Annotated in this window: 53 protein-coding genes and 1 tRNA gene (2 of these 54 only partly in view); 19 read left to right on the plus strand and 35 right to left on the minus strand. The window is 57.9% G+C overall.

The window, feature by feature from the left end; translation table 11 throughout:
* The 4 genes in view from hutU to hutI are tightly spaced (each overlapping or abutting the next) and all read right to left on the minus strand, a layout consistent with a single transcriptional unit that may run on beyond the window.
* Positions 1-1344, minus strand: the 5' portion of a protein-coding gene (gene hutU, locus ACO079_RS03505; RefSeq protein ID WP_421791819.1) for a urocanate hydratase. 324 nt of this gene lie to the left of the window's left edge; 1344 of the gene's 1668 nt are visible here — the first part of the coding sequence; its start codon is at positions 1342-1344; its stop codon lies off the left edge, out of view.
* On the minus strand, positions 1344-2150 hold the full coding sequence (gene hutG, locus ACO079_RS03510) for an N-formylglutamate deformylase (protein WP_421791821.1): 807 nt from the start codon (positions 2148-2150) through the stop codon (positions 1344-1346). Before hutG ends, hutU begins: the two co-directional genes overlap by 1 nt.
* The gene (gene hutH, locus ACO079_RS03515) at positions 2150-3667 is read right to left on the minus strand and encodes a histidine ammonia-lyase (RefSeq protein WP_421791822.1); all 1518 of its coding nucleotides are present in this window, start codon (positions 3665-3667) and stop codon (positions 2150-2152) included. Before hutH ends, hutG begins: the two co-directional genes overlap by 1 nt.
* A complete protein-coding gene (gene hutI, locus ACO079_RS03520) occupies positions 3664-4866 on the minus strand; it encodes an imidazolonepropionase (RefSeq protein WP_421791824.1) in 1203 nt (400 codons plus the stop codon). Before hutI ends, hutH begins: the two co-directional genes overlap by 4 nt.
* Positions 4867-4930: 64 nt before the next feature.
* On the opposite strand from hutI, the gene ACO079_RS03525 reads away from it, so the two are divergent.
* The gene (locus ACO079_RS03525; protein ID WP_421791826.1) at positions 4931-6286 is read left to right on the plus strand and encodes a formimidoylglutamate deiminase; all 1356 of its coding nucleotides are present in this window, start codon (positions 4931-4933) and stop codon (positions 6284-6286) included.
* Here ACO079_RS03525 and hisIE read toward each other — a convergent pair.
* The 11 genes from hisIE to ACO079_RS03580 form a co-directional block, all read right to left on the minus strand.
* The gene (gene hisIE, locus ACO079_RS03530; protein ID WP_421791828.1) at positions 6283-6888 is read right to left on the minus strand and encodes a bifunctional phosphoribosyl-AMP cyclohydrolase/phosphoribosyl-ATP diphosphatase HisIE; all 606 of its coding nucleotides are present in this window, start codon (positions 6886-6888) and stop codon (positions 6283-6285) included. The two genes, ACO079_RS03525 and hisIE, sit on opposite strands and share 4 nt — an antisense overlap.
* Positions 6885-7652 carry an imidazole glycerol phosphate synthase subunit HisF gene (hisF, locus tag ACO079_RS03535; protein ID WP_421791829.1) on the minus strand — a complete coding sequence of 256 codons (768 nt, stop codon included), beginning with the start codon at positions 7650-7652 and terminating at the stop codon, positions 6885-6887. The genes hisIE and hisF overlap by 4 nt, the downstream gene beginning before the upstream one ends.
* A complete protein-coding gene (locus ACO079_RS03540; protein WP_421791831.1) occupies positions 7634-8368 on the minus strand; it encodes a HisA/HisF-related TIM barrel protein in 735 nt (244 codons plus the stop codon). Before ACO079_RS03540 ends, hisF begins: the two co-directional genes overlap by 19 nt.
* On the minus strand, positions 8365-8961 hold the full coding sequence (gene hisH, locus ACO079_RS03545) for an imidazole glycerol phosphate synthase subunit HisH (RefSeq protein WP_421791833.1): 597 nt from the start codon (positions 8959-8961) through the stop codon (positions 8365-8367). Before hisH ends, ACO079_RS03540 begins: the two co-directional genes overlap by 4 nt.
* Positions 8958-10091, minus strand: coding sequence for an imidazoleglycerol-phosphate dehydratase HisB (gene hisB / locus ACO079_RS03550; RefSeq protein ID WP_421791835.1), 1134 nt, complete (start codon positions 10089-10091; stop codon positions 8958-8960). Before hisB ends, hisH begins: the two co-directional genes overlap by 4 nt.
* Complete coding sequence (hisD, locus tag ACO079_RS03555; RefSeq protein WP_421791836.1) at positions 10088-11380, minus strand: histidinol dehydrogenase; 1293 nt, start codon at positions 11378-11380, stop codon at positions 10088-10090. The genes hisB and hisD overlap by 4 nt, the downstream gene beginning before the upstream one ends.
* 7 nt (positions 11381-11387) lie before the next feature.
* Positions 11388-12275: an ATP phosphoribosyltransferase gene (gene hisG, locus ACO079_RS03560; protein ID WP_421791838.1), complete on the minus strand. Its 888-nt coding sequence runs from the start codon at positions 12273-12275 to the stop codon at positions 11388-11390.
* Positions 12268-12582, minus strand: coding sequence for a YerC/YecD family TrpR-related protein (locus tag ACO079_RS03565; RefSeq protein WP_421791840.1), 315 nt, complete (start codon positions 12580-12582; stop codon positions 12268-12270). The genes hisG and ACO079_RS03565 overlap by 8 nt, the downstream gene beginning before the upstream one ends.
* 120 nt (positions 12583-12702) lie before the next feature.
* A complete protein-coding gene (locus ACO079_RS03570) occupies positions 12703-13116 on the minus strand; it encodes a hypothetical protein (RefSeq protein WP_421791842.1) in 414 nt (137 codons plus the stop codon).
* Positions 13113-13451: a hypothetical protein gene (locus tag ACO079_RS03575; RefSeq protein ID WP_421791844.1), complete on the minus strand. Its 339-nt coding sequence runs from the start codon at positions 13449-13451 to the stop codon at positions 13113-13115. The genes ACO079_RS03570 and ACO079_RS03575 overlap by 4 nt, the downstream gene beginning before the upstream one ends.
* Positions 13452-13478: 27 nt before the next feature.
* On the minus strand, positions 13479-13829 hold the full coding sequence (locus ACO079_RS03580; protein ID WP_421791846.1) for a rhodanese-like domain-containing protein: 351 nt from the start codon (positions 13827-13829) through the stop codon (positions 13479-13481).
* A gap of 83 nt (positions 13830-13912) precedes the next feature.
* Between ACO079_RS03580 and ACO079_RS03585 the strand changes: the two genes are divergently transcribed.
* Together ACO079_RS03585 and ACO079_RS03590 are read left to right on the plus strand one after the other, a co-directional pair.
* Positions 13913-14773 (plus strand): MBL fold metallo-hydrolase, encoded by an 861-nt coding sequence (locus ACO079_RS03585; RefSeq protein WP_421791848.1) that lies wholly within the window; start codon positions 13913-13915, stop codon positions 14771-14773.
* Positions 14774-14892: 119 nt separating this feature from the next.
* Complete coding sequence (locus ACO079_RS03590) at positions 14893-15447, plus strand: hypothetical protein (RefSeq protein ID WP_421791850.1); 555 nt, start codon at positions 14893-14895, stop codon at positions 15445-15447.
* Here ACO079_RS03590 and ACO079_RS03595 read toward each other — a convergent pair.
* Entirely contained in the window at positions 15444-19847 is a 4404-nt protein-coding gene (locus ACO079_RS03595; RefSeq protein WP_421791851.1) for a hypothetical protein, read from the minus strand. The two genes, ACO079_RS03590 and ACO079_RS03595, sit on opposite strands and share 4 nt — an antisense overlap.
* A 133-nt stretch (positions 19848-19980) precedes the next feature.
* Between ACO079_RS03595 and ACO079_RS03600 the strand changes: the two genes are divergently transcribed.
* Positions 19981-21756 carry a M28 family metallopeptidase gene (locus ACO079_RS03600; protein WP_421791852.1) on the plus strand — a complete coding sequence of 592 codons (1776 nt, stop codon included), beginning with the start codon at positions 19981-19983 and terminating at the stop codon, positions 21754-21756.
* On the opposite strand, the gene ACO079_RS03605 is transcribed toward ACO079_RS03600, so the two are convergent.
* The 3 genes from ACO079_RS03605 to ACO079_RS03615 all read right to left on the minus strand — a co-directional run bounded on the left by ACO079_RS03605 (position 21757) and on the right by ACO079_RS03615 (position 26296).
* The gene (locus tag ACO079_RS03605; RefSeq protein WP_421791853.1) at positions 21757-22947 is read right to left on the minus strand and encodes a hypothetical protein; all 1191 of its coding nucleotides are present in this window, start codon (positions 22945-22947) and stop codon (positions 21757-21759) included.
* Between the two features lie 230 nt (positions 22948-23177).
* The gene (gene typA, locus ACO079_RS03610; protein ID WP_421791855.1) at positions 23178-25007 is read right to left on the minus strand and encodes a translational GTPase TypA; all 1830 of its coding nucleotides are present in this window, start codon (positions 25005-25007) and stop codon (positions 23178-23180) included.
* Between the two features lie 83 nt (positions 25008-25090).
* Positions 25091-26296 (minus strand): PDC sensor domain-containing protein, encoded by a 1206-nt coding sequence (locus ACO079_RS03615; protein WP_421791857.1) that lies wholly within the window; start codon positions 26294-26296, stop codon positions 25091-25093.
* A 133-nt stretch (positions 26297-26429) separates the two neighbouring features.
* Between ACO079_RS03615 and ACO079_RS03620 the strand changes: the two genes are divergently transcribed.
* Positions 26430-26517, plus strand: a tRNA-Ser gene (locus ACO079_RS03620).
* 117 nt (positions 26518-26634) lie between these two features.
* Here ACO079_RS03620 and ACO079_RS03625 read toward each other — a convergent pair.
* The gene (locus ACO079_RS03625) at positions 26635-28860 is read right to left on the minus strand and encodes a M3 family metallopeptidase (RefSeq protein WP_421791859.1); all 2226 of its coding nucleotides are present in this window, start codon (positions 28858-28860) and stop codon (positions 26635-26637) included.
* A gap of 173 nt (positions 28861-29033) precedes the next feature.
* Here ACO079_RS03625 and ACO079_RS03630 point away from each other — a divergent pair, with 173 nt between their 5' ends.
* The 3 genes from ACO079_RS03630 to msrB all read left to right on the plus strand — a co-directional run bounded on the left by ACO079_RS03630 (position 29034) and on the right by msrB (position 33831).
* On the plus strand, positions 29034-30161 hold the full coding sequence (locus ACO079_RS03630) for an efflux RND transporter periplasmic adaptor subunit (protein WP_421791860.1): 1128 nt from the start codon (positions 29034-29036) through the stop codon (positions 30159-30161).
* Positions 30158-33283 (plus strand): efflux RND transporter permease subunit, encoded by a 3126-nt coding sequence (locus ACO079_RS03635; RefSeq protein WP_421791861.1) that lies wholly within the window; start codon positions 30158-30160, stop codon positions 33281-33283. Before ACO079_RS03630 ends, ACO079_RS03635 begins: the two co-directional genes overlap by 4 nt.
* A 98-nt stretch (positions 33284-33381) precedes the next feature.
* Positions 33382-33831, plus strand: coding sequence for a peptide-methionine (R)-S-oxide reductase MsrB (msrB, locus tag ACO079_RS03640; protein WP_421791863.1), 450 nt, complete (start codon positions 33382-33384; stop codon positions 33829-33831).
* 1 nt (position 33832) lies between these two features.
* Here the strand turns inward: msrB and ACO079_RS03645 are convergent, their stop codons facing one another.
* The gene (locus ACO079_RS03645) at positions 33833-34930 is read right to left on the minus strand and encodes a hypothetical protein (RefSeq protein ID WP_421791865.1); all 1098 of its coding nucleotides are present in this window, start codon (positions 34928-34930) and stop codon (positions 33833-33835) included.
* 158 nt (positions 34931-35088) lie between these two features.
* On the opposite strand from ACO079_RS03645, the gene ACO079_RS03650 reads away from it, so the two are divergent.
* Entirely contained in the window at positions 35089-36582 is a 1494-nt protein-coding gene (locus tag ACO079_RS03650) for an exopolysaccharide biosynthesis polyprenyl glycosylphosphotransferase (RefSeq protein ID WP_421791867.1), read from the plus strand.
* Here the strand turns inward: ACO079_RS03650 and ACO079_RS03655 are convergent.
* Positions 36579-37697: a glycoside hydrolase family 5 protein gene (locus tag ACO079_RS03655; RefSeq protein ID WP_421791869.1), complete on the minus strand. Its 1119-nt coding sequence runs from the start codon at positions 37695-37697 to the stop codon at positions 36579-36581. The two genes, ACO079_RS03650 and ACO079_RS03655, sit on opposite strands and share 4 nt — an antisense overlap.
* A complete protein-coding gene (locus ACO079_RS03660) occupies positions 37691-38782 on the minus strand; it encodes a GNAT family N-acetyltransferase (protein ID WP_421791871.1) in 1092 nt (363 codons plus the stop codon). The genes ACO079_RS03655 and ACO079_RS03660 overlap by 7 nt, the downstream gene beginning before the upstream one ends.
* Positions 38783-38919: 137 nt before the next feature.
* Here ACO079_RS03660 and ACO079_RS03665 point away from each other — a divergent pair, with 137 nt between their 5' ends.
* Genes ACO079_RS03665 through ACO079_RS03675 form a run of 3 tightly spaced genes read left to right on the plus strand, consistent with a single transcriptional unit; the run spans position 38920 to position 42109 of the window.
* On the plus strand, positions 38920-40377 hold the full coding sequence (locus ACO079_RS03665) for a lipopolysaccharide biosynthesis protein (RefSeq protein WP_421791873.1): 1458 nt from the start codon (positions 38920-38922) through the stop codon (positions 40375-40377).
* Positions 40374-41303 (plus strand): glycosyltransferase family 2 protein, encoded by a 930-nt coding sequence (locus ACO079_RS03670; RefSeq protein ID WP_421791875.1) that lies wholly within the window; start codon positions 40374-40376, stop codon positions 41301-41303. Before ACO079_RS03665 ends, ACO079_RS03670 begins: the two co-directional genes overlap by 4 nt.
* Positions 41303-42109 (plus strand): polysaccharide deacetylase family protein, encoded by an 807-nt coding sequence (locus tag ACO079_RS03675; protein ID WP_421791877.1) that lies wholly within the window; start codon positions 41303-41305, stop codon positions 42107-42109. Before ACO079_RS03670 ends, ACO079_RS03675 begins: the two co-directional genes overlap by 1 nt.
* Here ACO079_RS03675 and ACO079_RS03680 read toward each other — a convergent pair.
* From ACO079_RS03680 to ACO079_RS03690, 3 genes are read right to left on the minus strand one after another with little or no spacing between them, the layout of a single operon-like run.
* Positions 42046-43266: an O-antigen ligase family protein gene (locus ACO079_RS03680; protein ID WP_421791879.1), complete on the minus strand. Its 1221-nt coding sequence runs from the start codon at positions 43264-43266 to the stop codon at positions 42046-42048. The two genes, ACO079_RS03675 and ACO079_RS03680, sit on opposite strands and share 64 nt — an antisense overlap.
* Before the next feature lie 44 nt (positions 43267-43310).
* Complete coding sequence (locus ACO079_RS03685) at positions 43311-43946, minus strand: hypothetical protein (protein ID WP_421791881.1); 636 nt, start codon at positions 43944-43946, stop codon at positions 43311-43313.
* Between the two features lie 48 nt (positions 43947-43994).
* The gene (locus ACO079_RS03690) at positions 43995-45515 is read right to left on the minus strand and encodes a GumC family protein (protein ID WP_421791883.1); all 1521 of its coding nucleotides are present in this window, start codon (positions 45513-45515) and stop codon (positions 43995-43997) included.
* Between the two features lie 91 nt (positions 45516-45606).
* Here ACO079_RS03690 and ACO079_RS03695 point away from each other — a divergent pair, with 91 nt between their 5' ends.
* Positions 45607-46455 (plus strand): polysaccharide biosynthesis/export family protein, encoded by an 849-nt coding sequence (locus ACO079_RS03695; protein WP_421791885.1) that lies wholly within the window; start codon positions 45607-45609, stop codon positions 46453-46455.
* 9 nt (positions 46456-46464) lie between these two features.
* Here ACO079_RS03695 and ACO079_RS03700 read toward each other — a convergent pair whose 3' ends face one another.
* Positions 46465-46737, minus strand: coding sequence for a hypothetical protein (locus ACO079_RS03700; protein WP_421791887.1), 273 nt, complete (start codon positions 46735-46737; stop codon positions 46465-46467).
* A gap of 371 nt (positions 46738-47108) precedes the next feature.
* On the opposite strand from ACO079_RS03700, the gene ACO079_RS03705 reads away from it, so the two are divergent.
* Together ACO079_RS03705 and ACO079_RS03710 are read left to right on the plus strand one after the other, a co-directional pair.
* Positions 47109-48053 carry an isopenicillin N synthase family dioxygenase gene (locus ACO079_RS03705; RefSeq protein WP_421791889.1) on the plus strand — a complete coding sequence of 315 codons (945 nt, stop codon included), beginning with the start codon at positions 47109-47111 and terminating at the stop codon, positions 48051-48053.
* 95 nt (positions 48054-48148) lie between these two features.
* Positions 48149-48634, plus strand: coding sequence for a DUF4410 domain-containing protein (locus tag ACO079_RS03710; RefSeq protein ID WP_421791890.1), 486 nt, complete (start codon positions 48149-48151; stop codon positions 48632-48634).
* 90 nt (positions 48635-48724) lie between these two features.
* Here the strand turns inward: ACO079_RS03710 and ACO079_RS03715 are convergent, their stop codons facing one another.
* The 6 genes from ACO079_RS03715 to gatC form a co-directional block, all read right to left on the minus strand.
* Positions 48725-48868 carry a hypothetical protein gene (locus ACO079_RS03715; protein ID WP_421791892.1) on the minus strand — a complete coding sequence of 48 codons (144 nt, stop codon included), beginning with the start codon at positions 48866-48868 and terminating at the stop codon, positions 48725-48727.
* Positions 48869-49172: 304 nt separating this feature from the next.
* A complete protein-coding gene (gene gatB / locus ACO079_RS03720; protein WP_421791893.1) occupies positions 49173-50666 on the minus strand; it encodes an Asp-tRNA(Asn)/Glu-tRNA(Gln) amidotransferase subunit GatB in 1494 nt (497 codons plus the stop codon).
* The gene (locus tag ACO079_RS03725) at positions 50663-50908 is read right to left on the minus strand and encodes a hypothetical protein (RefSeq protein ID WP_421791895.1); all 246 of its coding nucleotides are present in this window, start codon (positions 50906-50908) and stop codon (positions 50663-50665) included. The genes gatB and ACO079_RS03725 overlap by 4 nt, the downstream gene beginning before the upstream one ends.
* A complete protein-coding gene (gene gatA, locus ACO079_RS03730) occupies positions 50905-52380 on the minus strand; it encodes an Asp-tRNA(Asn)/Glu-tRNA(Gln) amidotransferase subunit GatA (RefSeq protein WP_421791897.1) in 1476 nt (491 codons plus the stop codon). Before gatA ends, ACO079_RS03725 begins: the two co-directional genes overlap by 4 nt.
* The gene (locus ACO079_RS03735) at positions 52377-52859 is read right to left on the minus strand and encodes a GNAT family N-acetyltransferase (protein WP_421791899.1); all 483 of its coding nucleotides are present in this window, start codon (positions 52857-52859) and stop codon (positions 52377-52379) included. Before ACO079_RS03735 ends, gatA begins: the two co-directional genes overlap by 4 nt.
* Positions 52860-53147, minus strand: a complete 288-nt coding sequence (gene gatC, locus ACO079_RS03740; RefSeq protein ID WP_421791900.1) for an Asp-tRNA(Asn)/Glu-tRNA(Gln) amidotransferase subunit GatC — start codon at positions 53145-53147, stop codon at positions 52860-52862. It lies immediately after the preceding gene.
* Positions 53148-53259: 112 nt separating this feature from the next.
* Between gatC and ruvX the strand changes: the two genes are divergently transcribed.
* Positions 53260-53703 (plus strand): Holliday junction resolvase RuvX, encoded by a 444-nt coding sequence (gene ruvX, locus ACO079_RS03745; RefSeq protein ID WP_421791902.1) that lies wholly within the window; start codon positions 53260-53262, stop codon positions 53701-53703.
* A complete protein-coding gene (locus ACO079_RS03750) occupies positions 53700-54626 on the plus strand; it encodes an AEC family transporter (RefSeq protein WP_421791903.1) in 927 nt (308 codons plus the stop codon). Before ruvX ends, ACO079_RS03750 begins: the two co-directional genes overlap by 4 nt.
* On the opposite strand, the gene ACO079_RS03755 is transcribed toward ACO079_RS03750, so the two are convergent.
* Both ACO079_RS03755 and ACO079_RS03760 read right to left on the minus strand, forming a co-directional pair.
* Complete coding sequence (locus ACO079_RS03755; protein ID WP_421791905.1) at positions 54623-55570, minus strand: MBL fold metallo-hydrolase; 948 nt, start codon at positions 55568-55570, stop codon at positions 54623-54625. The two genes, ACO079_RS03750 and ACO079_RS03755, sit on opposite strands and share 4 nt — an antisense overlap.
* Before the next feature lies 1 nt (position 55571).
* Positions 55572-56081, minus strand: a complete 510-nt coding sequence (locus tag ACO079_RS03760; protein WP_421791907.1) for a GNAT family N-acetyltransferase — start codon at positions 56079-56081, stop codon at positions 55572-55574.
* Between the two features lie 87 nt (positions 56082-56168).
* Between ACO079_RS03760 and ACO079_RS03765 the strand changes: the two genes are divergently transcribed.
* Together ACO079_RS03765 and ACO079_RS03770 are read left to right on the plus strand one after the other, a co-directional pair.
* Positions 56169-57137, plus strand: a complete 969-nt coding sequence (locus ACO079_RS03765) for an aspartate carbamoyltransferase catalytic subunit (RefSeq protein WP_421791909.1) — start codon at positions 56169-56171, stop codon at positions 57135-57137.
* On the plus strand, positions 57134-57671 hold the beginning of the coding sequence (locus ACO079_RS03770; RefSeq protein WP_421791911.1) for a dihydroorotase. 740 nt of this gene lie beyond the right edge of the window; the window shows 538 of its 1278 coding nt (coding positions 1-538); its start codon is at positions 57134-57136; its stop codon lies beyond the right edge, outside the window. The genes ACO079_RS03765 and ACO079_RS03770 overlap by 4 nt, the downstream gene beginning before the upstream one ends.

The following is a 57671-nucleotide window of genomic DNA, read 5'->3' on the forward strand; positions in this document are numbered from 1 at the left end:
GCCGGAATCCAGATGATCCCGGCCAATCACGACCGGCGCGGACAATTCGCCCGACGCCACCATCTCATTGAACGCCAGGCCCAGACGATGCCGCTGACCCAGCCCGACCCAGCAAATGCGCGCAGGCAGGCCCTGAAAGGCGATGCGCTCCTTCGCCATGTCCAGCCAGTTGTGAAGATGTTTATCATCGGGGATCAGCTCCTTCACCTTGGCATCGGTTTTATAGATGTCTTCCGGATCACCCGACAGCGCCGCCCAGCGAAACGGCCCGATCCCCCGGCAAAACAACGGGCGGATATACGCGGGCACAAATCCGGGAAAATCGAACGCATTCTCAACACCAACATCCTGCGCCATCTGGCGGATATTATTGCCATAATCGAGGACCGGAATGCCCTGCTCCCAAAACGCCAGCATGGCGCGCACCTGATCGGCCATCGACTTTTTCGCGGCTGCCGACACCGCCTCCGGATCGCTTTCGCGCTTTTCAAACCATTCTTCCAACGACCAACCGGCGGGCAGATAACCATTTACCGGATCATGCGCCGAGGTCTGATCCGTCACCGCATCCGGCTTGATGCCGCGCTTTACCATTTCCGGAAAGATCTCTGCCGCATTACCCAGCAGACCCACAGAGACCGCCCGCCCTTCGGAATGTGCGGTCTCGATGATGGCCAGCGCCTCATCCAGCGTATCGGCGCGTTCATCGAGATAGCGCGTGCGAAGGCGCATATCGATGCGCGAGGGCTGGCACTCCACCGCCAGCATGGACGCCCCGGCCATGGTCGCCGCCAGGGGCTGGGCCCCGCCCATACCGCCCAAACCACCTGTCAGGATCCACTTGCCGGTCAGATCGCCGCCAAAATGCTGGCGACCCAGCTCGGCAAACGTTTCATACGTGCCCTGAACGATGCCCTGAGAGCCGATATAAATCCACGAACCGGCTGTCATCTGGCCGTACATCATAAGGCCCTTGCGATCGAGCTCGCGGAAATGCTCCCAATTGGCCCAGGCCGGGACCAGATTGGAGTTCGCGATCAACACGCGCGGCGCATCGGCATGTGTCTGGAACACGCCCACCGGCTTGCCGGACTGCACCAGAAGAGTTTCATCCGCCTCCATGCGCTTCAACGTCGAGACAATCCGGTCGAACGCTTCCCAATCGCGCGCCGCCCGGCCAATGCCGCCATAGACGACCAGTTCTTCCGGCTTTTCCGCCACATCGGGGTCGAGATTATTCATCAGCATACGCAAAGGCGCTTCGGTCAGCCAGGATTTGGCGTCCAGCTCAGGACCGGTCTTCGCGCGGATGGTGCGGGCATTATCAAGTCGGTTGGACGCCATCAGACGGGCTCCCTGTGCAAGTTATCCGCAGCGTCAAGCGCTGCGGTTAGAATACCGGAAAGAACGGGTTGAAGCCGGGCCGCCCTCGCTTTGTCGTATTGGCCCGTGGCTTCATCCATGTAGGCGCGTTGGGCCAGCTCCATCTGGAGGGCATGAACGCCGTGATCGGGTTGGCCGTAATGGCGAGTGATCCATCCGCCCTTGAAGCGGCCGTTTGAGACCGCTTTGTAGGCATTCTGGCCCGTCATGGCTTTTGAGGCCGCCTGTTCGATCTCCGGCGCACAGGACTGGCCGGAATTCGTGCCCAGATTCAGCACGGGTAATTCGCCTTCAAACAGGCGGGGCACATTCGAGGCAATCGAGTGCGCATCATAGAGGACGCAGTAGCCATGCAGTGCCTTGATGCGTGCGATCTGGGCACTCAGTTCCGCGTGGTAGGGATCGAAATAGCTCTCGCGGCGCGTTTTGATGTCTTCGGAATCTGGCGGGTTCTTTTTATAGACCGGAGGCCCGTCGAACAATTCGGTCGGCACCAGCCCCGTCGTCGCCTGCCCCGGATAGAGCGACTGCCCGCCCGGATCGCGATTGAGGTCAATCACATAACGGGAAAGTGTCGCTTTCAGGGTCGTCGCGCCGTGGCCAGCTGCAAAACTGTAGAGCTGATCGACATGCCAGTCCGTATCCGGCAGCTGACGCGCCACCGGCGTCATGCGCGCGGCTATGTCATCCGGCAGCATCGTGCCAGAATGCGGGAAATTGATCAGCAGCGGGCTAGTGCCCTCAGAAAGCACGAACAGATCTGGCATCAGGCAAAGCCCGGCAGGTCGGCAATACCAGATAGCGCACCATCACGCACGAGATCCGTCGCGGTTTTGATGTCCGGTGCGAAATACCGGTCATCTTCCAGCATGGGAACGTCCGCGCGGAGCAATGTTTTGGCGGCTTCAATGCTCTCCGAAGATTTCAGCGGCGCGTGGAAATCGAGCGCTTGGGCTGCTGTCATCCATTCCAGCGCGATTATGCCATGGAGATTGCCCGTCATCGCCATCAAGCGCCGGGCACCATGCGCGGCCATCGAAACATGGTCTTCCTGATTTGCCGAGGTCGGAATGGAATCCACGCTGGCTGGCATGGCGCGCTGCTTGTTCTCGGATACCAGAGCTGCCGCAGTGACCTGCGGGATCATGAAACCGGAATTCAGCCCCGGTGCAGGCGACAGGAAAGCTGGCAAGCCGGACAGAACCGGGTCAACCAGCATGGCCTGACGACGCTCAGATAAGGAACCGATCTCGCAAACCGCCATCGCAATCATATCGGCGGCAAACGCCACTGGTTCGGCATGGAAATTCCCGCCGGAAATTGCGTCCGGCCCGTCCGGGAAAATCAACGGATTGTCTGTGACCGCATTGGCTTCGGTCGCCAGCGTTGCTGCGGCTTGCCGCAATACACCCAGCGCCGCGCCCATCACCTGGGGCTGACAGCGCAGGCAATACGGGTCCTGCACCTTGGCGCAATCAATATGAGAGGCCGGTATTTCACTTTCGGTCAACAGGTCGAGATAGGCCGCTGCCGCATCCATCTGCCCTTGATGTCCGCGGCACTCATGAATGCGTGGATCAAAGGGCGCGAGCGAGCCCTTGGCGGCATCGACACTCATCGCACCGGTCACCAGAGCCGACTGGAAAGCGCGCTCCGCTTCAAACAACCCCGCCAGCGCATAAGCGGTCGAGAACTGAGTGCCATTCAACAGCGCGAGCCCTTCTTTGGGGCCTAGTTCCAGCGGTTTCAGACCAGCTTTCTTCAAGCCCTTCTCGGCGGGCATTTGCTCGCCTTCAAACCAGACCTCGCCGACGCCAATCAGAACCGCCGCCAGCTGTGCCAGTGGCGCAAGATCGCCAGATGCCCCAACCGAGCCCTGGCACGGGATCAACGGAATGCAATCGCGCTGGATCAACGCTTCCAGCGTTTCGATGACTTGCCAGCGTACGCCTGAAACCCCTCGGCCAAGCGAGGCGATTTTCAGGGCGATCATCAGCCGCGCGATCGCAGGCGGCATGGGCTCTCCCACCCCGGCGGCATGCGAGAGAACCAGACGTTTTTGAAGCTCGGCGAGTTCGGCATCGGCGATGCGGCTCTGCGCCAGTTTTCCAAACCCCGTATTCACGCCGTAAACCGCTCGTCCTGAAGCGACCAACTCCGCAACCGCCTGAGCGGCGCGCTCCACGCCGCCCTTACAGCCACGATCGACCTCAACGGATGTACCGCGATAGATGCTGCACCAATCCGTCAGCGCCATCGCGCCGGGTTTCAGACTGACACTCATGCCCACTCCCCCGAAAGCACGCGGCCATGCAGCGGCCGGGCCCCGACCCATTGGATGAGTTGCGGCAGATGGTCGACATCCCAAACAGCCAGGTCACAGCGTTTGCCGACCTCCAGCGTTCCGATTTCATTTTGAAAACCCAGCGCCCGTGCCCCTTCCCGCGTTATCCCAGCCAAGGCTTCTTCCACCGTCAGTCCAAACAGGGTGCAGGCCATATTCGCTGAGGTTAGCAGCGACAGGATAGGCGACGTGCCGGGATTAGCATCCGTGGCCACTGCCATCGGGACCCCGGCTTTGCGCATGGCCTCAACCGGTGGCTTCCGCGTTTCATTGAGCATGTAAAAGGCACCCGGTAAAAGAACGGCCACGGTTCCGGACCGCGACATATCCACGATGCCAGCTTTCGTAGTATATTCCAGGTGGTCGGCGCTGAGCGCGCCATAGTCTGCCGCCAGCGAGGCGCCACCGAGATCACTTAGCTGATCGGCATGAAGCTTGATCGCCAGCCCCGCCTCTTTTGCGGCATCAAAGACGCGCCGGGTTTGTTCAGGAGAAAACGCTATCCCTTCGCAATAGGCATCTACCGCATCTGCCAGCCCTTCGCGAGCGGCCTCCCGCACCAACGGAATGCAAACATCGTCAATATAGGCATCGGCTTTTCCAGCATATTCCGGTGGAATAGCATGGGCCGCCAAAAGCGTGGACTGAACCCGCAAACCGGTCACCAAACCCAGACTGCGGATTGCCTTTAGCATATTAAGTTCAGACTCGAAGTTTAATCCATAACCCGTTTTAATTTCAATAGTTCCTAGACCTTCTTGAATCAACGGATCAAGGCGAGAAAGCGCACTTGCTGCCAGATCTGCCGCCCCGGCTGCCCTCACGGCTTTAACCGTCGAAACAATACCTCCGCCTTCGCGGGCGATCGTTTCATAACTTACACCGGCCAGCCGTTTTTCGAACTCGTTGGAGCGGTCCCCGGCAAAGACGATGTGCGTATGACAATCGACCAGAGCCGGTGTCACCCAGCGTCCTTCAAGTGCCTCGACGTCGTCGCAATCCGGCGCATCGGACGCATCGCCAATCCAGACAATCCGCCCGTCGCGGATCGCAATGGCCCCATCATCGATGACGCCATAGGGCGTATTTCCGGCCATGGTGGCCAGCCTTGCCTTGGTAAAAACGCGATCGACCCGCATGGCGATCTCCCCAAGCCGCCGAGAATCCTTACACTGGATATTGTCTTGTCAGAGGATTGCCCTGATGCGCAAGCTTTACGCAGCATCTGCCCTGCTCCCTGAGGGCTGGATGAATGACGTCCAGATTTCGATCGACGCCAAAGGCCGGATCAAGTCTGTTCAGGCCGATACGCCACCGGCAAGCGATGCCGAGCGCTATGGTGTCTTGCTCCCGGCCTTGTGCAATCTGCACTCGCACGCATTTCAGCGCGCCTTGGCGGGGCTCACCCAGGTGCGTGGAACCGGCAATGATGATTTCTGGAGCTGGCGGGAAACGATGTATGCCTTCCTGCCAAAACTCGGCCCTGACGAAGTCAATGCCATCGCCGCCCTGCTCTATGCAGAACTGGCCGAAAGCGGTTTTGCGGCGGTCGCGGAGTTTCACTATCTCCATCATCAGCCCGATGGCCGGCCCTATAACGATGTCGCCGAAATGGCTGGCAGAATTGCAGCCGCGGCAAATGAAACCGGGCTTGGCCTTACCCTGCTGCCTGTCGCCTATGTCCGCAGTGGCTTTGGCGGTGCGCCAATAACAGAAGCGCAAACGCGCTTTTCCAATAGGGCAAACGTCCTGCTTAAGCTTCGTGATGCTTGCAAACGCCACCTTGATCGATCTGACGATGTGTTAGGCCTTGCGCCGCATTCACTGCGGGCCGTCACGCCGGAAGATCTGGAAACTTTGCTGAATGGCGCTCCTGAGGGACCTTTTCATATTCATATCGCCGAACAACAAAAGGAAGTCAGCGACTGCCTCAACTGGTCGGGGCAGCGCCCGGTCGAATGGCTTCTAGACCATGCCAATGTGAATGAAAAATGGTGCTTGGTTCACGCCACACATATGACCGAAGCGGAGACAAGAGCGCTCTCAGATACGAATGCCGTCGCCGGAATTTGCCCGACAACAGAAGCGGATCTGGGCGATGGCGCGTTTAACGGGGTGCAATGGCAGAGCTTGAGAGGTCGATGGGGTATTGGCACCGACAGTCATGTGCGCACCGATGCTGCCGAGGAACTGCGCCTCTATGAATGGGGACAGCGCCTTACGCACCAAAAAAGAACGCTGCTGACCGTGCCCGGCGGTTCGACCGGGCGCAGCCTGTATGAAAACGCGCTTTATGGTGGTGCTCAGGCTTTGGACAGGGATTCCGGCGCTATCGTTTCGGGAAATTTCGCCGATCTTATGGCTATTGATCGCAACCATCCCAGCCTCGCCGGCAAAGCCGGTGATGCCTTGCTGGACGGCTGGATCTTCGCTGGTGGCGGCTCTTGTATCTCTGACGTCTGGTCAGCGGGGCGGCATATTGTGAGGGACGGACGCCATGTTATCCGCGAGCGGGTGGTTCAGCGCTATAACGAGGTCATGACAAGATTGCTGACCTAGCGATGCCGCCCCGCAAGCGTTTCAACGACATCGCCTAAGGACAAACCGCGCGCGCGGAGCATGAGCTGGAGGTGAAACACCAAATCAGCTGCCTCATTCTTGAGGTCTTCGTTATCTTCACCCACCGCCGCCAGAGCGGTTTCTACCCCTTCCTCGCCAACCTTCTGGGCGATTTTGCTGATCGGCTTGGCGAGCAAGCCCGCTACATAGCTTTCATCGGGATCGGCTTCGCGGCGTTGATCGATAATGAGTTCCAGCTGCGCCAGGAAAGAAAGCGGTGGCGGGACATCTTCGGCAAAACAGGTGGGTTCACCCAGATGACAAACCGGCCCCTGCGGGTGCGCTTTCACCAGAATCGTGTCCCGGTCGCAATCAATCTGGATTGAGTCCAGTTGCAGATGATTGCCGCTGGTTTCACCTTTCGTCCAAAGCCGGTTTTTGCTGCGGCTATAGAAGGTTACGAGATTATCCCGAATCGTTCTTTCAACTGCTTCGGCATTCATATATCCGAGCATTAAAACCTGACCGGTACGGACGTGTTGAATGATCGCCGGGACGAGCCCCCCGCCCTTCTCAAAGTCAATCGCTCGCACATCAATCATGGCCGCACCTCGATCCCCTTGTCCGCCAGAAAAGTTTTCAATTCCGGAATGGCGATGACTTGCTTGTGGAACACGCTGGCGGCCAGCGCGCCATCAACTTTCGCCTCGTCGAAAACACGCGCGAAATCTTCCACACGACCCGCCCCACCGGACGCGATCAACGGGACGGTGCAAACGGCCCGTGCCGCCATAAGCTGTTCGACATCATATCCCTGCCGCACCCCGTCCTGATCCATGCAATTCAAGACGATTTCGCCCGCCCCGCGATCTATCACCTCGGCAATCCAGTCCAGAGTCTGGCGCGCTTCGGTTTTAGTCTTGTCGGGATCACCCGTATTCGAATGCACCCGCCATTCCCCATCAATCTCGCGGCTATCTAAGCCAACAACGATGCACTGGCGGCCAAACTCCGCTGCAAGGCGATTGATTAAAGACGGATCAGCCAGCGCCGGCGAATTAACCGACACCTTGTCAGCTCCCGCAAATAACCGCGCACGGGCATCATCGACACCGCGAATCCCGCCAGCTACGCAGAAAGGGATATCAAGCTCACGCGCTACACGCTTCACCCACTCCGGTTCAACAGAACGGGCTTCCGGACTGGCCGTGATGTCGTAGAAGACCAGCTCGTCCGCGCCCTCCCGGGCATAACGGGCCGCAAGCTCAACGATATCTCCCACGTCCTCGTGATTGCGGAAGCGCACCCCCTTCACCACGCGGCCATGGCGCACGTCGAGGCAAGGGATTATCCGCTTGGCAAGCACGCCATTGCCTCCGCTAACGTGAAACGCCCCTCATAAAGCGCCTTGCCGATAATCGCGCCAGACGCACCTACCTTTGCCAGAGCTGACAAGTCAGATAGTGCAGCAACACCGCCGGACGCCTGCCAGGCAATGTCGGGTCGCAAGGCCGTCAGATTGCTATAGAGATAAACATTGGGCCCCTCCAACGCGCCATCTTTCGCCACATCGGTGACGAGCGCATGCCGAAGACCGGAACCCGCATAATGTTCGAGTAACCCCGCAAGTGGTTCAGCTCCCGATTGCGTCCATCCGGATGTCGTCGGCCAGATCTCACCGTCTTCAATGCGCACGTCGAAGGCGGCGACAATCTTCTCTGGGCCATATCGGGAAATCCAGGAGGCGACCTGTTCCGGCGCGGTTACCGCCAGACTGCCAACTATGACCCGGCTGGCTCCGGCATTGATCAGCGCATCGATGTCGACCGCCTTGCGAATACCGCCGCCGACCTGCACTTTAAGTCCGCAATTTGCCAGATCGCTAATCGTCGCCGTTTGCCGGCGCGTACCGTCACGAGCACCGGAGAGATCGACGACATGCAGCCACTGGGCCCCAAGCGCCGCATAGCTCTCAGCCACCGCAACCGGATCGTCGCCATAATCAGTGACTGCACTAAAATCGCCCTTGGTGAGGCGCACCACGCGGCCGTCCAGAAGATCAATCGCTGGATAGAGAATCATGCCGTCAACTCCAGAAAGTTCTTGAGGATTTGCGCGCCCGGTACCGCGGAGCGTTCCGGATGGAATTGACAACCCATCACATTGCCGGACCGGATCGTTGCCGAAAAATTTCCGCCATAGTCGCAGCTGGCGAGCGTATGCTCCCCGACCGGGGCGGCATACCCGTGAACGAAATAGACGTAAGCACCCGGCTCAATACCGCTCAGCAATGGGTCCTCACGATCAATTGCCAGCTGGTTCCAGCCCATATGCGGCAACACACCGTCAGAGGGCGCCTGCATGACCTTCACTTCACCGGGGATTAGGCCAAGCGTTTCGACATCGCCCTCTGCCGAGCGCTCGAACAGAAGCTGCATACCCAGACAGATGCCCATCAATGGCCGCGTCTCGGTATGAAGAGCGTCTGCCCAGCCCGACGCATTCAAGCGCGCCATTGCTGGCCCCGCAGCGCCCACGCCGGGCAGGATCAGCCGCTCCGACTTATCCGCTTCACCGGGCATGGCAGCTAGAGTGTGGCCCACACCCATCCGGTCCAGAGCGGCCTGAACGGAGAAAATATTGGCACAGCCCGTATCAATCAGTGCGACAGTCACAGCACACCTTTTGTCGAGGGGATGGCATCGCCTTCGATCTTTACAGCCTGGCGCAGCGCCCGGCCGAAGGCCTTGAAGCATGCTTCGATCATGTGGTGAGCGTTCTCGCCGGAGACATCAACGTGGATGGCCGCTTTCAAACTATCCGCGATGGACCGGAAGACGTGCGGGGTCATCTCGACCGGGAACTCTCCCACGCGCTCACCGGGAATGTCGCCGGAGAATTTCGCGAACGGCCGGCCCGAAAGATCAATCCACACCCCGGCCCGAGTTTCGTCCATGGGCAACTCAAAGCCAAAGCGGCCAATGCCCCGCCGGTCGCCCAGAGCCTTGGCCAGAGCTTCACCAAAGGCGAGCGCGACATCTTCAATCGTGTGGTGGGCATCCACGCCGGTGTCGCCTTCACAAGCAATCTCCAGGGAAAATCCACCGTGCTTGGCGATCTGTTCCAGCATGTGATCGAAGTACTCGATACCCGTATCGATTGAGATGGGTGACTCGGCTTCGAGGGAGAGCGCGACGAAAATATCGGTTTCCTTGGTGGTGCGTCTCACTTGGGCCGAACGGGCCGGTACGGCCCCCAAACGGTCCAGCAATTCGCCAATATCAGTTGCCGAAACGACCGGCATTTCCGCGCGATAGCCTTCAAAAGACAGCTGAATACCAAGTCCGGAAAGACGCGCAGCGAAACCGGCGGAATCTTCCAGTTCTAACGTAAGTTTATTGTGGGACACCGCTGCCTTTGCCACCTCAGGCCAACCGCTAAACGCCTCAAGTAGTGCTTTTTGTTTTGTCTTTAGGGCTATATTTTCATTAGTTTTTTGTGATTTCGATATTGCGCTTATTTGCTGGAGACCCGTTTCGATCAAGCCATCACCCAAAGTAGATTCCCAGGCCCGGATTGGATCGTTTACCGAAGTAAATACGGCCGTGATCGGCGCTTCGACCGGACCGAACCGGTCCGATTTCAGATCTGTGCGGTCCAGCAAAGAAAGGACCTCCGAACTGGGCAGAAACACTACCTCGGCAGCGTTAATCTGATGACGGGCAGCATAGCGCGAGCGCAGCTTTTCCAACAGCGCCGTCCGGGCCAGCCCCGTCCTGTCGAGGGAGAGATCGTCGAATGTCATGCCCCACCTGCCCGGCGGCGGAACGCCATTGCCTCCTTATGGGCGGCCAGCCCTTCGAGTTGCGCCAGGCGCTCAACGGTCGGCGCGATGGCTTCCGCACCTTTGCGGGTCGCCTCAATGAGGGTCGTCGTACGCTGGAAGGACTCCACCGTGACACCCGAGCAGGCCCGGCCCGCCCCACCGGTGGGCAGGGTATGATTAGGGCCAGCGGCATAATCGCCCATGGATTCCGGCGTCCAGGGGCCAAGGAAGATCGCCCCGGCGGTGGTAATCCGTTCAGCCAGCTCGCCGGCCCGTTGGGTTTGGATGATCAAGTGTTCGGGCGCGCCATATTGGGCGATCTCGATCGCCTCCTGCCGGGAGCGCGCTTCGATGCACTCGGCATTCTGCATGGCTGCCGCGGCGATGTCCTTCCGCGGCAACGCAGCCAGCTGACGCTCGACATCGTCGGAGATGGCTTTGCCATCCGCATCCACGGAAACCAGCGAGACTTTTGCGAGTGGGTCATGCTCGGCCTGAGCCAGCAAATCCGCAGCAACAAAAGCCGGATCAGCCGTGGTATCGGCAATCACCATGACCTCGCTAGGACCTGCCGGCAGGTCAATCGCCGGTCCGCCCGGAAGGGTGGAGACATAGGATTTGGCCGCAGCGACCCAGGCATTGCCGGGACCGAAAATTTTGGCGACGCGCGGCAATCCGGCTTCGCCAAAAGCCAGGGCCGCAATGGCCTGTGCACCGCCGACGGTAAAGACCTGATCGAGGCCCATTACGCTCGCGGCGGCCAGCACGGTAGTATTCACCTTACCGTCCGGCCCTGGCGGAATGGTGACGGCAATACTCGGCACGCCGGCCATCTGCGCGGGCACGGCCAGCATGATCAGGGTCGAAACCAGCGGCGCGGAGCCTGCCGGTACATAAAGTCCGGCAGAGGCGATAGGATCGGTCCGGCGCGAACAGGTGATGCCCGGCCAGGTCTCCTGGGAATACTCGACGAGCCCTTGCGGCGCATGAAACTGGCGCACGGCGTTTATGGCGGCCTCAATGGCAGCGAGATCAGCCTCGCCCATGGCCTCACGAGCCGCCGCGATCTCGTCAGCCGGAACGCGGAAATCTTCGCCGGTGAAGCCATCCAGCCGCCGCGCATATTCAAATACCGCGGAGCTGCCATCGCGCCGCACGGATTCCACAATCTCTATCGCGGCATTGCGCACAGCGGCCGATTCCGCCGGCGCGCGGAACAGATCACGGCGCGCCGCCTCATCAAGGCTGGACCAGAAAACCCGTTTCATCGCGGCCTCACGCCATCATTTTTTCGATTGGGAGCACCAGAATGGCGCGCGCGCCTGCCCCGCGCAGCTTTTCCAGCGTCTCCCAGAAAACGCGTTCCCGGCACACGGCGTGAACAGCGACCACATCGTCCCGATCCGCGATCTGCGCCACGGTCGGCGCATCCGTGCCCGGCAAGAGAGCCTTGATCTCGGCCAATTTATCCCTGGGCGCATTCAGCAGGATATACTTGGTCTGTGCCGACGCGATTACGCCTTCCATCCGCTCGATCAGGGTTTCCGCCACCTCATCGATATCCGGTGACCGGGATACCTTCCGGCGGACCAGCACGGCCTGACTTTCCAGAACGGTTTCAAACGCAGCCAAGCCATTCGCTTCCAGCGTGGCACCGGAGGAGACCAGATCACAGATCGCATCGGCTATGCCCATGCGCGGCGCGACTTCGACCGAGCCACGCATTTCAACGATCTCGGCAGCAATGCCGCGATCCTCGAGATAGCGCTTGGTCAGTCCCGGATAGGACGTCGCCACGCTTTTCCCGGCGAGATCAGCGATTGTTTTTATCGATCCGTCCTTGGGCGCAGCCAGCTTCAACGTGCAGCCCGCAAAGCCGAGTGGCAGCGCGACTTCCAGATTGGCATAACGGTCAGACCGCGCTTGCATTTCATAGAGCACATTCTCGCCCACAATGCCGTAATCACAGGCACCACCCGCGACAAAGCTAGGGATGTCATCATCCCTTACCAGCATCAGATCCAGCGGAAGGTTTTCTGCGCGCCGGTGCAGTTGATCGCGGCCATAGGCAAAGCGCACCCCGGCCTGTTTCAGTAAGTCCATTCCGCCATCCGACAGCCGTCCTTTGGACTGCACCGCCAGCTTCAATCGATCATCAGGCATTTTGTTTTTTCTTTTGTCTGTCCAGCACAAGCCGATAGCCCTGCGCCGCTTCCTGGGAGAGGAAACGGGCCACCCGCGTCACCGTGGCGGTGGACGCGCCCGTCTGTTCGGAGATCTGCCGGTAGGTGTAATCGCCTTCATTGAGCAGGCGCGCGACGCGCCAGCGCTCGGACAAGGTCTGGATCTCGCCGGGTGTGCACAGATCGGTCAGAAACCGGTCCATCTCCTCGGCGTTTTTCAGCTCGAGTAGCGCATCAATCAGCGCGCCGCGCTCCTCCGGACCCTCATTTTTGCCGGGTTTTCTCATGGCACTCACCTCCGTGAGTGTCGATATAGCGTTTTAACATGCTAAAACAAGTGGGCAGAGTCAGTCGTACATTTCTTATACCCGTTTAGCGATCAAACCTCACGGTCTCTGTCTGGAAAATCACTGATCTATTGATCGCAAAGCTTCACGAATGGATGGGCGGTAGGACGCCATTCCAAAGCGGGAAATCACAGCTATCACGGCGACTCCGGCAAGACCAAGTAGAACGAGAAATGGTTCAAGCATGATTAGTCCCGCGATAAACGACCCAAGGAACGAAACAAGGAAAAGCGCGATCAAGACCGAAAAGACAACGAAAATCGGATCTATTAGTGACCATTCAACAACGACGCAGTCGCCATTCTGGGCTACTTCGCCCACAAAAACAGATCCCTCCAACTCGTTCTGAATTTCATTCAGCTGTTCCCGCGATAAAGATTGCCCGTGGCGAACAACCGTCCGTTCGACACCAAAAACGAAGCGGCAAAGCCAAATGATCCGTATCGCAATGTTTGAGAGCACTAGCTGATTCAATTTGGCTTTTCCCCCCACCCGAGAACAACTCGAAACGGGCGCGCCAAGAACTCCGGTATGCCAAACGCTAAACGAGATTCCGCTCTGAAAGACGCCGCGTATTCGTCCGAAAGCACGACCAAACGATCATACAGCCTCAGCGACGCTGCAGGTAACTCTTTACCATTCAGAATTGAGTCCAGTAAACACAACCCTTCTGTGTGTTCGTTTGCTAGGAACAGCTCTTTGACGCCAGCCAAATCGTGGGAATTACAACCAATTGAAAGCCCTAAAACTAAACGATCCAGCGTCTGATTCAATTCGTTGTGTATATCTTCCAACGGGCGATGCTGCATGAACATTGTGTCCCGACTTACGCCGCCCTAACCGCCCTTCACCTGCCCGGTCAGCGGATCGGTTTCGATGATGGCAAGGCCGGCCTCTTTCCACGCACCAAGACCGCCCTCCAAATGCGCATCGACATTTACGCCTTCATCCTGACAACGCATGGCAGCCATGGCCGAACGGCGTCCGGCGGCACAATGGAAAACCACCCGCTTTGGTCCACCCACCGGAATGGCCTTCGGGTCTAGCGTGGACAAGGGATACAGCAAAGCACCGGGAATACGCTCCAGCCCATATTCATTGGCTTCACGCACATCGATCAGCAAAATCTCGCCCGCATCCAGCGCGTCCTGAACGGCTTTCGGCGACATGTTTTCCAGCTCACTCATTCCCATACCCTCTGTGCTGTTTTGTCCACTTCCGAAGTGTGTAAAGCGTCGCCATATGTTTTGGCAATAAGGGAGAGGACCCGATGAATCCTGAAGTACTCAGCTTCTTCCATGACGACACCAATACGATCACCCATATCGTCATTGACCCCGCGACCAATCACGCTGCGATTATCGATTCCGTGCTGGATTATTGTTCCGCCTCAGGTCGGACGCACACGACCGCCGCCGATGAAATCATCCAGACGGTCAAGGATCGCGGCCTGACGATTGAGTGGGTCGCCGAAACCCACGTCCACGCCGATCACCTCTCAGCTGCGCCCTATTTACAGGAACAACTCGGCGGAAAGATCGCCATTGGTGCGCATGTCCAGGACGTGCAGAAGATTTTCACCAGGCTGTTCAATGCCAATGGCGTGGCCACCGACGGCTCGCAATTCAGCCATTTGTTCAAAGATGGTGAGACATTCAAAATCGGCGAGCTGGACGCCAAAGCCATCCACACGCCCGGCCATACACCGGCCTGCATGTCTTATCTGATCGGTGATGCGCTGTTTGTTGGCGATACGCTATTTGCGGCTGATTTCGGAACAGCACGCTGTGATTTCCCGGGCGGGGACGCACGCGCGCTTTACCAATCCATCCAGAAGCTTTTTGCGCTCCCGGACGAAACGCGCGTTTTCCTCTGTCATGATTATCTGCCGAAGGACCGCTCAGACTACATTTATCAAACCACAATTGGCGAAGAGAAAGCCAAAAACATTCATGTCGGTCACAACACCAACGAGGATGAGTTTGTAAAAATGCGCACCGAGCGCGATGCCGGCCTGGCCGTGCCCAAGCTCATCCTGCCTTCGGTGCAAGTGAATATGCGCGCAGGCCACCTGCCGGAACCAGAAGACAATGGCATCCGCTACATCAAGGTGCCGATCGATGCGGTTTAAGCTGATCTTTCAGTTTAAACACCGGCCATCATAATCGCGTATTTACCTCTATCGGGTTTCCATCGCATGCTAGACCTTATCAGCGGCCTTGCGGCGGCGTGCAATATGCGGGGATGACCATGTTGAAGAAATATCTGGCCGGGGCGGTGCTGGCCTCTACGCTTGGTTTGGCAGCTTGTACGACGACCGCGCCAGAACCCGTCACTTTGGCCTGCCGTGCGCCTGTGGGCGAAGAGTTCGAGATCTTCCGCGCCGTCATTGCCCGCGATCATCAAACGCTTGCGCGCCTCTCCACCCAAGGACAGGCTCGGCGCATGCTGGAACGTCGCGACCCCTACATCAACAATCATCTCTGGGGAAATCAGGGCTATACGGGCGGCACGATTGTTGGCGTCCTGACCCAGCCCCCGCCCTGCGTCATCGATATGCCGCGCCGCGTGGATGGTGAGGGAAATGTCATTACGACCCAGCGCACCATCGCCGTTTATCAACAGGACCGGTTCCGCTCGATGACCGGCGGCAGTGTGACTTTTGCGCCCGAACAGATTGTCCGTCTGCCGGGCAATCGCGGTCAGGATTACTTCCGCTGCGAGCTCGTCCAGACGTCCGCGGGTTGGCGCATGACCAATCTTTGCGGTCTGCCGGGCGTTCGCGGGCGCGCAATCGGCCGCTAGCTCGGGTCCGCAGCCTCCATCCAGAACACAGACTCCGTCAGGCCCGAAAGCACGAGCGCAGGGCGATACCGGTTTTGATCAAAATCAAACCGGGTGATGACAGAAACAATTCCGGATGACGCCTCACAGGCTGCAAATCCGGTTTCTTGGAGGACGGTCGAGCCGACCTCGGCGGCAAAACCACATCCCAGCGCCTCACCCGTCATGGAGCCATCCGCAAGGATGCTGGCCAGCCCAACTTCAGCGCCTGACTGATCCGTCAGAATATATCGCCCGGCCTCCGGACTTGCCGGAACAGGCTGGCCGGGCACGCCTCTGAAAACACGCCCGCTGGATACGTCCGTCAGGTGCAGCGACAGACCTTCACGAACCGAGCCAGCAAAGACCGGACCGCCTGCGGGATCCGCCAATTCGATGGACCGCACACCGTCGGCAAGCTCTCCCACCCGAAGCGCGAGGACGGATGCGCTCTCGCCCAGCATCAAAGCCCGCCCTTGTCGATCAATAATCAATTGGCGCTCTATCTGCTGGTCGCCTGTGACGGCCGTGAGCGCCCAAATACCCGCGATATCCGCACCGGATTCCGGTGCCGGCGCCGTCACAGCGGCGCTGGTGACGCTGCGCACCACGCCATTGGAATCCGTAAAGCGGAGATAGACTCGCGCATTTGCTGGATCAAAGGCAACGCCCTGATCGCCGGACGCCCGCACAAACACCGCAAACGTCCTGGCGCTGTCGCCAATCTGTGTGGTTACATCCGCAGACCTTGGTGCCAGGCAGCGGCCCTGCGTGTCAGTTTCACAAACCTCAATCGTCAACGGCAGATTGGCCAATCCGGTATCGGCCGTGACCGTGATTGTGGCTTCATTCGACAAACGCGCTTCAAGTCCATCGGGTGCTGGATCTCCCGCGCCAATATTGATCGCCGCCGCGCTCATAAAGCTGATCCCGCCGACGCTCGGAATTCGGATCACCCCATCGCCGGACGGGGTGGCCCCGATCGACAGAATGTCCGGAACGGGCGTATCGGACGCCGACAGGAACACGGAGTTCACGCCGCGGATAGGCGTCACAGAACCATTGCTGCAACGGAATTGCGGGAAGAAATCCACACCTTCGATCTCACCGGTCGCTTCGAAGGCCACGACAAAGGTTTGCAGGCCACCTCTTGGAATATCGACCAGTTCATTGGCTGTGCCGATGGGTTGGTTTGCAGCATCCGTGCGCTGGAAGGAAATATCCATCGGGAACGGTGAGAATGTGTTTATCAAGCAATTCGTGGCGACGGTCCGGGCGCTGTTGGCGATGGTTGCAAAAATTGTCGCGGGTGCGCCGCCAACCTCCATCGAACGCGCCGCAGGAAGAACGGATGCAAAAACTCTGGCATCGCCTTCGTCAGAATACGCGAAGGTCATATCAATTGTTGTGTCTTCGGTCAGATCAAACCGGCAAATATAGCTCGAATAATCGGCATCAGCGCAGGGGCCAGTCATGTCTGTGACCTCGAGGACCCGGCCATCAACAGATTGTCTGCGGCTCCACTGGATCACCCCTTGCTCATCTGCGAAACGACGAATGAGACAATCGTCCTCGCATTCAAAACGCCCGGATGAGACCACCGGAAATTCCCGCGGCGGCGCAATAATGTTGAGCTGGATTTCAACCATCTCATCGTTAATGCCTTCAGTGGAAAAGTAGGCAATTTCCTGAGATGCGCTGCCGAGTTGGGCGTCGCGAATAAAGTAATTTACCGGGAAACGCGGATAACCAGCTCCGGCAGATTGCGGCACAGTAAATTCGAAACTGCCATCTGCATTCAACAGCAACTCGCCACCGGCATTGAGGGTCAGCCGCTCGCCAATAACAAAGTCCTGGCTTTCGCGAGACGGCCCCCGCACCACATAGGCACGATAGAGTGCCGCCTGTCCGGATTCGGAATAGTCAGCTCCGGCTCCATTATCACTGAATATGTTTCCGGTAATGGTCTGGCCGGGTTTGCCAACAATGAAATCGGGCCTGGCTTCAACAACGACTGGGCTTCCGGTGATCCGAACCGTGAATGTGGCGGTCGCGGAGTCTCCACCAGTTGAGCTCATCGTCGCGGTAAACTGTTCGGTGATGATTTCGTTGCGAGCGAGATCACGATGTTCCTGGTAAACGTCAAAATAGACCTCGCCAGATCCCAGCACCTGCATACGCCCGCCCTGCGAAAGCGGTATCCAGCGACCGACCAAGCGCGCGTCACCATTCACGGCGCTTACAAATAATTGATCCAGCAAATCTTCGTCAGAAACAGATGAGGTCACACTGCTGCGCAGGTTTGGCATGCCTACGACAACATTGAGCGTCGCATCATCAAACTGAATAGGGCTATCAACGCCGCGCATGGCGATGCGAATATCTGCGCTTGCCGTCTCGGGTTCAAAAGCCGCTCCGACCGGATTGCCGTCCAGCCCAAACCGGCAACTACCGCCAATTCGGCTCAACGTACCGTCAAAGACGTCATCCGTGCCATCCGCATTCAGATCGGGGCCGAACCCCCCAAAAAAACGAACGCAGCGGTTATTGTCTCTGATGAAGGGACCGTCAAAAAGCGTGTCGACACCGGTCGCGGACAGATTTTCATAAGACACAGCCGCCGGCAGGGGAGCGTCACGACCATAGATCAGCCCGCCGCCAATGCGGGAAAATGTGTCAAACCGCTGTTGGAAACGCAGTAAAAAGTCATCGAACGGGTCATCATTCAGGTCTGCAAACACGCGATCAGCGGCAAAAACCTCGAAATGATTGCCGGGTCCGTTCTCCCGCAAAGTAAAACCGGTGCCATTGCTAACAGACGACTCCAGACTCACTCCGGCTAAAAAATCGATTGTCGATGGGGAGTCCAACACAGTCACAAAGTTATTTCCCTCGCTCGAACGCGAGTTAAAAATGAATTCGTTTCGCCCGTTCCCGTTAAAGTCGCCGCCCGACAGAATGTCTTTAACAATGTGATCGTTCTCGGTGAAAAAGGTGAAGCCGTAGGCGCGCGGGAAAGGTCCCTCCAACAAGGTCAGGGAGGAGGGATAATTGCCCACGACGCCATAACCCAACAGTATCGTGGAGCCGCCATCGGCATTATCGATCGGCAAGATAAAGTCGTTCACGCCATCGCCATTGCGGTCTTCAAGCCAGGTTCCGAGACCACGCATGCGGCAATCATCATCGGCCAGCGCAATGCTGCTACCGTTATTGGTGATCAGATCAAAGAGATTGAGCTCACCGCTTATTGTCGGGGACCCGAGAACAATTCCGAGGAATGCGGGGTGAACATTGAATTCTGATCGGCAATAGGGAACCAGAAGGTCTGCAAGGCCGTCATTGTTGATATCGCCCTGACCGATCAAAGGGTCTCGGACGGTCAAGCCAATATCCTCAAAGCTCAACAGGGCCATGCGGGCCGTGCCATACGACGCATAAACTTGCAGTCCACCGGGCTCAGCGTCTGGACGCCCGAGGAGGATCTGCCCGTCTTGCCGGTTCAGTCGCTGCTGAAACTGACCCGTGTAGGCAAAGTTTCTGGAAAAGTAGATGTCGGCTGCACCATCACCCGTCATGTCGCCAACAATGCGCGCGTTTTGCGTTCCGTTTGACGGAAACTGGAAGGCAGTTCCATTGGCACCGGTCAGTTCATTCAGATCAACAATGCCATCGGCAAGAACCGAAACATCAAACAGAATGACAAGGTAGTGGAAGAAATTCCTGTCATTTGCCGGATCAGGCTCATTGGTGCTGATGCGAATAAATATGTCATTGTTTCCATCGGCATTGAAATCGAATTCGAATGCCATCTGCTCGATCGTCGCAACATACTGATTGTCGGAGACAAAATTTTGCGCCTCGTAGCCGGTTCGCGCTCCGGCCAGGGCCTGCCGCGTCGTTTGGCCTGATTGGATTATGTATTCCAGTTCTGCACGCGAAGCCTCGCCAGTCCCCATGGCCTCATAGGTGGGCTGAATCGAAACATTGCCATTTTCATCAAAGCTTAGCTCGCCCAAACCTCGAGGACTGAAATAATGCTCGCCGCTGAAGCTTTGCGTGTTGTTGGTGGAGGGCGGCCTGCCAAGCGCAAGCAGAAAAAAATGATCTCCATCGGCGTCGAAATCTGATCCGTTTCCATTGTCAGCGAACAGATTGAATATCGCTGGCTCGCCTTCCGTGAGTTCAATGTCATCATCCCGCGCTACGGGCGGATCAGCGAAAACCGTTGCGGACGAACCAACCCACACACAAACGCAAAACCAAAGGGACAAAAAACGCATCGCACGAATCTCGGACTGGAACCGGCAGATAATCGTCAGGATTGCATCGATCTTCAACCACAATTCGTCTGATGGTTCTGTCCGCCCACCTGATCTCATTGCAGCGAACTGCGGCGATGCTGCTCGCCGCCGCCCTCACCGTAGCCGTTATATTATAACGCATTGATCTGTTTCAGAGAATTGCATTTCCAACTCTGCTGAAGACAATGCCCTCAATTCAGGAGGGGAAATCATGCGTGCAATGCTTCTAACTGCTGCGGCAAGTCTGGTTTTGGTTGGTTGCAGCCAACCGACAGATACAGCCACTGCTGATCCGGACATGGAGGAGAGCATCTCTCAGGCGGCGGCTGATCAGCCTTTCGCCAGCGGTCCCGAAGGGACGCAAACAACACAGCTGGACCCGAACGCACGTCCGCCACACCAGGAGACTTCCGCAGCAATTACGGGCGAGGACCTTGCCTGGCGGATCCAGACGTTGGCGTCCGACGAGTTCGAGGGCAGAGCGCCCGCCACACCGGGCGGCATTCTTGCGTCCCAATGGCTGGCCGATGAAATGGAAAGCGCCGGCCTGATGCCGGCCGGTGAGGATAGCAGCTATTTCCAGGCCGTCCCACTGGTCGAAGCCACCATGAATGTCGGCGCATCCGGTTTTGATATCACCGTTAATGGCGAACCCATGGGCCTCGAATTACTGACGGATGTCGTCTACGGCACACGGCGACTCGACGAGACCGTTTCAATCGAGAATTCTGAGTTGGTGTTTGTAGGCTATGGCGTCGTCGCTCCAGAATATGGCTGGAACGATTACGCTGGTCTCGATGTGGAAGGCCGCACGGTTGTCATGTTGATCAACGACCCCGGCTTTGCGTCGGGCGACCCCGACCTCTTCAACGGCAATGCCATGACCTATTATGGCCGCTGGACCTACAAATATGAGGAAGCCGCGCGTCAGGGGGCGGACGCCGTCATCATCATTCATGAAACCGAAGCGGCCAGCTATGGCTGGAATGTGGTCTCCGGATCCTGGTCTGGCCCGCAATACGATCTCCAACGCCCGGAAGACTCCATGCCATTCGTGGGTGCCGAAACCTGGATTACCAACGAACGGGCCCGGGAATTGTTCGACGCAACTGGCCTGGATTTTGACGCCCTGGTTGAAGCTGCGCATCAGCCTGGATTCGAGCCGGTTGAAATACCGGGTGCAGTCGCAAACGGCACGATCGTCACCGATCACGAATTTCTGGCTTCGAGGAATGTTGCCGGCGTGGTCGAGGGAACAGAACGGCCCGATGAATACATTCTCTACATGGCCCATTGGGATCATATCGGCATTCGGGAAAGCTTCGGCTCGGACCGGGACGTGCTCTACAATGGCGCGATCGACAATGCGACGGGCACGAGTTCCATCCTGGAGATCGGGCAAGCCTTTGCGGCCAATCCGCCAGAACGGTCTGTGATGATCATTGCTGTGACCGCTGAAGAATCCGGCCTTTTGGGTTCTGAATATTATGCCACGTCACCCCTTGTGCCCTTCGAACAAACGGTCGGCGGTCTCAATATGGACGGCATGCTGCCCACGGGTCCGACCAGCGATATCGTGGTGATTGGCTATGGCGCATCGGAGCTCGAAGATCACCTTGCCGTCGTCGCCGCAACTCAGAACCGGACACTTTCGCCGGATCCCGACCCGGCAGCCGGATACTTCTACCGGTCAGATCATATCTCGCTCGCCAAACGAGGCGTTCCGATGATCTATGCCGACACCGGCTCGGTGAATATCGAACTGGGCGCGGGCCATGTCGAAGAATTGAACGCCGCTTACCGCGCGCGTGACTATCACCAACCGTCTGATGAATTCAGTTATGACTGGGACTTCGACGCTCTGGCACGTGATGCCACCCTGCTCTATTTGCTGGGCGAACGCGTCGCGAACTCCAATGACTGGCCAAACTGGTATGAAGGGAATGAGTTCCGGGCGCTCCGGGATGCCCAGCGGCCAGCGGACTGATCAGGGCTTGAGGAGGCATCGAAAAAATGGTGCCTCCTCCATCGAATCAAATGCCTGCCTCACAAACGCGGCATGATCTTGCAAATAGGGCGCACCCTTTCCGGCAACTGCCATCGCCGTGAGCGCCTCTGAAATATTGCCTGTGAGTGCCGCTTCGCCGAGCGCATCAATCAAATGGTCTGGCGGTGGTGCATCGGATTCTTCAGCGTCAATCAGCAAGGCCCCCAGAGCCAGTCCGATCGCCCTGACAGGCTCGGCAAAACCGGCTCGCCGAAGGCTCTCTTGCAGCTCGGTCCGATTGTCGCTGTGAAACATCGCGCAGATAACTTTGCGCAATTCCGGATGCGAATGTTCACTCAACAGCTCCCGCGTCTTATCACTGCGTTCAATGTCGTTTAGCGACTCAAGGATTAAACCGGCCTCCGGCAAGCGGGCAACAATCATGTCCGGGGGATCACCTGGAAGCGGCAGTCCATCAAATGCCGCCGCATCCAGTAGACGTAGCAAGCCAGCACCGCTTAGATTGCCAGCCAGCTCAGCCAGTCTCTGCCAGTACAATTCCTCGTCAACTTGAAGCGCCTGGGCCAGCAGATCGACTTGCGATGCGCTGTTTCCTCTCCGCCGGTGTGACGGAGCCCGCAAGCCCGGCCTCAAATACTCGAACGCTCCCCTGGCGCCCTCGCCTGCCACCCGCAAGCTGATCGCCATCCCGGGCTTTCCGGAATAGACGACGCTGTGAATCAACCCCCCTCCCTCTATCACCGGCTGAATGGCACCCGGCTCGAATATCTTCAAATCCGTCCGCGCAAGGGCACCAATGCTGAATTCTTCAATCCGGGCTGTTTCAACAAATTCGTAGATCGCGTTGAACGACTGGCCTTCAATGACCTGAAAAGCTCCGGTCCAGTCATGCTGATGTAGCCGGTCGGCCGCATCCGACCAGAGATGAGCCACCATCCGCACATGCTCGCCGCGAAAGAGCTCGATAAGGCCTGGCTTCTGCGACCCGCCCTGGTCGGCAATTTCGGTCCTCTTGGCCGCCTCGAATAATGTGTCCAACGAGACTTCCGAGGCCAGATCCCATTTTCCGAACAGATCACACGCGGTCTGTGTGAAAGCCGCTGCATCCTTTTCAGCCGCGGCGAAAGCCGCCTCAGCCTCGAGTCCACACTTTTCCAGGAGCGTATTCATGACCAACACTGTAAACGAAAAACGCCCCGCAGCCGGGTGGAGGCTGCGAGGCGCTTAAATCGGTAAGCCCTAGTCCCAGTAAAGGACGCGCTTGGCTTTCGGAGTGGATTTCCGCAGCTTCTTCATCTTCAGCATATCAGTCTCCTCTTTCTGAGTTGCGACGGCCTTTCTGGCCATTACAACCCTTGCTTGAGGCGATTCGGAGGCAGTCGTAAAGCTATTGCGGAGCATCAGGCCGCCGAAGCCCGGCTGGCCTTCTTTCGTTCGTGTTCTTTCAGCCAACGCTTTCGAATGCGGATGGTTTGCGGCGTCACCTCCACGAGCTCGTCATCATTGATAAATTCCAGTGCAAATTCGAGCGTGGTCTTGATCGGAGGTGTGAGAATAATCGCCTCGTCAGCCCCCGCAGCCCGGATATTGGTCAACTGCTTGCCCTTGGTCGGGTTCACTGCAAGGTCGTTATCGCGGGAATGAATGCCAATGATCATGCCCTCATAGACATCCGTCCCGTGCCCGATGAACAAACGGCCTCGCTCCTGTAGATTCCACAGGGCGAAGGCCAGCGCCTTGCCATCCACCATGGACACCAGTGACCCGTTATGGCGCTGTCCGATTTCACCGGGAACACGCGGCGCGTAATGGTCGAAGGTGTGAAACATCAAACCGGCCCCGGATGTCGCTGTCAGAAACTCTGACCGGAAGCCGATCAATCCCCGGGTCGGAATCTCATAATCGAGACGAACCCGGCCTTGGCCATCCTGAACCATATTCTTCAGCTGACCTTTGCGCTCGCCCAGCTTCTCCATAATCGTGCCCTGCGATTCTTCTGGCAGGTCGACCACCAGATTTTCCCAGGGCTCGCTCAGAACACCGTCAATCTCACGCGTCAGAACTTGTGGCCGGGAGATCGCCAACTCAAAGCCTTCCCGCCGCATGTTTTCGATCAGGACAGACAGGTGAAGCTCGCCCCGCCCGGACACCTTGAACTTATCGGCCTCATCGAGCTGTTCCACACGGAGTGCGACATTGTGGATGAGTTCGCGTTCCAACCGTTCAGCGATGTTCCGGCTGGTTACAAACTTGCCATCGCGCCCGGCAAAGGGGCTGTCATTGACCTGAAAGGTCATGGCGATGGTGGGTTCGTCCACGGACAATGGAGGCAGGGCTTCAACCGCCTCAGGCGCGCAGACCGTGTCCGAGATATGCAGCGGGTCCAACCCGGTGAAAGTAATAATATCGCCCGCGGTCGCTTTCGACATTTCGATGCGCTCGAGCCCGTGAAAGCCCAAAACCTGCTGAATCTTGCCGCGTCGCGTCTTACCGTCCGCACCGATCACGGTGACCTGTTGGTTCTTCGCCAACGAGCCGCAGCGAATCCGGCCGATCCCGATCACGCCGGTAAAGCTCGAATAGTCAAGCGCACTCACTTGCAGCTGAAGCGGTCCGTTCAGATCCACAGGGGGCGGCGGCGTATGGTCCACAATCATTTGAAACAGCGCGGTCATGTCGTCGCCCGGCGCATCAGCATCCAGACCGGCAAAGCCATTCAGGGCAGAGGCGAATACGACCGGAAAATCCAGCTGTTCGTCGGTCGCGCCCAGCCGATCGAAAAGATCAAAAGTCTGGTCGACCACCCAGTCGGGCCGGGCACCTGGACGGTCAATCTTGTTGACAACAACAATCGGATTCAATCCGCGCTCAAGCGCTTTCCGGGTCACGAAGGCTGTTTGTGGCATCGGGCCATCTACGGCATCGACAAGCAATAGAACCGAGTCCGCCATCGACAGGACGCGTTCTACTTCGCCACCAAAGTCGGCGTGACCAGGCGTGTCGATAATGTTGATCCGCCAATCCCGCCAGGTCACAGCCGTGTTCTTGGCGAGAATGGTGATGCCGCGCTCTTTCTCCAAATCGTTGGAGTCCATCATGCGCTCGGTGGCTTCAGCGCGCTCCCCCAGAGTTCCGGATTGTTGCAGGAGCTGATCGACAAGCGTTGTCTTGCCATGATCCACATGAGCGACAATGGCGATGTTACGAAGTTTTTCGGGCGATACAGACATTCTGGGACTCGAGGCGGCCGGGAAGTTGGCCGCCTCTTACCCATGTCACACGCATCCGGCCAGAGTTATTTTTGTTGTCTGCCTCAGGCTGCTGACCAGCGCGGTTCCGAATTCTTGTCCCGAGCATTGCCCTGCCGCTTGAGCCATCGATAGAGCCAGCGAACAATTGCTTGTGAGAAAACGCCGAGGAACGAAAATATAAAGATCATGCCCGCCAGCTTGGACGCCTGCCGATGCACCAGCCATCCCGGGCGGCTGATCACAAAATACCAGCCCGGAGTTTCAATGCGGGCATACGCCACGATCCGGTCGTCACTCGTTACGACGACCCCATTGGCTCTTCCGTCCGCCCGGATTGCTTCCGAGATGATATCGGAACGGGCTGACAGATTGGCACCATTGACCAGTTCCGGGGTCAGAACTTCAGCAAACAATAATTCCCGATGGGCGATCAGATCGCCATCCCGCGTGAGGATCATATTCTCAGAATCTGGTTCAGCATCCACAATCGCATTGGCGAGATAGGTCTGCATCGATATCGTGATGCCAAACGCACCCAGATGACGCCCGCCAGCCCGGATAGGCGTGTGACATCCTGTGGTCAAAGCCGATCCATCTTCCACATAAAGCAGGCGCGTTAATTCCGTGCACGCCGTTATTCCAAGTGGATTATTCACGGGATCCACGACGGTTGCCGTCATCTGATGTTGAAATCCAAAGTCCGCAGGCGCGTTCATCCTGTAGAATTCCAAGCGATCCTCGCGTTGTGGAGCGAAAATGATGAGGTCATTGTAAGGCGTGAAAAAGTAGATGTTATCGAACCGCGAATTAATCGCTTCGCCGGTTTGCCGAACCGTGTGATAAGCCGCCAGCAAACGCCGCTGACGGTCCGGAGTCATGGCGTCCGCATTCGGGATAAAGGCGCCAACACCATAAACGAAATCTCCACGCTCATCGGCCTGCCCCTCAAACAATTCAGGCACGGAGCGGCGGGTACCGTCTCCATATAGCGGGAATAAACGGTCGAACTCTGCCGACACATCGCGATCCCCGATTGCCGCGAGCCGCCGGCTAAAGCTGCGTTCTGCTGCAACCTCGATGGCCCGGACATCCTCAAACAAGGCTCGCTGACGGTTGGCGCGTTCTTCTATGTGAAGCGCGCTCTGCTCCATCAGCCGGTCTTCAAAATAGGGATCAAGCGTCAGATAGCCTGTAATCGCAGCCGTTGACGCCACACCCAGAGCGACCAGACAGGTCAATCCTGCCTGTTTCCAGTTAAAGCGGTTCATATGACTTCCCGTTTAGTTTTTTGTTTTACCCACCAGGAAGATCGTGCTTACCCCGTCAGGGTTAATATCCCGCTACAGCTGAACCGTTATGCGTGCTTGATCACAGATGGTGGGTCCGGCTAAACCCGTCCGTGGAGACGTGGCCGAGTGGTCGAAGGCGCTCCCCTGCTAAGGGAGTATACCGCAAGGTATCGAGGGTTCGAATCCCTTCGTCTCCGCCACCTTTTTCTGAAATGGTGACAACAAGCAGGCGAATGCGTACGCGTCTTTGTGTTCGGCAACAAAAAAGCCCGGACAACAAGGATTGCCCGGGCTCTTGTCTGGATTTCGCTAAAGGATCAGCCGCCGGTCTCGATGAAACCACGGTTCCGCAAGAGCGGCTCGACGCTCGGTTCGCGCCCGCGGAAACCGACGTAGGCATCCATGGCCGGTTCGCTGTCACCGGCTGAGAACACGCTGTCGAGTAGGCGTTGCGCCAATTCAGGATCAAAGATGTCGCCAGCCTCCTCAAAGGCAGCAAAGCCATCATTGTCGAGCACGCCCGCCCAAAGATAGCTGTAATAGCCAGCCGAATAGCCCTCACCTGCAAACGTATGCAGGAAGTGTGGCGAGCGGTGGCGCATAGGGATGGCGTCAAGATTATCCCGGCTTGCCAATACGGTCTGCTCGAACTCGTGAATATCCACATCGGCTGGATTGGGTTCCAGGTGGTACGCCATATCCACGAAGCCGGAGTTCAGGAACTCAACCGTGGCAAAGCCCTGATTGAAGGTCTGAGCCTGTAGCACACGCTCAAGCAATTCCGGCGGCATAGGCTCCCCGGTTTCGTGATGCAGCGCAAAACGCTCCAGCACTTCCGGCTGCTCCAGCCAGTGCTCGTAAATCTGCGCCGGGAATTCGACAAAATCGCGGTCTACAGATGTTCCCGCCAGGCTTGGGTAATCAGTCGCCGACAAGAGACCGTGAAGCGCATGGCCAAACTCGTGGAACAGCGTGCTGGCATCCGTAAAGGACAACAGAGCCGGTTCACCCTCGGCCGGGCGGTTGTAATTGCAGTTATTGATAATGATCGGAATGTCGCCGTTCACGCCGTTTTGTGGGCGGAAGCTGGACATCCACGCACCGCCCCTTTTGCCCGGTCGCGCAAAATAATCGCCGTAGAACAGGCCGATCACCTCGCCTTCAGGATTGGTCATTTCCCAGACCCGCGCGTCCGGGTGGTAGGTGGGAATATCAAAACGCTCGTTGAAGCTGATACCAAACAGGCGCTCGGCCACATAGAATTGCGCCTCGATCATATTATCGAGCTGCAGATAGGCTTTCACTTCGCTCTGGTCGAGATCATACCGTTCGGCGCGGACCTGCTCGGTGTAATAGCGCCAATCCCATGGCGCCACCTCGTGATCGAGACCAGCGGCGGCAATGCGGGCCTCAATATCGCCCTGCTCTTCCAGAGCCCGGTTCCGGGCCGGCCACCAAACTTGTTCCATGAGCTCAAGCGCCGCATCCGGCGTACCGGCCATCGTGCCGCCCGTCCGGTAGTGCGCAAAGCTTTCATATCCCAACAGGTTTGCCATTTCGAGGCGAAGCTGAAGGATGTCCCGGATGGTTTGGTGGTTGTTGTTGTCGTTCTCGTTGTCGCCGCGCGTCATCCAGGCCGTCCAGGCCTCTTCGCGGAGTTCACGGTTCGGCGAAGTCTGAAGGAAGGGCTCGACACTGGAACGGGCAAGCGTGACGACATGTCCTTCCAGACCGCGATCTGCGGCGGCACCTGCCGCAGCCGAGACGATATAGTCCGGCAAGCCTTCAAGATCTTCCGCGTCCAGCGCAAGCGTCCAGCCCTCCCGGTCAGCTTGTTCATTCTGGGCAAACTGGGTGTACAGACCAGCAAGACCTGCACGCACCTCTGCAAATCGCTCCCGATCGTCACCCTCCAGCTGAGCTCCGGCGCGAACGAAGTCGTGGTGCGTGGTTTCAAGCAAACGCAATTGCTGGGCATTCAGACCCAGCGAATCGCGCTGCTGGTACAGGCTGTCGATCCGAGCGAACAAATCGGCATTCAACGTGATCGAGGCCGAGTGCGCAGCGAGGCGCGGGCTCATTTCGCGTTGAATGGCACGGATATCGTCATTCGAAGCTGAGCTGGCCAGATTGAAAAAGACCCGGCTGATCCGGCCCAGGTCAACGCCGGAGGTTTCCATCGCCAGGATTGTATTGTCGAAGGTGGGCGGTTCGCTGTTAGACGCGATTGCGTTGATTTCCGCGGAATGAGACTCGAACGCCGCATTAAACGCCGGGACGAAATGTTCTTCCGAAATCAAATCGAATGGTGGTGCACCATGTGGTGTCGTCCACTCCGCGAGAAGCGGATTGTTCTCGATCGCCGGATTCGGGCCGCTCGTATTCTCTTCGATCGGCGTCTCGGATACGGCAGAGTCCATTTCAGCCATGCTGGCTTCATCCACCATTGTGTCAGATGCGTCAGCCGCATCGTTTTCTTGCTGGGAACAGCCCGCGAGCAAAAGAGCCGAAGCTGCGGTGCCAATCAGGAGCGATGACTTCATAACGAAACCTCAATGTGATGGAAGGGTTATAATGTAACGCGCGTTCTAGCGACTGGCGAAATCCGGCTCAACACCAATTGCAGTCCGGGAATTCGTGCCAAAGTCCTCTGTACTGGAAATGATGACCTTGAAGTCCGGGACAAAAGGCGCATTTTCGCCGCCCGGAGGTATCAATGACCCGCGCAGCCACTCTCATCGTCGTCCTCGGCGTATTTGCCGCCATGACGGCCATCGTTCTCTTCCGGTCGTTTGGCACCGAAGAGCCATCTGGCGGTGGCTGGGGCGGGCGGACAACGCATGTCGCCGCCTTCATCGTTGAAACAAGGGAATTCGCCGATGTTGTCGAAGCTCTGGGTACGGCTCGAGCGAACGAAACCGTCACCATAACCGCGCGCGTTTCTGACACGATCTCACGCATTAATTTCGATAGTGGCCAGCGCGTTGAAGCCGACGACATTCTGGTCGAACTGACCGATACCGAAGAAGCAGCCAGCCTGTCGGAGGCGCGCGCCACTTCACGCGAAGCCCGCCAGGAATTGAACCGCGTCCAGGATCTGATCGATCGAGGCATTGCGCCACGCCAACGCCTCGACGAAGCCAATGCTGCCGTTGATCGTGCCCGTGCGCGCGTGAACTCGATCGAAGCGCAACTGGCAGACAGAATTATTCGTGCCCCCTTCGGCGGTGTTGTCGGATTAAGAGAGATCAGTACCGGCAGCCTGGTGCGTCCCGGCGACCCCATTGTCACGCTGGATGATACGAGCACGATCAAGCTTGATTTCCCGGTTCCCGAGCGGTTTCTCGCGGCTTTGCAGACCGATCTGCCCGTTCAGGCCCGAACATCTGCTTATCCCGACTACGTTTTTGAGGGCGTAATTGCCCAGATCGATAGCCGGGTAGATCCGGTCACGCGAACCATCACGGTGCGTGCGGAAATCGATAATTCCGATGCCCGCCTGCGGCCGGGCCAGCTGATGACGGTCGATATCCGCAGGAATGAACGTATGAATGCCGCCGTGCCGGGTTCTGCCATCACCCGGTTGCGGGAAAACACCTTTGTTTACGTGATTCAGACCGGTGAAAACGGATCACTGATAGAGCAGCGTCAGGTCCAACTGGGCCTTCGGCAGGGCGATTTGGTGGAAATACACTCCGGGCTGAATGCCGGCGAGCAGGTTGTCGCCGAAGGCGTACACCGGGTCCGCAACGGGATGCCGGTTTCTGTCACAGAAACGCGCGGCGGACGCGAAAACGCCGACCTCGATGCCAGCTTGACAACAAGCCTGACGGGACAGCCATGACACTTTCCGACGTCGCCGTCCGCCGGCCCGTGCTGGCCTTTGTGATCAGTGCGCTGATCATTGTTTTCGGCACGCTCGGTTTCCAGCAATTGCCGCTGCGCGAACTTCCCGATGTTGATCAGCCGATTGTCTCGGTTTCAGTCGATTATCCCGGCGCGAATGCAGAGGTCGTCGAAAACCGCGTCACGCAAATCATCGAGGACCAGCTTTCGGGGATAGAAGGTATCGATCTGATTTCATCGTCATCGCGTGATGGCGGGGCCAATATCTCGATCACATTCGACCTGAGCAGAAATATTGAAGCCGCAGCAAATGACGTGCGCGATGCGGTGTCTCGTGTCACCGATGCCTTGCCGCCGGAGGTCGAAGAACTCGAAATCCGCAAGCAGGATTCCGATGCGCGCCCCTTCATGTGGTATTCGCTGATGTCCGACCGGCTGACGTCGGAAGAACTCACGGATTTTGCGACCCGCAATCTGATTGACCGGTTCAGCGTGATCGATGGCGTCGCACAGGTGCGAGTCGGCGGTGAGCGGCGCTACGCTATCCGCGTTTGGCTCGATCCTCAGGCCATGGCGGCTCGCCAGATCACCGTTGCTGACATCGACGCCGCTTTACGGTCACAGAATATCGAGGTGCCCGGCGGGTCGATCGAAACCGATGACACAAATATCGTTGTCCGCGTCGAACGCCTGTTTGCAGACCCGGAGAGCTTTGAACGTCTCCCGCTCACGACCGGAGAAGGCGGTCATATTATCAGGCTGGGAGAGGTCGCAGATGTCTCATTAGAGGCAGAACAACCCCGCACCCTGTTCCGCGGCAATGGCGAGAACATGATTGGGCTGGGGTTTGTCCGACAAAGCCAGGCCAACTCCGTGCAGGTTGCCGATGATGTTGCGGCAATCGCTGATCAGGTCCGGACGACATTGCCTGAAGGTATGAGCCTGATCGTCGCATCGGATGACACGATTTTCATTGAGGAATCCATTCGGGAAGTCTGGCGTACCTTGTTTATCGCGGCGACGCTTGTGGTCTTCATTATCTACCTGTTTCTCGGCAGCTTCCGCGCCGCCATAATTCCCGCAGCCGTCGTTCCGGTATGCCTGGTGGGTGTTTTTGCCGGGCTGGCGCTGGCCGGATTCTCCATAAACATCCTGACACTTCTCGCCCTGGTTTTGGTGATTGGCCTGGTGGTCGATGATTCCATCGTCGTGCTTGAGAATATCCAACGCCGTGTTGATATGGGCGAGCCCCCGGCGCTCGCCTCGCTTCGCGGCGGCCGGCAGGTCTTTTTCGCGGTGATTGCCACAACCGCCGTCCTCGTTTCCGTCTTTGTCCCGCTGGTGTTCCTGCCAGGATTTATCGGCCGGATATTCAATGAGCTGGCTCTCACGATTGCGGTAGCCGTCATTCTCTCCAGCTTTGTGGCGTTGACGTTGTCGCCGATGATGGCATCAAAGCTGATCAAACCCTCAAAACAGGCGCGCGGGCCCGCCAAATGGGTCAATGGGATCGTTCAAAAACTGCGGTCGAATTATCGCTCCAGCCTCGAGATTGCCGTGCGGTTTCCATTGGCGATCATCCCGGTCATTGTTATCGCGCTCGGCGGGTCAGTGTACTTGCTGGACCGGTTGCCCGGAGAGCTGACCCCGCCAGAGGATCGCGGTGGCTTCTTTGGCTTTTTCTCAGGCCCCGAAGGCGCAAGCTTTGACTATATGAGCGACCAGGCCGATGCCGTTGAACGCGTTGTGCTCGACTATGTAGAATCCGGTGAACTTCGCCGCGTTCTTGTCGTCTCGCCTGGCTGGGGCGGATCCGGATTCAATTCCGGCATCGTTATTGGCACCATGGTGCACTGGGACGACCGGCGCGATGGCGCGGAGATCGTCGGCGAGATCAATGGCCAATTTGGCCAGCTGACGGGTGTTCGCGCTTTTGCATCCATGCGCTCAGCGCTGAGCGGCGGGGGCGGGGGCGGAGACGATATACAGTTTGTGTTGCAAGGACCGGACTATGAAGCGCTGGACGCCGAGGCTGAACGCCTTTTAGCGGCTATCAGATCGGAAAACCCTGCCCTGTTGCGGGCTCGCAAAAATTACGAGCCCACCAGCCCGCGTTTTGTGGTTCAGATTGATCGAGAACGAGCCGCGGCGCTCGGCGTATCCGTGGCGGATATTGGCCAGACCCTCCAAACGCATCTCGGTTCCCGCCGCGTTGGACAGTTCATCGATGACGGCGAAGCCTACAATGTGATCATGGAAAACCGGCGTGATCAGAGATCCAGCGCTCAGGACCTTGAGACGCTTTTTGTGGAAGGGCGGGAAAACCGGCTGATTCCGCTTTCCAACCTTGTATCGATCCAGGAGGTTGGAGAAGCATCGTCACGCAACCGGATTAACCGGCAACGGGCGATCACGGTTTCGGCGACGCTTGCTGAGGGATATTCGCTTGGCGAAGCCGTCGGCTGGCTGGATGGTTGGGCAGAACGCGAATTGGCTCCGGGTTTTTCGACCACCTATCTTGGCGGCGCAAAGGAATTTCTTGAGGCCAATTCAGCCCTTCTGTTCGCCTTTGGCATGGCGCTATTGATTGTATTTCTTGTGTTGGCGGCTCAGTTCGAAAGCTTCATTCAACCCTTCGTCATCATGCTTACCGTTCCCCTGGCCGTGACCGGCGGATTGTTTGGTCTGGAACTGATCGGTTCCAGCTTGAATATCTATTCTCAAATCGGGCTTGTCATACTCATCGGGCTCGCAGCCAAAAACGGTATCTTGATCGTCGAGTTTGCAAACCAGCTCCGCGAGGATGGGCGCGATGTGATGACGGCCACTCTGGATGCCGCTGAAATACGGTTCCGGCCAATTTTGATGACCGGACTGTCGACCGCAATTGGCGCCGCACCTCTCATGCTGGCGGATGGCCCGGGTTCTGAAAGCCGGATAACCATCGGCGTTGTGATTTTCACCGGCGTTGCCGTGGCGACCCTGTTCACCCTCTTCGTGATCCCCGTGGCCTACAGCGTGCTGGGCCGGTTCACAAAAACGCCGAACTGGATGTCAAAGAAGCTTGAAGACGAAGCTCAATCCGCAGGTGGGCAACCCGTGTCGAGCGCGCAGAACTGACAAGCCCGTTCTGCGATCAACTCTGCGCGATCCTGGTGGCAAAACCTGACAGCCATAACCACATCCGGGGTCTGAACGGAAAAAAGGAAGAAATCGCTATGGGCAGAACGTATAAAAAAGATGCTGACACCATCTCTGGACTCACCGCCGAACAATACCGCGTTACCCAGGAAAACGGCACAGAACGACCCTTCACAGGGGAGTATAATGATCACAAAGAGATCGGCATCTACGTCGATATCGTTTCCGGAGAGCCACTATTTACGTCTTTCGACAAGTTCGATTCTGGCTGTGGATGGCCGAGCTTTACCAGGCCAGTTGACGCTGAGAACATCAATGAATTACGGGACACTTCACACGGCATGATACGAACCGAAGTGCGGTCGTCACATGGTGACAGCCATCTCGGCCATGTTTTTCCTGACGGACCAGCAGATCAAGGCGGGTTGCGCTATTGCATCAACTCTGCATCCCTCCGCTTCATACCGGTCGCCGACCTTGAAGCTGAGGGATATGGCGAATTCGCCAAGCTTTTCACGCAAACTTAGATCAGCTTTCAGGGTCCGGCGGGGGACCCTGAAAATGAGCGCGCGGGTTTTGGCAAAGATCATGAGCCAGAACCCCCATCAACCTGCCATCCGGTCCAAAAATATTCTCATAAGAGCGGCACTCATCGCGGGTTTCTCCGATTTCCCGCAAGAAGACCGTCCGACCCTCATTCAGATGGACCTCGGTGACATCCAGCTCCCGCACCGAGGCCATTCGCAAATCTTCATTGACGATTACACACTCAATGCGGCTCTGGTCGCTGCGCAACACTCGCACCGCCGTATTGGTTTCGGACGGTGAATAGGCGTCAACTGCACCGACTGCATCCGGCACTTCATCCAGGCACAACATGATGGCGTCATAACGGGTCAAAAGATCCCGGCTCCAGTCCCACTGCCCGCCGGTCTCCCGTGCACATCCCTCGAAACCTTCATCGCCGACCCGGATTGACGCGAAATAGCCCCGCTGAATTCCGTCTCCGGCTCCACATGGGCCGGCCTGATAGGCCGCCGAAACCGGCGCTCCTTCGACCGAAACATAACGCCGGAAACCGGGCGCAGCCGCCTCGGGCACCTGACGCAGCGTGGCGAGGATCGGCTCACGATCTACCGCGATCAAAGAAAATTCCGCGAAGACGATACCGTCCAGCTCGTAGAACGAGGACTGTGATCGCCAATAAGGCGTCTCTCCCCCGGCCTCCATTACATAAGGCGTTTCCGGACGTGTGGCCGCAAAGGCCGATCCGACACTGGGATAAACAAATCCGCTGGCGGCGCTCGCAGCACCGCCGCCACTTCCGCCGGTGACAATCTCGCCGAGCTCGATCTCCCGCGATTCCGGAACGACAGCGCCGCGGCCAGTTCCGCTTACTTCCACTTCTGTGAGAGCCTCTTCGTTGGCCGTATCATCTCCCGTTTCACCGTCCACCAGCACAACGAGTGCTTCCTCATCGCCCTCACCCGGTGCGGGCTCAGGAGCAGGCGCAGGCGCAGCTACCGCCGTAGAAATCAAATCTTCGCGTGGAATTCCGTCCGGCGTGTACGCGCACCCGGCGGCGAACAAACCGACTGTGACCAAAACGATTATCCGGCAATTCATCGATGTCCCCAATTCATCGCAACCAGATCAACATACAGGCAAAACCGGCTAGCGCGAAGCCTGTCATGTTCAGACTTGGGTAACCACGTCCGACAACGGTTTCTTTTGGTTATGGGACTATTATCCGGCGAGATTAAATTTGATCGGAGCCGGTCACCATGAATGATCGTTCGCATGCTCAAGGACCATTTTCGCCGGCAAACGATGTGTCGGCGGCGTTTAACGGCACATTGCCAGGCAACAAACGCCGGGCTGACCCTTCATGTATCAATCCACCCATCAATCGAATTGATCGGCCGACGCTAAGCCGGGTCTTTCAGCTCGTTGATGGCGGCATTATGGCTTGCCTCGTGGCAACAGCGGTCCTGGTCTATATGGCAAGCTTTTGGCCGATGCTGGTTTTCGTTGGAGTGGCGGCCGCCGGCTTACGCCTCAGCAGCGTTTATAGGATCAGAGCTCGACGCTCGGCTTGGCAGCACGTGGCTTTTGCCGTCATCGCTTTGGGGATGGCCGGCACGGCGACGATTTTGCTGGCCCGCCTCGCCGACCCGGCCATCGTTCTGGCAGCATCGCAGCTTTCAGGTGTCGGCGCGGCAACCCTTCTTGTTGTGCACTGCATCTATGCATTCTTTATCGAGTTCTGGGCCCGCCAAGGCCGATTGGCGTCCAACGTGGTCGTGGTCGGCGCAACCGCAAATGCGCGCCGGTTGATCGAAGCCAATGGCCGCAGCAAGTCAATCAATATTCTTGGCGTCTTTGATGACCGTCAAACCCGCAGCCCCTCAACGCTGGCTGGCGCACCCTATCTCGGAACCCTTCAGGAACTGTCGCATTGGCCGCTGCTTCACGAGGTCGACCGAATTGTCGTTACGGTGACGCCACATGCGGTCGATCGTGTCCGGGAGTTGCTGGCGCGGCTCTCAGGGCTGCCCCAACCGGTTTCCTTGCTGCTCGATTTCGAGAATTTCAATCCAAAGCGCCAAAAGCTGGAAGATATCGCGAATGTTTCAGCTGCGCGGCTATCTGGCCAACCCGCTTCGCCGGGCTGGGTAATCACGAAGCGGTTGCAGGATCTGCTGATCGGATCCGCGATGTTCCTTGCTGCCTTGCCTGTGATGGCGGTCCTCGCGGTCCTGATCAAGCTGGATTCTCCAGGCCCGGTCCTTTTCCGGCAAAAGCGCGAAGGCTTTAATGGTCGCCTGATCGAAGTCCTGAAATTCCGCTCCATGCGCAATGATCCTGCTCCGAAAAACGGCGCAGTGCGCCAAGTCGAGCGCGATGATCCGCGCGTCACGCGAATCGGCAAATTTATTCGCAAGACCAGCCTGGATGAACTCCCACAGCTCTGGAATGTGCTGAAAGGCGACATGTCGCTCGTTGGTCCGCGTCCTCATGCGCCCGGCATGCGCACAGGTGCCGCCCTAACATCCAGCCTTGTGGGCGAATACGCTCATCGCCATCGCGTAAAACCGGGTCTAACGGGCTGGGCACAGGTCAACGGATCGCGCGGCCCGCTCCATACGCCAGAATCCGCGCGCGAACGTATCCGCTATGATGTTGAATACATTGCCCGCGCCAGCCTGTGGTTTGATCTCTGGATCATGTTGCGTACCGGGCCCGCCCTGTTGGGCGACAGCACCAATATCCGCTAGGGCCGCGCGCGATTGCGCGACCAGAATTCTTGAAGCACAGCCAGCATGGGCGCATCCGCTGCTGGTCTTAAAGCGCGTTGTTCACGGCCATAGTGCGGGATCCAGGCATTTTCCTGTGAGTCATAGGGCTCCCACCCCGTCTCCCAGTGAAAGAAGGCCGAGTTCGCGCCGTGTGAGTCCAGCGACTCCATTCGATAGCGCAGGAATTGTTCAGCGCCATGAGCCCAGCGGCGCACGCCAAATTCGCCTAGCATCCAGCGACCGGCGACAGGCGCATCAAGCCTCGCCTGCTCGGGCGTGAAGGATGCTGCGCTCATCGGATCGCCATGCGTATAGGCGAAGGGTTCATAGTCATGGACGGTCAAAACAGTATTGGACGCCGGGGGCACCGAGAAACCATTCGCGCCGCTGAGATGCGCATAGCCATCCGGGCTGATCAGCAACGGCGTTTCGGCATCAACGGACCTAATAGCGTCCGCCAGCGTTCTGGCCATGCCTGACCAGGGCGAATGGCGCACAATGTGGCTGCCATTCGGTTCAACCATGAGAAGATACCCGGCCACACTCTCATGACCTCGAAACTGGCGGGCGGCGTGGCGCCACATTTCAGCCCAGGCCGCTTGGGCTTCGGCATCCGACCAGACGCGCTCATTTATCATCGAAGCCGGAAACCAATCCCCGGGACTATCGCGATGAAAAGTAAACTCTGATCGTCCGGGACCTGTCCGGAATCCGATGACGGTAAAAATCCCTCTTTGCCGACAGCGTTCGACCATGTCGGCGAGATGATCTTCTATTGCGCGATCCTGGCGGTAGGGAGCCGTTTCAGAGAACAATCCCGGATGCGAGAGCAGAGCGAAATTTGCACCCGCAGCGGCCAGACTATCCAGCGCCTGATTGGTGATCGGCGCGCCCACCGAACCGCTCCCTAAAAACACGTCGCCATCAATTTCCGGATAGACCCGCCTTTGCGGAAACACCGCGCCGCGCAGATGCGGACCGGTGGAGTTATTCCAGAGGTCGATTTTCGGAGATGTTCGGGCTTTTTGACAGCCCATGGTAAGAGCCGCAGCGCCTGAAATCAGGACGGTCCGGCGGTCAGGCCCGATTACCATGCATAAAAGGCCGCTAGCTTGTCGGCTTTGCGCAAAGCACGCCGCGGCAACGATCCGATTTTACCAAGAGGTGCCTTTTCGCAGGCCCCCGCTAGCACCTGGCTGACACCTCTGAGAACGGCAGGAGCGGAGCGCGTCATCATACAGCCCTGCCACAACGGCACCTGATAGGAGCCCAATTCCAGCTTGAAACGGTATTCACCAGGGCCAAGCTCCAAACCCGTATGGCCACGCTCTGCCGCATCTTTGATCATCTCAATTAGGAGGAGCAATCCCGGACTGATCCGATTGAACTCCGGGTCATAGGCCGGAAACCAGTAATGGGTTAGCGCCTCGCTCGCCATGCCGATATGAACAGCCGCGATCTTGCCGCCAATCCGCAGTGTTGAGCAGGTGCCCCTGAAGCGATCTGTCTGGGTTTTCAAGATAGCTTCGAGGAGCGTTTTGGTCCAACCCACAGAAAACACGTCGAAGACCTGCGTCCGGTGATATTGCTGACGCTTCCACTCAATCATGGTGTCAAAGACGTCCAGCCGTTCATCCTGCAGGCAGAATTCAAAACCCTCTTCAACTTTTTCAAGCCGGCGCGTGCGCGAACGGATATTCTTGAAAGCACTCGGCGACAAAAGTTGGCGGTGAGCTTCATAGGCCTCAAAACCGCCGCTGAGATCACAGACCCAGGATCCGTCCTGGGTTCGGCCATAGTCGCGCCACTTCTGATCCACCCCGACCGCGCTTTGAAATTCAAACAGTGGTACGCCGCTGGCGCGCAACCAGTCACGCGGATCAGCTTGGGCTCCGCCCGGCTGAATAAGTCCCTGAACATCACCCAACGGACCACCGAGCGGCCGCGCATAACCCACCTTGCCCAGCTGCAAGGGCAAGAAGCCCAGCAATTCTCCACTTCGGCGCGCCACAATCACGCGGGTATCGGTGCGCGCGACTTCCATGGCATCCGCGAATTCCAGCCGGAAATAAGGGCTAGTGAGCGTGGAATTGTGGTCGGTGAACTCTTGCCAAGCCTCGCGCTCTGCTGGGCTTAGTTCGCTGGGCTTTTTCAGTTCAGCAGTGATTTGCGACGACATGGATGCACCTTGTTCCCGGTTGTCAGCACCATAGCGCAACAGGGTTTCCGCTTCGTTTCGACAAAAGCCTGCGCGTTCACCGCATTTTAGGTGGTTTGCGTCACACTCTTGGGTTCAATCAGGAGTGCGCCAAAGACATGCTGGGCAAACACATTCTTGGATACCTGCCTGTGCAGATCGCCCGCGCGCTTGTCGGCTTTGGCGGCGTGGCCGTTCTGACACGCCTGATGCCAGCGGAAATGTATGGCCAATACGCGCTCGCGCTTGCGGCTATGCATATTACGGCGATGGCGTTTCACACCTGGCTGGATGCGTCGGTGGCGCGCTTTCATGCCCGCGCCCAGCAACGCGGTCATCTCGCGTCTCATCTTGTCACGGTTTACACATCCTACGCGCTGATTGCGATTGGCGTACTGGCGAGTGGAGGACTTGCCATCTGGCTTGCCCCGCTCAGCCTGGAAATGAAAACCGCCCTCGCCTTCGGCCTGATGGCGCTCACGCTTCGCTCCACACTGGCGATCGGTCTGGAGACCCGGCGTGCAAACGGCGAGGTCGCCTCATACTCCCTCTTTGAAACGTTCAACACACTGGCGGGCTTTGCGATTGGAATCGGACTGGTAATGGCCACGCCGCTTGGCGCAGCAGGTCCCATCGCGGGTATGGCGCTTGCGTGTGTGATTACGCTAATGTTCGAGCTGCCGGCTCAAGCCCGCAAGGCCAAAGGCGGGAAGCCGCGCAAGCGCCGCGCCGCAGTTTATTTCGCTTATGGCCTACCGGTCTCGATCTCGCTGGTGTTCGAGCATTTGCTCTCCGCCGGAGATCGCTTCCTTATCGCCGGTTTCCTGAACGAAGCGGCCGTTGGCATCTACTCGGCGGGTTACGGCCTCGCGGATCGGACCATCGACATTATTTTCATTTGGCTGGGCGCAGCTGCCACGCCGTTAATGATCAAGGCCCTCGAAGAAAAAGGCGAAAACGCCGCGCGGGAAGTTGCCGGTCAATCGGCACGCGTGATGGGCTTGATAGGGTTTCCGGCAGCTGCGGGCCTTGCCCTGGTCGCCGCGCCGCTGGCGGGTGTTATGGTGGGGGAAGAATTCCGCGAAGGAGCCACGCTGATCCTGCCCTGGATTGCTTTAGCCGGGCTGATGAATGGCCTAATGACCTATTATTTCCATGAGAGCTTCATTCTAAAGCGCAAAACCCGCTGGATGGCGGCCATTATGGCGGGAGCTGCAGTGCTAAACCTTGGTCTGAACGTACTCCTGCTGCCGATCTATGGCATCGCGGGAGCCGCAGCAGCCACGCTGATATCCTACACAGCAGGGCTTGTACTGTGCGCCTTGATCGGGCGGCGATTATTTGCCCTGCCCCTGCCCTGGATGGATTGGGGCAAAGCCGCGCTCGCCACGGGTATAATGGCCCTCGCCGTCATCACCCTTCCGATCAATGGCCCTGCAATCCTCGTCCTGTTCGGCCAGGCTGCCTTGGGTGGCATGGTCTATGTGACGGCAGCGCTGGGGCTGAACATCGCAGGATGCCGCAGCTGGTTAAGCGTCGCTCAAAGCTGGCTGCGTCCACAGGAGGCTTCCGCATGAGCACCTATGCCGACTATTCCAACACGGCAGCCTCGACGACCTCCGCTGCGAAGCTTTCAGTCCTCATCCCCTTCTATCGGGATAATCCGCTGCCGCTGGTCACGGCGCTGAGCGAACAAATCATTCCATCGGAGTTGCCGGTAGAGATCGTCCTTTTTGACGATGGAGAGCCGGACCCTGCTTTGAACGAGCAAGTCACCAAAGCCATCAGCATTCTCGCCGCGCCGGTCCGTCTGTTGACGTCTCACCGCAATGTCGGGCGAGCTGCTGGCCGCAATCGGCTGGCCAGCGCCGCCGTTGGAGACTGGTTTCTCTACCTTGATGCGGACATGACCGTCGAGGACGGCTTTCTTGCGACCTGGCTTGATCTGGTTGAGCAAGGCGGATTTGACGCCTGTTTCGGCGGGTATATCGCCGATCCGGTGACCGAGCGCTCGCACCGCCTGCATGCGGCCTTGGCTCAATCGAGTGACGAGAACACCGCCGAGACGCGTAATGCGATTGGCGCGACCGCCTTCTGCACCAGCAATTTATTGGTTGAAGCCAATCTCATGCGTCATGTGACCTTCGACGAGCATTTCACCGGCTGGGGCTGGGAGGATGTCGATTGGGCGGTTCGCGCGGATGCCGTTGGCCAGCTTGTCCATTGCGATAATCCAGCCGGGCATTCCGGCTGGCAAACACCGGATGTGCTGCTTCGAAAGTTCCGGGATGCCGCTTTCAACTATGCACGCCTGCTGGAAAAGCATCCAGATCTGGCCAAGTTGCCAAGCGCTAAAGCAGCGCGGTTTCTGAAAGCCGTTCCGGGCCAGGCTCTGCTGCGTGGCATCTGGGCCTTGATGGCAAAATCACCAGTTGCCCCGATGAAATCGAGAACACTTGCGCTGCGCCTTTGGCGCGCCAGCTGGGCCGCGGAGGCCATTTAATGACCACCAGGACCTACATTCCTTCCAGCGGTGCCTTTGGCAAGCTGAAGCGGCTGCAAGCCCGATTGTTTGAGCGCGATCCAATAGAGGTGGACCCGGACCGTTTGGTCGTTTCGATCACATTCGACGATTTCCCGAAATCTGCGGGTGATGTCGGCGCGGCAGAACTCGAAAAACGTGGCTGGCGTGGAACCTATTACACGGCCGCAGGATTTATCGGTTCCTCGACCCATCATGGCGAAATGCTGTCCGCCGATGACGTGCGCAGGCTTCATGCTGCAGGCCACGAAATCGGCTGTCACACGCTGGATCACACCGATCTGGGCCAGATCAGCCCGGCGGAAGCGCAAACGCAATGCGATCAGAATGAAGCGGCGTTACGGGAATTGGGATTTGACGACAAGCTGACGGCCTTTGCTTTTCCTTATGGGGAGAGCGCTCCAGCAGTAAAAGCCGCGCTCGGAGAACGCTTTGAAACCCTGCGCGGTGTGCAGCCGGGCATTAACCGCAATGGCTCGGACAGGTTGCTGTTAAAGGCCGTGGGTATCGATGGTGGCGCAGACGGAATCGCCAAGGCCCATCTCTGGATAAAAGCCGCCATGGCCAAGCCGGGTTGGTTGATTTTTTACGCGCACGACATTCAGGACAAACCAACCGAATGGGGCTGTACGGTTGAACAATATGTCGGCTTGTTAGACGCAATTGCTGATAGCAAAGCGGTGGTACTGCCTGTCAGCGAAGCCTATCGCTCCTTGACCGCTTCATATCGCAGCGGCAAAGCCAATCGCGCGGCAGTTGCCACATAAAGCACCCAGACAATCGCGTTGCGCTGCAAGAGGTTGCTCTCTGAAATACTGATCAGTGAGATCAGTGCCAGGAAGGCCAGAGCCCAGTAGGCCTCTGGTCCATTAAAAAGGCGAGACAACGCCCGAAGGATCGACGCTAATAGCGAAAGCGCCATCAGAATCACACCAGGAATGCCGATGCTCAACGCAATCTCGAGCCAGCCATTATGCGCAGTGGGAACCTCCCATTGTGTGCGTTGCCGGACCCAGAAGGCCGGGCCATATTCTCCGCTCCAGAATGCGCCATAGCCATAACCCGTCCAGGGATTAGCAGCGACCTGTTCTGCCAATACCACCCAGATGTCTGTCCGCCCGGTCAGAGTGGCATCCCGCCCGAGAGCTTCGAGAACCGCGACCGGAGCAATCGCAAGGACCAACGCGGCGATGAACGCGACCAATCCACCGCCCAACAAGATGAGCGCGGAGAACCCAAATCCTCGGCGGCACAAATGGACAGCCGACAGGATCGAGAGACCCAGCATCAGGGCAAGCAAAGCGGTGCGGGAAGTCGACATTAACACCATGGCCGCCATGAAGGCCGCCAGCCCCCACCAGATCCAACGGCGTTCCGGCTGACAGACAGCCGCAGCAAGCGAGGCCATGGTGCCGAAGGCCATCATGGCCCCAAGCGTGTTTTTCTCCCACCAGATGCCGCGCCAGGCGCCAACATGAATATCGTGATGGACGCCCAATGTTGGATATCCAAGGGCCATCAAAGCGCTCATCACCGCCAGCACGCCAAAGACGGCCGCGAACAGCGGAATGATCTCCCGCCAGTTAAACCGCGATGCCAGCAACAGGCCGAACAGCGTCGTCATGACGAGCGCAAAGCCTCGTCTTTGAGTCACACCGGCGTCCCATGACCAAAGGAAAGAGGCCAGACAAAGCGCGCTCAGGATCAAGATCAATGGCGTTCGCATCATGACATCGATCGAGCGCATCGGCGTGATCAATAGCCAAGCCAGCGTTAGTCCATACACCGGGAGCCACATGACCCGCAGCAGGGCCGGACCTTCTGGATCGGCGGGGTCCGCCAATAAAGGCCCCAGCAGCCCCTGTGACACCAGAAATAGGATTGTGCCGGCCAGTAGGTATTCAAGCGGCCGGAGAATATTCATTCGCGGTCCAGCCCGCAGGATCTGGATATGGTCGGAGACCTGATTCAAGCTGCCTGCCCGGCCGAATACCGGGACCGATTGCAAACAATCCCAACCACGCGGCCGCCTTGCTGTTCAATCGCATGGCGGCGCGCTGCAATGGATCGCTCATCCCAACGGCTCTCATCGGCAACAAGAATGACGCCATCCGAATCGCCGGCAACGGGCAAGACAGCGCGGCCCGCACCCGGCGCATCCAGCACCGCCAGGTCAATGCTGCCACGAACGGCATTCCAATAAGCTTGCGCAGACCGGAATTGAAGGCGTTCAATACTGGCGCGGGATCGCTGGAATTCGGTGATGTAAAGATGCTCCCCAGCAGGCCGTGCAACCAGCCGGGCTTGAGCACTCACCGGTTCAGCCTGCCAAAACGGGTCCCGCCCAAACGAGGCATCAAAAGAAGAAGCACCAGGAGACACCAACGCTTGCGCCTGAGCATTACGTGCAAAATCAAGATCAATCAGCCAGACACCGCGGCGCGACCGGCGCGCCGCTGCCCGCGCAAAGGCGCGCGCGACACTGGACGCCCCTGCCCCACGGCTTGCGCCCAGGAACATCAAAACCCGACCTTGCCCCCCCGGCCGCGCAATGGGTTCCAAACGGGAGACCAGAGCCTGCATGTCCATAGAAAGATCTACCATCAAGTTGCCGCGAATCGCCTATCTCTACCGAGGATTCCCCGCGACCGGTTAACGCCGGCCCAACGGCGCGGCACGTTGTGGGATTCGGGTCAGCACCGGGACGCCTGCGACACGTGACGGCATGGGGCCAATGGCTTCGGTTGTTTCCGCTGTCTGTTGAAAGACCGGTCGCCGCAGACGGGGTGCGTTTGGGCTGACATGCTGGATCCAGTAGCCACGCAGCAACCCCAGAAGAACGGCTGTTCCCGCTGCAAATATAAAGGCGGCAACGACGCCCAGCTTGCGCAGCGACGATCCTTCTGGCGGTGCATAGGCGCGCTCGACAATGCGGATCGCATCCGCACTGCCCGGCGCAAGCGATTGCCGGGCTTCGGCCTCGGCCTGCTGGGTCGCAAGCAAGCTCGCGGCGGCCTCGGTTGCGGTCACATCCTGCGCCAAACGACGAAACACAGGGGCCAAAGCACGAAGCCTTTGAACTTCGCCTTGGGCTGCACGTAGCTGTGTGCGCAAAGAGGCTGCAAGCGATGTTTGCGCCACGCCTTGCGATTCCTGACGAAGCTGCTCCTCGACCAGCGCCTGACGGACTTCATTCACGCCGGTGCGTGTGTTGCCGAGGCCCGCTACTCCGCCACCCGCAATAAACTCCTCAAGTTCAGCAATCTCGCGATCGATCGCAACCACCGGAGGCGCCGCTTCAAGATAACGCGCGAGCAAGCGTTCGCGCTCGAGCCGCAATTCCGCCAATTGGTTTTCCGCACTGCTATCGACGTAAATCTCAATGCTTTCGGGCATTCCCGAGACACGTTCTTCTATTGCACTGCCGGCAGATCGCGCGGCGGCAGCGGCAGATTGGGCCGTCAGCATCTGATTCTGGAGTGTGGCGACGCGTGTGGTGGCCGCAGCACGGTCCGCTTCATAGTCGACAATATCATTCTGACGAAGGAATTCATCGAGCGCCGCCAATGCCGCTGCGTGAGCCGCATCGGCCTGCATCCGGCGATCGGCAATGCCGCTGAAGCCATCGCCTGTAAGGACAATCTGGCGGTATTCAATGTACGCATCGATAATCGCGTTAAGCGCCGTTTCAGAACGCGCAGGGTTGTTGCTTTCAAGGACCGGTATAAGCACAGACGCGTTTGGGGCGCGTTCAACCGCAAAACTTTGCCGCAAGGTCCGCAGCGCAAGTGCTTCTGTTCCGCCCTCAGGCAGCACCGCGGCAGGGCCCAGTGCCTCCAGCGCGCGGCGCCTAACGGCCTCTGAATTCAGGATTTCCGCCTCTGACTGCATCACCTGCTCAATGATAAAGCCGTCACCAGAGCCAGCAGCCCCGGGCGTTAGATCCTGATCGTCCAGCAGCACGAGCAAGCGGGCGCGTGCTTCATAGCTGCGCTCCAGCATAAAATAAGCCGCAGCGCCGCCGACAATAAAAATAACCAGAAAAACAGCGAGAATCGTGCCGCGCTGCGACCACATCATTTCAATGAGGTCGTATAAATCCAGCTCACGCCGCTCCCCATGGGGAGGCGTTGGTGGTGGCGGACGGCCCGAACCTGCGTAAGCGCGACTCATGCACAGGAGAAAAGCGCTGCGTGGTTTAATTTTTCATTATCCGAAACGCGGAAGGTTCGTATTCAGGTAAGAAATGACAGATGAGTCGGTCATGAAGCGGATTTTCATACTGGTATTGGCGATGGTTCTCGCCGGGTGCAGCACCGCACGTGTCGTTGGCAACTCAACGCGCGCCGTCGGCGGGGCCGTGGTTGATGGTGTGGGCGGTGTGGTGACGGCGCCCTTCAATCGTGGTGAACGCGAACCCGACTATTGGGCCTGGGAAGGCGGCGGCGTGGCTGGCTCGACCGCGCCGGCAGGTTGGGGCGATATCCGTTTTGTTGAGTGGCGCCAACAGGATCCATCCTTCCTGCTGTTTCCTGGCGATACGATTGATGTGACCGTACATACAGCCAGTGAGCTGAACCGTTCCGCCGTGGTGGGCCCGGATGGCCGGGTAAACCTGCCTTTGGCCGGCAGGGTCATGGTCGCCGGGCGGACAGATTCCCAAGCCGCCGGCTCGATTGCGGACGCTTACACAACCATGCTGCGCGACCCGATTGTGGAGGTCACGGCGACTGACTTTGGCGCGCAGAACATTATTGTTGGCGGTCAGGTCAATACGCCGGGCATGTACCCCATGCCTTCACGCATTGGTGCCCTGGAAGCGGTTATCCTCGCGGGGGGCTTCCGCGATACCGCAGCGCGCGGAGATGTCGTCATTCTGCGCCGGGCGCCCAATGGTGACGGCCTGATGATGCGAACCGTCAATCTGCACCGGGCGCTTCGCGGAGATGGCGACGGCGACCCGTTTGTTCTCCAGCGGCACGATATCGTCTTCGTACCGCGATCAACGGTCGCGGAGGTGACCCTGTTCGTACAGCAATATGTCTATGGCATATTGCCGCTCGATCAGGCGTTTTCCTTCGCCATCGCGGACGCGATCAACGACAATCGCTAGCATTCGCGTCTAGTGACGCGTGGCCAGCCAGTCGCGTGCTGCGCGCTGAGCTTCAGAGATTTGCATGCGGTCCATCTCGTCAGAGATTTCCTGACGATAATACTTGGCCGCTTCACACCCCATCAGCGTGGCGAGGTTGAACCATTTGTGCGCCTCGACGAAATCGACTGTGCCGCCCTGACCCGTCGAATAAAGAATACCGAGTTTGCAAAGATCATCGCCCGTCGGATCGGTGTTGACCGCATCGTGAGCTTGCGCCGTTTCCACATCAGTGAAAGCCATTTCGGCCCCCATCATCTAGGCCTTCCGTCCCGGCTTTGCCGTTGTAACGAGAAGGCGTTCCACCCAATGCCCCGACCGTTTTCGGCCTCGGACAAGTTGGAGATTCACCGGAATGGGTTCCCATAAGGTAAAGAAAAATCAGGGTTAATCGATTTATTTGGTTTATTTCCGTTAGGGAGTCTTGAGATCGGTTAAGCGATCTGAATCAGCTCTGAATCAATCCGGAAGCCGCTAACGGAAACAGGCCCTTCCGTTAGCACCTCTCACCAAATCCTTGCAGATTGGCCCTGCGGCAATGCGCTGACTGGCGCGAGCCCGCTTGCCCTGCTGAAATCGCAAAGTAAAACAACGCGGAAATTCGTGAGGGCGAAATGAGCGACCAAGTTATCCCGCCAGTTTCCATGAAGCTGGATGAAACCGATCCCGAGACCTTTGCGGCTGAACTAGGAGAAGAGTTTCGCCGGTTTGGTTTTGCAGTCATATCTGACCATGGCGTGGATCAGGCCATCATTGACAAAGCGCTGGATCGCGCGAAGGCCTTCTTTGCCCTCCCTGATGGGATCAAGCAAAAATATTTCATCAAGGGCGGCGCAGGCGCCCGCGGCTATACCCCCTTCGGCACGGAAGCCGCCAAAGACTCAGACCATATCGACCTGAAAGAATTCTGGCATGTCGGCCGGGAACTGCCTGCCGATCATCCCTATCGCGAGACGATGGCGGACAACATAACGCCTGACGAAATCGAAGGATGGGACGCGGTCAAAGATCTTTATAATGCGCTTGACAGGCTGGGCACGCGCCTCTTGCGCGCCGTAGCTCGCGATCTTGAACTGGACGAGTACTTCTTTGATGACACCATCAGGGACGGCAACTCCGTTCTTCGACTACTGCACTATCCCGCTCAGGATTCAACGGTGCCGGAGGGGTCTGTCCGTGCCGCTGCTCATGAAGACATCAACACGATCACGCTGTTACTGGGCGCGGATGAAGCCGGCCTTCAGGTGATTGATCGCCGCACGGGCGACTGGATCAGTGTGAACCCACCGGCTGGCTGCCTGGTCATTAATGTTGGCGACATGCTGCAGCGCCTCACTAACAATGTGCTGCCGTCGACCACCCACCGAGTGGTCAACCCTGCTCCGGAGCGCCAGAAATTCGCACGCTTTTCGGTGCCCTTCTTCCTGCACTTCCGCCCGGACTATGAAATCCGCACGCTGGAAAACTGCATCGGAAAAGATGGCGTGAACCATTATCCCGAGCCAATCTCGTCTCAGGAATTTCTGGTGGAACGATTGAAAGAGATCCGCCTGCTTTAGCTGTCAGTTTTCTGTCGAATCCTTACGTTTTGTGGTTGTCTCGGACACGCTTGCGTCTAACAATGGCGCCGCTTTTAACAATTGCGGGGAACACCATGCATCGGATTTTGATCACTATTTTTGCCGCTGCCACTTTGGCGGCTTGCGGAACAGCCTCCACCCTGGTCGATAGCGCTTATACCGGCGGAATGCGGTTTGACGATGCCTCAATTAGCGCCGGAACCCATACAGTTCCAGTTGATGGCGGCGCGGTTCAGGAGTTCGAATCGCGCTTGCGGGAACGGATCATTGATAGCGGCATGTTTACTGAACAATCGGGCGGCCTGACGATTGAATATCGTTTTCTGGCCTTCAATAGCGGAAATCGTATGGCCCGCTATTTCTGGGGCGGAATTGGAAATGCGGGCGAAGCGTCCACGACGATCGAAGTCGTCTTCCGTGATGCTTCCGGCGAAGTCCTGTCGCGAATTCAGTCTGAGGGACGCATCGACAGCGGGTTCTTCGGCGGCAGCGCCAATAATGCTGTGACACGCGCGGCGGATGAAGTCGCTGAGTACACCATCACGACCTTCAACCAGTAATTTTTTTGCGAATAGAAAAAGCCCGGCGCGGTTTATGCGCCGGGCTTCTTTATTGCCATTCGACGCCCGGCAGGCCGGGCGGAAATAACTCTAGATCATGGTCGAAGCGACAAGGGCACCAAGGCCTGCCGTCGACATGGCACCGACGACCGTCAGTGCGAAACCATTATCCGTCCAGCTCTGACCCTTGCGGAGACGACGGGCGGATTTACGTGCGTTATTGAAAAGCGGCATGGGGAGGCTCCTTTTCTGCTGGAGCGGAGATATGTCGTCCGCCACCGGATTTCAAGGGAATTCAGGCCGATTCTCAGCGGTTTTTTTGGTCGAATGCTGATTTAGCGAGAAACCGCAAACACAAGCAGGACAATCCCGAGAAGGACGACGGCCCCTATCGTTGAAACCAGGAATGTACGTTCTTGCCATGGCCAGCGGCGTCCCTGCCGGGCATCGGTTTTTCGATACCTTCCAACATATGAACACCTTTCAATACTTGGGTGGTTACACTGACTCGGAACGCCGCGAAAGCAAACCGGTTTCTCTACCCGCCCAGCTTCTTCCGCAGGATTTCATTCACGGCTTTTGGATTGGCTTTGCCTTGCATGGCTTTCATCACTTGGCCAACAAACCAGCCCATGGCCCTCGGATTCTTTGCAATAGACGCCACCTGATCAGGATTATCAGCAATCAGCTGATCGATCACGGCTTCGATCGCGCCGGTATCGGTGACCTGCTTCAGGCCACGTTCCTCGACGATCTGTTTCGGGCTGCCACCTTCAGTCCAGACGATCTCGAAGACATCTTTGGCAATCTTGCCGGAAATGACGTCTGAAGAGATAAGTTCGACGAGCTCACCGAGTTGATCTGCAGAAACCGGGCTGTCGGTGATGCCCAGGCCTTCCTTGTTCAATCGGCCAAACAGCTCGTTATTGACCCAGTTTACCGCCAGCTTGCCATCACGGCCTTCCGCGACCGCTTCGAAATAATCGGCGCGATCTTTGTCCGCCGCGAGCACGGACGCATCGTACTCGGTCAGGCCCATTTCCTCGACGAAACGCTTGCGCTTCTCCGCCGGCAATTCTGGCAAATCTGCTTTGATCTCGGCGATACGCTCTGGCGACAATTCCAGCGGCAACAGGTCGGGACAAGGGAAGTAGCGATAATCATGCGCTTCTTCTTTCGACCGCATGGAGCGCGTGACGCCCTTGTTGGCATCAAACAGCCGCGTCTCCTGATCAACCGTGCCGCCATCCTCGACCAGCTCGATCTGCCGGTTTGCTTCATAGACAATCGCCTGCATGATGAAGCGCATGGAGTTGACGTTCTTGATCTCGCACCGTGTACCGAGATGCGAGAAATCTTCTGTCTCACGGAACTTCTCATACGCGCCGGGCTTGCATATCGAGACATTCACGTCCGCGCGCATCTGACCCTTTTCCATATCGCCGCCACACGTACCCAGATAGCGGACAATGGTGCGCAGCGTTTTCATATAGGCGGCAGCTTCTTCCGGTGAGCGGATATGCGGCCGTGAGACAATTTCCATCAGAGCCACGCCTGAGCGGTTGAGGTCCACATAGGTCGCATTCGGATCGAGATCATGGATCGACTTACCGGCATCCTGCTCCAGATGCAGGCGCTCAATGCCCACAACGAAGCGTGAGCCATCATCGCGCTCGCACTCAATCTCGCCTTCACCCACAATCGGGAACTGGAATTGGCTGATCTGATAGCCCTGCGGCAGATCCGGGTAGAAATAATTCTTCCGATCAAAGCGCGAATATTCGTTGATTTTGGCGTTCAGTCCCAGACCGGTGCGGACGGCCTGTTCCACGCAATAGGAATTGATGACCGGCAACATACCAGGCATGGCGGCGTCAACGAGGCTGACCTGCGTATTTGGTTCCGCGCCATATTCTGTGGCCGAGCCGGAAAACAGCTTGGAATTGGACGCGACCTGGGCATGGACTTCCATCCCCACGACAATTTCCCAATCGCCCGTCGCTCCGGGCAGCGTGAATGTGTGATCGCTCATTCCTTATCTCCGGCTTGAGCTTGTTCATTTTGACGATGTGCCGATTCAACGGCACGCCACGCAGCGCGCGTAATCATTCCGAACAGGAGTGCCGCCCCGCCACAGGCCAGGATGATGCTACCAATCAACTCACCATTCTCGATCGCAATACGGCCCGAGAAGATCAATGCACCTAAGACTGCAAGCAGTCCGCCGGCAAAGATGACCGGGCCAACGAGGCGAAGAGCGGGATGCGGTGTCACCACCATTTCCCCGGCTTGCGAGTAAAGGCGGCCGCATCTTCCAATGCCGCACCGACGGAGAACATGGTCGCCTCATCCAGCGCAGGCGTGATGACCTGAAGGCCCAGCGGCAGGCCTGAGCCATCCAGCCCGGCCGGAACTGACATCGCCGGAACGCCCGCGATATTGGCCGTCACCGTGAAGATGTCATTGAGATACATCGAGATCGGATCATCCGATTTCGTGCCCAACTCGAATGCAGCCGATGGCGTCGAGGGCGTCAGCAGCGCATCACACTGTTCAAAGGCTTTTTCGAAGTCCTCAAGAATGCGCCGGCGTACTTTCAGAGCTTTGAGGTAGTACGCATCATAATAACCCGCCGACAGCACATAAGTGCCCATCAAGACCCGGCGCTGCACCTCATCACCGAACCCTTCAGCGCGGGATTTTTCATAGGTATCGGTCAGATCCTCGCCGTCGACCCGCAGGCCGTACCGCATGCCGTCATAGCGCGCGAGGTTGGATGAGGCTTCCGCCGGGTTGATGATGTAATAGGTCGGCAGGGCATACTTCGTATGCGGCAGGGAGACATCGACTATCTCGCACCCGGCCGCTTTCAGCCATTCCACGCCCTGCTGCCACAGTGCTTCGATCTCATCGGGCATGCCATCCATTCGGTATTCCTTGGGGACGCCAATTCGCTTGCCCTTGATCGAAGCAGACGCGGCGGAAATCCAGTCCGGCACATCCAGCGGCAGCGAGGTCGACTCCTTGGGATCATGACCCGACATGGCCTGCATCAGAATGGCCGCATCCTTCACCGATTTTGCGAAGGGGCCCGGATGGTCAAGCGATGACGCAAATGCAACCGCACCCAAACGGGATGCGCGGCCGTATGTGCCTTTCACGCCAACGGTTCCTGTAAACGCAGCAGGCTGACGGATCGAACCGCCAGTGTCCGTACCAGTAGCGCCGAACGCGATATCCGCCGCCACAGCCGCCGCCGAACCGCCGGAGGACCCACCAGGCGTCAGCTGGGCGTCAGAGCCCTCAGCGCGCCACGGGTTGATGACATTGCCAAAATAGGAGGTCTCATTGGACGATCCCATAGCGAACTCGTCCATATTCGTCTTGCCCAGGAAAATACCGCCAGCTTCCCATAACTTTGTCGTGACGGTGGACTCATACGGGGGCTCAAACCCATCAAGGATATGTGAGCACGCCGTGGTCGAAACACCCTCGACCGCAAACAGATCCTTCACCGCAATTGGCGCGCCTTCAATCAGACCGCCTTCGCCCTTGGCCAGCTTCTCATCAGAGGCTTTGGCCATGGCCAACGTCTTGTCGCGGTTAATCGCCGTAAACGCATTCAGCGCGCCTTGAGAGGCTTCCGCGGCATCCAGCGCAGCAGTCGCAACTTCCGTCGCGGACACCTCACGCGCCTTCAGCTTCGCGGTAATGTCCGCGAGGGAATGGGAAAGAAGATCAGTCATGATCCATCTGCCTCTTCATCGGCAAGGTTGATCTCGAAATAGATGTTTTGCTCGCTTTCCGGTGGATACTCGCCAAACGAGCTGCGGCGGATATAGCCGGCGCGCTCGTAAAGCGCGATCGCGGCTTTCTGATAGGAGCCCGTTTCCAGCCGCACATTCGGCAGACCGTGCTGCTTAGCGCTTTCATGCGCCGCTTTCAGCAAGGCTTGAGCTGCGCCTTTTCCGCGCGCTGGTTCGGCCACGAACATGCGCTTGATCTCCGCATAGTCCTTGTACCGGCGCAGCGCGATGGTTCCGACTTTCTCGCCTTCGAAGGTCTCGGCCATGAAGAAATCGATCTTGGTGTCGACCAGTTCTTCAGGCGCCATCGGGAAGTTGTTTTCCTCGTCATAATGCCCGGATAGCTCCGCATCGAGCGCAGCGATCAAATCGCGCGCCTCGCTGCTGAGCGGATCGGCATATCGGACGATAATGCTCATTTATTCGACGCTTTTCGGCACCACGAAGAAACCTTCTTCGGCCTTCGGCGCATTAGCCAGCACCTTGTCGCGAATGCCGCCATCGCTGACCACATCCTCGCGCTGAGGAAGCGGAAATTTCACAGGCGTGGTCATCGGCTCAACGCCGTCGGTGTCGACCTCGTTGAGTTGTTCGATCCAGTTTAGGATACCGTTCAGCTCACCCGTCAACGCGGTCAGCCGGTCGCTGGGTTCAGCGATCCGCGCAAGCCGCGCAATACGTTTCACATCGTCTTCTGTGACGGCCATGACTTTCGCCTCATTTCGTGGAAATCATCCAACAAAGCGACTGACTAGCAATGCGCGTTGTGCGGTGCAAGAAAGCTTGACTGAAAACCGATGCAGGCGCACGCAAACAATCATGTCTGACGCAACCGGCATTCCGCCAACAGGCCCGCTTCTCGCGCTTGATCCGGGAGAGAAAACTCTGGGCGTTGCGGTCACAAATTCCGAACGCGGCATCATCACGCCGGTTGAAACAATCCAGCGCAGAAAGTTCTCGGTGGATGCCGCACGCGTGTTCGAGCTTTATGATGAGTTTCGCTGCGTAGGCCTAGTGATCGGCCTGCCGATCAATATGGACGGTTCGATCGGTCCAAGAGCACAATCCGCTCGCGCCTTGGGCACAAACCTCAAGCGGCTTCGAGACATTCCGATCCTTTATCAGGATGAACGCTTGTCGTCCGACAAGGCGGAACAACGACTTCGCGCGACCGGCAAGAAACGCGACGAAATAGATCGTCTGATCGACGCCTATGCGGCCTCGGTTATTCTGGAAGACGCGATCGAGGCTCTTTCAGGATGAACCCGATCTTCGGCGCGCTTCTGCCCATCTTTGCGGTCATTGGCGTGGGCTGGGGATTAAGGCGCTCCGGCTTGATGCCGGCGGAACAATGGCCCGCCATTTCCCGGCTGGCCTATGTGGGCCTCTCGCCTGCCCTGCTCTTCTCGGTAATTTCGCGAGCTGATTTTGACGCCATCACGGTTGCGCCCGCCGTTGCCGCTGCGGCACTCGGTTTTATTGCCATGGGCGCGCTCGCCATTGCCCTGAAGCCACTGATCAACACCGATGGGCCCGCCTTCACCAGTATTTTCCAAGGCTCGGTGCGCTGGAACGGGCTGGTGATTCTGGCGCTCGCAACCCTGTCCTACGGGCTGAGCGGTGAGGTCCTGGTTTCGCTCATAATGGTCGTCACGATTCCCATTGTGAATGTCATGGCTGTGACAGTCCTGACGATCTGGGGCACCAGCGAGAAGAAACCGGATGTAGGGGCGGTGCTCTGGCGGATTATCTCAAATCCGCTGATTCTTGGCTGCCTTGCGGGCGGCGTGGCGAATGTCTTTGGTTGGTTCCAGTCCGGACCTATCGCCGATGTCCTCGCGCTGATGGGTCGTGCCGCTTTGCCCTTGATACTGTTAGCCGTCGGCGCAGCGCTGGATTTCTCTGCACTCAACGCGAGGCGGCATTTACTGGCGATTTCCGTGACCATGAAGCTGATTGTTGCGCCATTTGTTTTTGGCGCGGTCGCCTACGCTTTTGGCGTGCGCGGCGATGAACTCGCGATTGTCGTTCTCGTTGGGGCCTCACCTGGAGCCGCGTCTGCCTATGTGCTGGCGCAACAACTCGGCGGAGATCGCCGTCTCACGGCCGGCGATGTGACGGCTTCTACCTTGCTGTCCATGATCACTCTGCCGCTGGCGGTCTGGGTCGCGACCCAAATCGGCTAGAGGCAGATGGTCTCGCCTTCACGGGCAATCCGATAACCGCGCTCCAGCACTTCGCGTGTCTCTTCGCTGTCTTCATACCGTATGGGGTTGGTGTGATTGTAATGGATGAAGCGGATCCGCTGACGGATTTCGTCAGGATAGTCCTGGAACAGGTCCATGGTTTCAGATACGCGCGGATGGGGGATGGCACTCATATCCCTTCCGGGCAGCTCGTTGTCGTCAAAGAATGTCGCATCGACATAGATGATGTCATTTTCCTGAACCACGTCCTCAATGCTCAGACCCCACTCCTCCCAGCTATCGATATCAGGGATGAAGACCGCTGACTTGGCTGGTCCCTCAATCTGGTAGCCCACAGTTGCGGCAAATTCTCTTCTGTGAGGCACCGCGAATGCTCTGACAGAAATCCGGTCAGATGAATGCCCCGTCAATCGGCTTGAACCAACGTACCGGCCGCCGTCTTCCATCTCGACCCTTTCACTCAAGAGCTCACGAACCTCGATGTTTTCGTACTCAACAAGCTGGCTCCAAGGGCCGGACTCTGTCAGAAAAAAGGCCATCATCGGCGGGACATAAACCGGAACGCTGTCCGCGTTCATCGACTCAAAGCCTAGAAACATCAGACCCGTGTAGTGGCCGATATGCGCATGGGTGATGAAAATCGCGTCCGGCGCACCGCTGGTTCCGGCCCGTTCGTTCAAATCCCGGACTTGTTCCCGGAAATCCGGTGTTGCCTCGAAGAGATATCGTTTTCCCGCCTCATGATCGATCACGCCAAGGGAGACGACCCGGTGCCTCAGGCTTTCATCATCCCAGGCCGGATCATCCTGCACATTGATCTGAGGAATGCCGCCATCCTGCGCGACGCCGAGTACAACCAGTTCCACCGGGCAGCTTTCGACCGGTGCCGCTTGTAATGCGATCGCTGAGATTACTGCGATCATCTCAATCCACTCCGATCCGCTGGCTGCGATGTTCCATCAACACCACATCGCGCCATTGCCCGGCCTTTGGACCATAGCTCATTTTTCCTAGTGCCTTTCGCGTGCCGACAATCCGGTATCCGCAAGCCTCGTGAAGCTGAATAGAGGCGATGTTTTCAGCAAAAATTCCTGCATTCAACGTCCAGATGCCTGCATCTTCAGCCGCCTTCACAAAATCCGTCAGCAGTCTGCGGCCGACGCCTTTCCGCCGCGCCGCCCTGGCGATGTAAATCGTGCCTTCCGCCACGCCGCCATAAACGCACCGGTCGGATACAGCCGACGCCGCCGCCCAACCCAAAACGGTTCCTTCACCATCAACAGCTACCAGCCGCGGTTGTTTCAAACGCTTGGCGTCAAATCCCGCCCAATCGGGCGCTTCGCTCTCAAAGGTCGCATGGCCGGTTGCGATCCCTTCGGCATAAATCGACAGGACAGCATCAGCATCTTCTGCCGTCATTTCCCGGATCCGCATCGACCTTCTCCACACGCCTGGCACCCACAAGGGATTGCCGGAAACCGACTTGCACCTTATACCGCCCGAAATCAGCTGGGAATTCACATGGGTCGCGCTGACTTTAGCTATGATTTTCCGCATGACCGTCTCATCACGGTCGATGATCTCAATCCTTTAGATATTCAAATAATATTCGAGCGGGCCGAGCATTGGCTCAATGTCAATCGCTCACCGGACAAAAAACATGACGTCCTGCGTGGGCTGACCCAGATCAATCTGTTTTTCGAACCGTCTACCCGCACCCTTGCCTCCTTTGAGCTGGCTGGGAAGCGCCTGGGTGCGGACGTCGTCAACTTTACCGCTTCAAATTCTTCTACGAAGAAAGGCGAAACGCTGGCCGACACGGCGAGGACGCTGGCCGCCATGCGGCCAGACCTTTTGGTCGTGCGCCATGCCTCCACTGGCGCGGCTGATCTCATTCACCGCGAAACCGGCATCGCGACGATCAATGCGGGCGATGGCATGCACTCCCATCCCACGCAGGGCTTGCTTGATTTGTTTGCGCTCACCCGCCGTATTGGCGATGTCGGCGGCAAGCGTATTCTGATTGTCGGGGATATCCTGCATAGCCGCGTCGCGCGTTCAGACGTTGGGATGCTGAACCTATTGGGCGCTGAGATTAGACTATGCGCGCCGCCCACGCTCTTACCCGTCGATGTCGATCGATGGGGCGCGGACATTTTTCATAATCTGGATGATGCGCTGGAAGGCTGCGATGCGGTGATCACGCTTCGTCTTCAACGCGAGCGCATGTCAGGCGCCTTCATTCCGTCAACGCGGGAATATTTTCATTTCTGGGGCGTATCCGAGCGTCGGCTGGAGCTTGCCAATCCTGAATGTGTGGTGATGCATCCGGGTCCGATGAACCGCAATGTCGAAATTGATAGCGCGTTGGCGGATCATCCAGAGCGTAGCCTGGTGCTTGACCAGGTCGAAGCCGGGGTCGCGATCCGAATGGCTGTGCTGGAACAATTGGGCGTGCGCGCCCGCAAGAATGAGGAACTCAGGCGATGACCTCCCTCACCTTTCTTCAGGCTCGCCTCGTTGATCCCGCGACCGGCCGCGATGAGCTTTCTGATCTGCGCGTCGAAGACGGGCTAATCGCTGATTTCGGCGAAGGCATTGCCCAGAATGGCGACCATGTCATCGACGCGGGCGGGGCCATTCTGGCCCCTGCGGTTATTGATTTGCGGGCTGCCATTGAACCGGCCTTCACGCCCAATGGCGAAACGCTCGACAGCCTGGCTCAAGCCGCCGCCCAAGGCGGGGTTGGAACGGTTGTCGTCTCGTCGACTGATGCGACACCTATCGATACACCTGAGGCCGTGTTGGCGCTGCGATCCGGCGCACGGCCTATGCCGGTCAAATTGCTGATCGCAGGCGGCGCGACTGCAAACCTGGCGGGTGAAACCCTGTCGGAAATGGGCCTGATGGCCGAAAGCGGCGCTGCTTTCGTCTCTCAAGGAAACCGGCCAATTGCAGACGCAGCCAGCTTCCGGAATGTCCTCAACTATGCCGCCGGGTTCGAGCTTTGGGTGGCGTCACCAG

Origin of the sequence: Hyphobacterium sp., assembly GCF_965228115.1 — a bacterium.
Lineage (GTDB): Bacteria > Pseudomonadota > Alphaproteobacteria > Caulobacterales > Maricaulaceae > Hyphobacterium.

Coding starts and splice junctions, on each gene's coding strand:
- ACO079_RS03540 (WP_421791831.1), bottom strand. CDS start 8,368: ATGATTCTCTATCCAGCGATTGATCTTCTGGACGGCCGCGTGGTGCGC.
- ACO079_RS03695 (WP_421791885.1), top strand. CDS start 45,607: ATGAAGCGGATTTTCATACTGGTATTGGCGATGGTTCTCGCCGGGTGC.
- ACO079_RS03735 (WP_421791899.1), bottom strand. CDS start 52,859: ATGAGCATTATCGTCCGATATGCCGATCCGCTCAGCAGCGAGGCGCGC.
- ACO079_RS03755 (WP_421791905.1), bottom strand. CDS start 55,570: ATGATCGCAGTAATCTCAGCGATCGCATTACAAGCGGCACCGGTCGAA.
- gatB (WP_421791893.1), bottom strand. CDS start 50,666: ATGAGCGATCACACATTCACGCTGCCCGGAGCGACGGGCGATTGGGAA.
- ACO079_RS03680 (WP_421791879.1), bottom strand. CDS start 43,266: ATGAATATTCTCCGGCCGCTTGAATACCTACTGGCCGGCACAATCCTA.
- ACO079_RS03590 (WP_421791850.1), top strand. CDS start 14,893: ATGTTGAAGAAATATCTGGCCGGGGCGGTGCTGGCCTCTACGCTTGGT.
- ACO079_RS03690 (WP_421791883.1), bottom strand. CDS start 45,515: ATGAGTCGCGCTTACGCAGGTTCGGGCCGTCCGCCACCACCAACGCCT.
- hutH (WP_421791822.1), bottom strand. CDS start 3,667: ATGAGTGTCAGTCTGAAACCCGGCGCGATGGCGCTGACGGATTGGTGC.
- ACO079_RS03595 (WP_421791851.1), bottom strand. CDS start 19,847: ATGAGATCAGGTGGGCGGACAGAACCATCAGACGAATTGTGGTTGAAG.
- ACO079_RS03700 (WP_421791887.1), bottom strand. CDS start 46,737: ATGGCTTTCACTGATGTGGAAACGGCGCAAGCTCACGATGCGGTCAAC.
- hisD (WP_421791836.1), bottom strand. CDS start 11,380: ATGAAACGGGTTTTCTGGTCCAGCCTTGATGAGGCGGCGCGCCGTGAT.
- ACO079_RS03605 (WP_421791853.1), bottom strand. CDS start 22,947: ATGAATACGCTCCTGGAAAAGTGTGGACTCGAGGCTGAGGCGGCTTTC.
- ACO079_RS03650 (WP_421791867.1), top strand. CDS start 35,089: ATGAATGATCGTTCGCATGCTCAAGGACCATTTTCGCCGGCAAACGAT.
- ACO079_RS03710 (WP_421791890.1), top strand. CDS start 48,149: ATGCATCGGATTTTGATCACTATTTTTGCCGCTGCCACTTTGGCGGCT.
- ACO079_RS03760 (WP_421791907.1), bottom strand. CDS start 56,081: ATGCGGATCCGGGAAATGACGGCAGAAGATGCTGATGCTGTCCTGTCG.
- ACO079_RS03580 (WP_421791846.1), bottom strand. CDS start 13,829: ATGAGTGAGCTGGAAAACATGTCGCCGAAAGCCGTTCAGGACGCGCTG.
- ACO079_RS03600 (WP_421791852.1), top strand. CDS start 19,981: ATGCGTGCAATGCTTCTAACTGCTGCGGCAAGTCTGGTTTTGGTTGGT.
- ruvX (WP_421791902.1), top strand. CDS start 53,260: ATGTCTGACGCAACCGGCATTCCGCCAACAGGCCCGCTTCTCGCGCTT.
- ACO079_RS03670 (WP_421791875.1), top strand. CDS start 40,374: ATGAGCACCTATGCCGACTATTCCAACACGGCAGCCTCGACGACCTCC.
- ACO079_RS03645 (WP_421791865.1), bottom strand. CDS start 34,930: ATGAATTGCCGGATAATCGTTTTGGTCACAGTCGGTTTGTTCGCCGCC.
- ACO079_RS03575 (WP_421791844.1), bottom strand. CDS start 13,451: ATGCAGCATCGCCCGTTGGAAGATATACACAACGAATTGAATCAGACG.
- ACO079_RS03585 (WP_421791848.1), top strand. CDS start 13,913: ATGAATCCTGAAGTACTCAGCTTCTTCCATGACGACACCAATACGATC.
- ACO079_RS03675 (WP_421791877.1), top strand. CDS start 41,303: ATGACCACCAGGACCTACATTCCTTCCAGCGGTGCCTTTGGCAAGCTG.
- ACO079_RS03765 (WP_421791909.1), top strand. CDS start 56,169: ATGGGTCGCGCTGACTTTAGCTATGATTTTCCGCATGACCGTCTCATC.
- ACO079_RS03635 (WP_421791861.1), top strand. CDS start 30,158: ATGACACTTTCCGACGTCGCCGTCCGCCGGCCCGTGCTGGCCTTTGTG.
- hutI (WP_421791824.1), bottom strand. CDS start 4,866: ATGCGGGTCGATCGCGTTTTTACCAAGGCAAGGCTGGCCACCATGGCC.
- ACO079_RS03660 (WP_421791871.1), bottom strand. CDS start 38,782: ATGTCGTCGCAAATCACTGCTGAACTGAAAAAGCCCAGCGAACTAAGC.
- msrB (WP_421791863.1), top strand. CDS start 33,382: ATGGGCAGAACGTATAAAAAAGATGCTGACACCATCTCTGGACTCACC.
- hisIE (WP_421791828.1), bottom strand. CDS start 6,888: ATGATTGATGTGCGAGCGATTGACTTTGAGAAGGGCGGGGGGCTCGTC.
- gatA (WP_421791897.1), bottom strand. CDS start 52,380: ATGACTGATCTTCTTTCCCATTCCCTCGCGGACATTACCGCGAAGCTG.
- ACO079_RS03615 (WP_421791857.1), bottom strand. CDS start 26,296: ATGAACCGCTTTAACTGGAAACAGGCAGGATTGACCTGTCTGGTCGCT.
- ACO079_RS03655 (WP_421791869.1), bottom strand. CDS start 37,697: ATGGTAATCGGGCCTGACCGCCGGACCGTCCTGATTTCAGGCGCTGCG.
- hisG (WP_421791838.1), bottom strand. CDS start 12,275: ATGCCTGATGATCGATTGAAGCTGGCGGTGCAGTCCAAAGGACGGCTG.
- hutG (WP_421791821.1), bottom strand. CDS start 2,150: ATGCCAGATCTGTTCGTGCTTTCTGAGGGCACTAGCCCGCTGCTGATC.
- ACO079_RS03565 (WP_421791840.1), bottom strand. CDS start 12,582: ATGAGAAAACCCGGCAAAAATGAGGGTCCGGAGGAGCGCGGCGCGCTG.
- ACO079_RS03625 (WP_421791859.1), bottom strand. CDS start 28,860: ATGAAGTCATCGCTCCTGATTGGCACCGCAGCTTCGGCTCTTTTGCTC.
- gatC (WP_421791900.1), bottom strand. CDS start 53,147: ATGGCCGTCACAGAAGACGATGTGAAACGTATTGCGCGGCTTGCGCGG.
- typA (WP_421791855.1), bottom strand. CDS start 25,007: ATGTCTGTATCGCCCGAAAAACTTCGTAACATCGCCATTGTCGCTCAT.
- ACO079_RS03665 (WP_421791873.1), top strand. CDS start 38,920: ATGCTGGGCAAACACATTCTTGGATACCTGCCTGTGCAGATCGCCCGC.
- ACO079_RS03715 (WP_421791892.1), bottom strand. CDS start 48,868: ATGCCGCTTTTCAATAACGCACGTAAATCCGCCCGTCGTCTCCGCAAG.
- ACO079_RS03630 (WP_421791860.1), top strand. CDS start 29,034: ATGACCCGCGCAGCCACTCTCATCGTCGTCCTCGGCGTATTTGCCGCC.
- ACO079_RS03705 (WP_421791889.1), top strand. CDS start 47,109: ATGAGCGACCAAGTTATCCCGCCAGTTTCCATGAAGCTGGATGAAACC.
- ACO079_RS03750 (WP_421791903.1), top strand. CDS start 53,700: ATGAACCCGATCTTCGGCGCGCTTCTGCCCATCTTTGCGGTCATTGGC.
- hisB (WP_421791835.1), bottom strand. CDS start 10,091: ATGACATTCGACGATCTCTCCCTCGACAGGACGGGGCTGGCCCGGACG.
- ACO079_RS03525 (WP_421791826.1), top strand. CDS start 4,931: ATGCGCAAGCTTTACGCAGCATCTGCCCTGCTCCCTGAGGGCTGGATG.
- ACO079_RS03685 (WP_421791881.1), bottom strand. CDS start 43,946: ATGGTAGATCTTTCTATGGACATGCAGGCTCTGGTCTCCCGTTTGGAA.